This is a genomic window from Variovorax glacialis, assembly GCF_051216375.1.
Lineage (GTDB): Bacteria > Pseudomonadota > Gammaproteobacteria > Burkholderiales > Burkholderiaceae_C > Variovorax.
Genome location: NZ_JBPJZT010000008.1, coordinates 223,026 through 278,154, shown reverse-complemented (window position 1 = coordinate 278,154; position 55,129 = coordinate 223,026). Strand labels below are relative to the sequence as shown.

Genomic DNA, 55,129 nt, shown 5'->3' with positions numbered 1-55,129 from the left:
AGGCCTACCTGGGCGCGCGCGGCATCAAGTTCTACCGCCATCCCGGCGCGCACCTCAAGAAGAAGCCGGGCCGCTGGATCGTCTGTGCCGAACTGGTCGAGACCACGCGCCTGTTCGGACGCGGCATCGCGAACATCGAGCCGCAGTGGCTCGAACAGGTCGCCGGGCACCTGCTCAAGAAGCAGTTGCTCGACCCGCACTGGGAGAAGAAGGGCGCGCAGGTCGCGGCGCTGGAGCGCGCGACGCTCTACGGACTGGTGGTTTACAGCGGCCGACGCGTCGACTTCAGCAAGGTCGACCCGGTCGCCGCGCGCGAGATCTTCATCCGCGAGGCGCTGGTGGGCGGCCAGTGGGAAAGCAAGCTGCCTTTCCTCGCGGCCAATCGCAAGCTCGTGCGCGAGGTCGAAGGCCTGGAGCACAAGTCGCGGCGGCAGGACGTGCTGGTCGACGACGAGCTGATCTACGCCTTCTACGATGCCCAGCTTCCACCGGATGTGGCGAGCGGCATCACCTTCGAGAACTGGTACCGCCAGACGTCGAAGGAACAGCCGAGGCTGCTGTACCTCACGCGCGACGAGTTGATGCGCCATCAGGCGGCAGGGATCACGACGCAATCCTTCCCGCCGACGTTGCGCCTGGGGGGCGTCGATTGCGCCGCGACTTATCTGCACGAGCCGGGCGATGCGAAGGACGGCCTCACCGTCACCGTCCCGCTCTTCGTGCTGAACCAGGTCAGCGAAGAACGCTGCGAGTGGCTCGTGACCGGCATGCTGAAGGACAAGGTGCAGGCCCTCCTCAAAAGCCTGCCGCAGAAGCCGCGCGCCCGGCTGGTGCCGCTACCCGAATCGGCCGCGCGCCTGAGCGAACTGCTCGTGGAGCCCGAGGTGTTCGGCCACGGTTTGTTGACCGACGCATTGCTCAAGCGCGTGCGCGACCAGACCAGCCTCGACGTGAAGCGCAACGATTTCAAGATGGACATGCTGCCGCCGCACCTGTTCATGAACCTGCGCGTGGTCGACGAGCACGGCCGGCAACTGGGCATGGGCCGCAACCTCGGCGCGTTGAAGGCGGAACTGGGCGCGCAGGCGCGCGGTGCGTTCCAGGCATTGGCGGGGCTGAACGTCAAGGCGTCGCCGAAGCCCGCGGCGGCTGAATCTTCCGACAGCCAGGCGCGGCCATCCGCAAAGGCTGCGTCGAACGAGCCTGCGACGCCGGCATTGCCCGCGGGTCAACGCTACACCGCGTGGACCTTCGGCGAGCTCCCCGAGCTGATGGAAGTCCGGCGCGGCGCGCAGTCGCTGATCGGCTTTCCGGCCCTGGTGGATGGCGTCGACGCCGTCACGATCGAAGTGTTCGACGAGCCCGCGGTGGCTGCGGCGAAGCATCGCGGCGGCCTGCGGCGCCTCTTCGCGCTCCAGCTCAAGGACGCCCTCAAGTACCTCGAGAAGAACATCCCCGATCTGCAGAAGATGGCGGTTGCGTACATGCCGCTCGGCACCGCCGAGGAACTCCGCGCGCAGATCATCGACGTGGCGCTTGAGCGCGCCTTCCTGCAGGAACCGCTGCCGACGGACGAAGCTGCCTTCAAACGCCGCGTGGAAGAGGGCCGTGGCCGGCTCACGTTGATCGCGAATGAGGTGGCGCGGCTCGTCGGCGCGATCCTTACCGAGTACACGCAGTCGGTGCGAAAGATCAAGGACACGAAGATTCAGCCCACGGCGACGGCCGACGCCGCGCAGCAGTTGCAGCGGCTGATGGGCAAGCGCTTCATCGCCGACACCCCCTGGCCGCGACTGCAGCATTTCGCGCGCTATTTGAAGGCAATCACCCTGCGGCTCGACAAGCTTCGGGGCGACCCGGCACGCGATGCGCAGCGGCTCGCGGAGCTCCGGCCGCAGGAGCAGCGCTATTGGCGCTTGCTGGCCGAGCGAAAGGGCGCGACGGACGAGCGGATGAGCGAGTTCCGCTGGCTGCTGGAGGAGTTGCGCGTCAGCTTCTTCGCGCAGGAATTGCGCACGCCTCAGCCGGTCAGCGTGAAAAGGCTCGACAAGCTCTGGGTGCAGCTCGAAAGCTGAGCGTCCGGACCGCAGGCGTGCAAAAGCCCGCCGAAGCGGGCTTTTGCCTGCGCGTCAATGCGCGTGCGTGAGCCGGTGACCTTATATGCGTCCCATGAGAAGCAGCACGATGACGACCAGCAGCACCAGACCCAGGCCGCCGCTCGGACCGTAGCCCCAGCCCCGGCTGTAACCCCAGCTCGGCAGTGCGCCCACGAGCAGCAGGATCAGCACGATCAGCAGAATCAACGAGATGGACATGGACTTCTCCTAGCGCGGAATGTTTCGAGGAGTCCATGGTCCGCGCCCGGCGTCGAATCCATCGCGGGAAAGGGCCCTCTCACTCGGTCAGGACTCTCCTACCATTTGTGTCAGAGCCGGGCCAGTCGATCGATGGCCGTCTGCAGCGTTTCGTCTTTCTTGGCAAAGCAGAACCTGACCACGCGCTGATCGAAGCCGTCGCCGTAGAAGGCCGACAACGGGATGGCTGCGACACCGATCTCGCTCGTGAGCCACTGGCAGAAATCGGATTCGCCGAGCTCGCTGACGTCGCTGATGTCGACGCACTGGAAGTAGGTGCCGGCGCTCGGCAGCAGCTTGAGCCGGGTCTTCGCGAGGCCCGCGGCGAAGAGGTCGCGCTTGCGTTGGTAGAACGCGGGCAGTTCGAGATAGGGCGCCGGATCAACCATGAAGCTCGCGAGCGCGTGCTGCATCGGCGTGTTGACGGTGAACACGTTGAACTGGTGAACCTTGCGGAATTCGGCGGTGAGCGATGCCGGCGCGGCGACGTAGCCGACCTTCCAGCCGGTCACGTGGTAGGTCTTGCCGAAGCTGCTCACGATAAAGCTGCGCGCGGCCAGGCCGGGAAAGCGCGACGCGCTCTCGTGGCGCGCGCCCGTGTAAACCATGTGCTCGTAGACCTCGTCGCTGATGACCAGCACGTCGGTCGGCGCAAGCAATTCCTCGAGCCGGCGCATCTCGGGCTCGGTCCACACGGTCGCGCTCGGGTTGTGAGGCGTGTTGATGATGATGGCCCGCGTGCGCGGCGTGATGGCCGCCGAGATCTTGTCGAAGTCCGGACGGAAGGTGCCGGGCGTGAGCGGTACACGCACCACAGTGCCGCCCGCGAGGTCGATATTAGGCACGTAGCTGTCGTAGCAGGGCTCCAGCACGATGACCTCGTCGCCGGGACGCACCACGGCAAGGATCGCCGTGATGATCGCCTGCGTCGCGCCGGCGGTGACGGTGATCTCGGTCTGCGGGTCGTAGCCGTGCCCATAGAGCGTAGCGACCTTCGCCGCGATCGCCTCGCGCAGCGGCAGGATGCCGGGCATCGGCGGGTACTGGTTGTGGCCGGCCGCCATCGCATCGGTGACCGCCTGCAGCAGCTTCGGATCGCAGCCGAAATCCGGAAAGCCCTGGCCGAGGTTCACCGCGTTCTTCTCGGTGGCGAGTGCCGACATTACGGTGAAGATGGTCGTGCCGACGGCGGGCAACTTGGTCTCGACGTCAGGGGTGCGGGCGGTCACGGTGCTCACAGTTCGTAGTCCTGGTTGTGACCGCTCAACGCCTTGGCAATCAGGTTGCGATCGAGCCGGTCTGAAAGCAGCTCGGCGAATTTGAAGACGAAGTTGCGCAGGTAGGCGCTGCGCTTGAAGGCCACGCGCGCGATGTTGACGCCGAAGATGTGCCCCATCGGACGCACCACGAGGTCTGCATTGGAGTCGTCGCGCACCGCCATCTCGGCCACGATGCCGACGCCGAGCCCGAGTCTCACGTAGGTCTTGATGACGTCGGAGTCGATGGCTTCCAGTGCGATCCGCGGCGTGAGCTTCTTCTGCGCAAAGGCGTGATCGATGCGCGTGCGGCCGGTGAACGAAGGGTGATAGGTGATGATCGGCTCGCTCGCGAGGTCCTCGAGGGAAATGCGCTCCTTGTCGGCGAGCGCGTGGCCCTTCGGCAGCACCAGCACGTGCTGCCACTCGTAGCAGGGCATCGTCACGAGTTCGGCGTAGTCGGCAAGGGACTCCGTCGCAATGCCGATCTCGGCGACTTCGTCGATCACCATGCGCGCGACCTGATCCGGGGAGCCTTGATGCAGGCTCACATTCACCTTCGGGTAGGCCTCGCGCAGCTTCGCCACCGGAACCGGCAGGACGTAGCGGGCCTGCGTGTGGGTGGTGGCGATCGAGAGCGTGCCGCTGTCCTGTGCGCTGAACTGTTCGCCGATGCGCTTCAGGTTGCCGACCTCCCGCATGATCAACTCGATGCTGGCGAGGACGTGCTGGCCGGGTTCGGTGACGCGCTTGAGGCGCTTGCCATGGCGGGCGAAGATCTCCACGCCCAACTCTTCCTCGAGTTCGATGATGGCCTTGGAGACGCCTGGCTGCGACGTGTGTAGCGCCTTGGCGGCCTCGGTCAGGTTCAGGTTGCGCCGCACGGCTTCTTGGACAAACTTGAACTGGTGCAGATTCATAACAAATTCCGTCTTATTTAGGAATTCATTATGCCTTCGGAGTCTATGAAAATCACCAGAGCATCAGGATTCGAGCGCCTTTCGCGCCAACAGCTCGATGACTTCGGGCTCTTCCCCGACGGCCCGGTTGAGCGAGAACACGACCGACGGATACGCGGCGCGCAATGCGTCGAGCAGGCGCGGCAGATCCTCCCGCACGTGCTTGCCCATGCCGAGGAAAAGCGGCACGACGCGGATGGCATCGGCTCCCTCGGCGATGAGCCCGGCGGCAGCCGTGCGCAGGTCAGGCTCGATCAGTTCGAGATAGGCGCACGCGACCCGGGCCGACGGGGCGAGGGCTGCGGCCCGTGCGGCCACTGCTTCGACCGGTGCCCGCCAGCGCTCATCGCGCGATCCATGCGCAAAGAGGACGATGCCTTGCAAAGCCGCCATAGGGCGCCTAGCGGCGGAGCACCAGCCACGTGAACGCGGCCAGCGACATCACGGAATAGATCATCCCCGGCGCCGCCGCCGTCATCCACGGCCACCAGTTCCCGAGGTTGCCCAGGTAGCCGAAGACATTGTTCAGCAGAAAGAAGCTGATGCCGATCATCACGCCGCCGAACACATAGGTCGTGATGCCGGCCTGACGGAAGTGCAGGTAGGCGAAGGGCAGGGCGAGCACGATCATCACCAGGCAGGACAGCGGATAGAACACCTTGCGCCAGAACTCGATCTCGTAGCGTTGCGCCGTCTGTCCGTTGGCTTCGAGATGCTGGATGTAATCGAAGAGGTCCAGCGTGCGCATGCGCTCCGGACGGAGCAGCGCGACTGACACCATTTCGGTGGTCAGCGAAGTCGGCCACTCCAGCACGGGAATCTTGGTCGTGATGATGCGGGGCCCGCCGGCGCCACGGGTGTCGTACTCCTGGCGCTCCACGTCGATCAGCGTCCAGTGGCGGTCGTCGGTCTTGGCGGCGGACGCCACCACCTGCGACACGATGAACCCGTTGGGTCCGAACTCGAGGATCCGCGGATCCTTCAGGATGCCGTTGCGTCCCATGGTCGCGACATTGACTGCGTAGGAGTTTTCTCCCTGCCTCTCCTTCAGCCACGCGCCGGTGTTGCCGACCAGGGAGTAGACATTCTGGAAGCGCGCCTTGAGCAGTTGGGCCGCGCGGTCGGAGGCCGGCGCGATGTAGTCGCCGACGGCGAAGGTCAGCACCACGAAGGCGAGCCCCAGCACCAGTAGCGTACGCAAGGCGCGCCAGGGCCCGAGGCCACTGGTGCGGAGGATGGTGAATTCGGAGCTCTGCGCCAGCCTCGCCATGACGAAGATCGTGCCGATCAGGACGGCGATCGGCAGCAGTTCGTAGAGATGACTTGGGATCAGCAGGGCGACGTAGATCAGCGCCTTCCCGGCACCGTAGTCGAGACTTTCCGGCCTTCCGATCGATTGCAGTTCGTCGACGAAGTCGAAGAAAAAGAACAGGCTCAGGAAGCCGGCGGCGACGAAGGCGACGGCCTTCACCACCTCGACGTAGATCAGGCGACGGATTGTTTTCACGCGTGGGGTGCTGTTGCAGTGCGGGAGCGGCGCGACGGGCGACCCCAGTTGAAATGTCTTTTCGCCAGCCAGAGCAGGCCGATCAGGAACGCGCCGCCGTGCAGCACCAGCATGAAGCCACCGAGGCTGTAGCGGCCGATGGTGACCCAGTTCTGCCCCAGGTTGAGCATGTTGTAGTAGATGATGAAGGCAAACAGCGCGATGCCCAGGTTGCCGCTGCGCCCCACGCGCGGATTCACGCTCGACAGCGTCAGGGCAAGCAGCACGAAGTTCACCGCCGCGAACAGCATGCCGATGCGCCAGGCCAACTCGCCGTGACTGGCGCTGGAAGGGTCGCGCAGCAGCGACAGCGTGCTGCGGGTGCGCACCGGGGCGGCGTCCGGCGAGGTGTCGAGGCGGCTGCCGACCTTGGCCCCGTAGGTCTCGAACTCGCTGATCTTGATGCCGTTGTCGGGTGCGAGCGGCCGCTCCAGGCGTTGCCCGTTGTTCAGCAGCAGGTAGCGGGTGCCGTCGACGTCCTCCATCCGGCCGCTGCGCGCGGACGTGATGATCTGCAGGCCGCGTTCGATCGAGGAGATGAAGACGTTGTTCGCGGTCGCGCTGTCGGGTGCGTCCTTGTCGATGAAGAACACGCGCAGGCGCCCTGAGGACTCGCGGAACTCGCCCGGGGAGACCCGTTCGATGTCGCTGCGTTGCTCGTAGCGCTGGCGCATGCCCTGGGTCTGCGAATTGGCCCAGGGCCAGCCGACCAGCGACAGTGCGGCGATGAGCAGCAGGATCGGCCACGCGAACTGGTAGAGAGGCCGCAGGAATTCCGCCAGCCCGCGGCCGGCGGAGAACCAGATCACCATCTCGCTGTCGCGGTACATGCGCGAGAGCGTTCCGACGATCGCGATGAACAGGCACAGGCCGAGGATGGTCGGCATGTAGCCGAGCACGGTATAGGTCATCACGAGGAAGACCTCGGAGGGATTCACGCTGCCCTTGGCCGCCAGTCCGAGCGTGCGGATCAGCATCATGGTCATCACGATCGTGACCAGAACCACCAGCGTGGCCCCGAAGCTGCGCGACAGCTCCTTGCGTATAGAGGAATGGAATAACATCGTCGAGGGAAAAAAAGGATTATGGACTTTCAACTCAAGACCCTCTCCATCGCCCAGGCTGCCACGGAAAAATGCGATGTCCTCATCGTGCTCGTGGCGTCCGGAACCCTCGCCTTTAAGGATGCGCTATCCACGCTGATCGCCGACACCCGCAAGTCCACTGACCTGCCGGACAAGGCGGGCAAACTGCTCGCGCTCTATCGCCCGGCCGGCGTCGCCGCCTCGCGCGTGGTGCTGGCATCGGTGGGGGACGGCAAGCCGTCGTCGGTCCGTTCGACCGTGATCGCCGCCGTCAATGCAGCGAAGGGGTCGAATCCCAAACGCGTGGCCATCGTGTTCGCGCAGGCCGCCGAGGCGGCCGGTGTCGGCGGCGCGGTGATCGCCGCTGCGGACGCGAGCTACGTCTACACGACGACCAAGTCGAAATCCGAGGCCCGGACGATTCGCCACGTGAGCATCGGCGTGCCGGACGCAAGCTCGCTTCAGCAGGCCTTCGACGAAGCCACGGCGACGGTCGCGGGTGTCGAACTCGCGAAGGAATGGGGTAATCGCCCCGGCAACTATTGCACTCCGACGCTGCTGGCCGATGCCGCGAAGGACCTGGCGGACCTGCCGAACATCAAGTGCGAGGTGCTGGGTCCCAAGGAAGTGACCAAGCTCGGCATGGGCGCGTTCGCCGCCGTCTCTCAGGGCTCGGCGGAGCCGCTTCGCTTCATCGTGCTGCGCTACCACGGCGCGCCCAAGGACCAGGCGCCGGTCGTCCTGGTCGGCAAGGGCATCACCTTCGACACCGGCGGCGTCTCGCTCAAGCCCGCCGCCGAAATGGACGAGATGAAGTTCGACATGTGCGGCGCCGCGAGCGTGCTCGGCGTGTTCCGCGCGCTGGGCGACATCCAGCCCGCCATCAACGTGATCGGGCTGATTCCCTCGTGCGAGAACATGAACGACGGCCGCGCGGTCAAGCCGGGCGACGTCGTGACCAGCATGAGCGGCCAGACGATCGAGGTGCTCAACACCGATGCGGAAGGGCGCCTGATCCTGTGTGATGCGCTCACTTACGCCAAGCGTTTCGCGCCGACTGCCGTGATCGACATCGCGACGCTGACAGGCGCCTGCGTGGTCGCCCTCGGCGGCATCCGGAGCGGCCTGTTCTCCAGCGACGATGCGCTGGCCGGCGCACTCGCCGCCGCTGGCGAAGAAGCCCAGGATCGCTGCTGGCGCATGCCGCTCGACGACGACTATGCCGAAGGCCTGAAGAGCAACTTCGCCGACGTCGCCAACATTGCGGGGCGCGCGGGCGGGGCAATCACGGCCGCCAAGTTCCTGCAGCGCTTCACCAGCGACTTCCCGTGGGCGCACCTGGACATCGCGGGCACGGCCTGGAAAAGCGGGGCCTCCAAGGGCTCCACCGGCCGGCCGGTTGGCCTGTTGCTGAGCTACCTGCTCGGGCAAAGCCGGCAGGCGACGCCCAAGTCGCCCGTGCGCAAGGCCAGGAAGGCACGGTCCGCGGCGTGACTGAAATCGACGGCCACTACAACATGCCGGACAAGGTGAGCTACGCCTGCCGGCTGCTGCGCAAGGCGGTCGCCGCGCATGGCGCCCGCCTGGTGGTCGTCGCCGATGGCGCGACGCTAGACGCCATCGACCAGTCGCTGTGGACCCTGCAGCCGACCGAATTCATACCGCACTGCCGCATCACGGACGACGCGCACATCGTGGCGCGCTCGCCAGTGGTACTCGCGGAAAGCGGCGAGGCCGCGCTGCCGGACCTCCCCATCCTCGTGAACCTCGGCGCCGAGTTGCCGGCCAGGTTCGAGCGTTTCGAGCGGCTGATCGACATCGTCAGCAGCGACGACGCCGACAAGCTCGCCGGGCGCGCGCGATGGCGGCACTACAAGGACCGCGGGTACGCGATTCGGACCCACCCCTTTGGCGGGAGTGCCGGCGCATGACGCAGCGCACCCCGCCGCGATTCGTCCCAACCCTCACGACGGTGCTCGAGCTGCCGCCGGAGCCGGTGCACACACCCGAAGCGCCTGCGCCGGTCGAATCGCTTCCGCCGGCCGTGCCGGCGCCCTCGGACGCCGTCGCGCTCACCCCCGAGGCGAAGCTGTCGGAGGCCGAAGCATTCCGGCTCGAAGAGCAATTGCTGCACCGCGTCCTGCAGCGTGTCGACCTGTCGCTCGAAGAGCGCGTGAGCGATGCGGTGTCAGCTGCCGTTCAGCAACATCTCGACCGGATGATTCCGGGTCTCCGGAGCGAAATCGAAGCCGTTTTGCGTGCGCTCGTGAGTGAAGCTCTGGCCCATGAGCTTTCCGACAACACAGGGTCTACGCCAGCTTTCGGCCCCCAATCCTTGGGCTAAACTGCGCGCCGGGTCGAATGCGCGAGGGCGCTGTGCATCCTCGGCGCGATACTTGCTGAGTCATCGCGCCCGGATCGAAAGACCGGTTCTCAACTCTCTATTTATCAATGTTCTGGAGGTTCCCCATGCAATTGAAATGGACTGCGGTCGCACTGGCTGCTCTCGCGCTTGTGGCCTGTGGCAAGAAAGAAGAGGCAGCGGCACCCGCCGCTCCCGCACCGACTGCAGCGGCGCCCGCACCGGCAGCACCTCCGGCCGACGCGCTGGTCGTGAAGATCGGCCACGTGGCACCGACCAGCGGCGCGATCGCCCACCTCGGCAAGGACAACGAGTTCGGCGCACGCATGGCCATCGAAGACCTCAATGCCAAGGGCATCAAGATCGGCGACAAGGTTGCCAAGTTCGAACTGCTCGCCGAAGACGACGCAGCCGATCCGAAGCAAGGCACGGCAGTCGCCCAGAAGCTGGTCGACAGCAAGGTCAACGGCATCGTCGGCCACCTGAATTCCGGCACGACGATTCCCGCTTCCAAGCTCTACAGCGACGCCGGCATTCCGCAGATCTCGCCGTCGGCAACCAACCCGAAGTACACGCGTCAAGGCTTCAAGACCACGTTCCGAGTGGTGGCTGACGACACGCAACTCGGCGGCACGCTGGGCAAGTACGCGGTCGAAACGCTCAAGGGCAAGAACATCGCCGTGATCGACGACCGCACGGCCTACGGCCAGGGCGTCGCCGAGGAATTCGAGAAGGCCGCCAAGGCCGCCGGCGGCACGATCGTCGGCCACGAATTCACGACCGACAAGTCGACCGACTTCAACGCCATCCTGACCAAGCTCAAGGGCACCAACCCCGACGTGCTGTTCTTCGGCGGCATGGACGCTGTCGGCGGTCCGATGCTCAAGCAGGTCAAGCAGCTCGGCATGAACGTCAAGTTCATGGGCGGCGACGGCCTGTGCACCGGCGAACTGGCCAAGCTGGCTGGCGACGCGATCGGCGAAGACATGGTCGTGTGCGCGGAAGCCGGCGGTGTGGATGGCGACTTCAAGGCGCCGCTGGAAGCCTGGAAGACGAAGTTCAAGGAAAAGAACGGCGTCGAAGTCCAGATCTACGCACCGTACGTCTACGACGCCGTGCAAGTGCTGGCCGCAGCGATGCAGAAGGCCGGTTCGTCGGATCCCGAGAAGTACCTGCCTGAAGTCGGCAAGGTCGAATACAAGGGCCTGACTGGTCCGATCGCATTCGACGAAAAGGGCGACATCAAGAACGGTGCGCTGACGCTGTACACCTACAAGAACGGTGCACGTACGCAGATCGCCGTGGTGCGCTGAGCAAGCCGCTCACGCTGACAAAAAAAGGGCCTTCGGGCCCTTTTTTCTTGGCTGCGCGGGAGACTCAGTGGGGCTTGGAACGCGAACCCGTGTTGTCGTTGCAGTAGGCGAAGAATGCCTCCAGCTCCCTCGATTTGTCGAAGACGGCATCGGCGCCCAGCGCCATGCATCGCGCACGGATGTCGGCGTTGATGTAGTTGCTGAGCACCACCACGCGCTTGGAGGAAGGGCGATGGGCGCAAGTGCGGAGGACGCCAAGTCCCGAGCCTTCCTTGAGGAAGAGATCCACGACGAGCAACTGCCAATCGTCGGGATGTGAACTCAGCCAGCGAACCGCGTCCGCTTCGGCTTCGGCGGTACCGACCACGGTGGCATCAGCCAAGTCTTCCAACGCGGGGATCAGGTTGTCTCGAATGGTCCTGTTGTCCTCGACGAGGAATGTAGATAGGGCCATGCATATTCCTGCCAGTGCGAGCCCTTGAGCCTAGCGGCACCGATCGCAGAATTCATGCGCCTGAAGCCTTACATTGCGTAGGAGAAAGCAGACGGTAACCCACGAAGGCGCCCACAAAAGCGCCCACAAAAAAGCCCCGGCGAGCGGGGCTTTCAAGACGATTCCGGTTGCAGGTGGAAGCTGCTGGATTCGGTTTTTCCTGGCGGAGCAGGCGGGATTCGAACCCGCGGAGGGCTATTAACCCTCACACGCTTTCCAGGCGTGCGACTTAAACCGCTCATCCACCGCTCCGAGCCCACGATTGTAGCAGCCAGTTCAGGCCGAACCGGACGTCTTGCCCGCCTGCACCATCCGCATCGCCGAGGCGATGAGCGCTGCGGTTTCGTTCATGTTGCTCGGCACGATGAGGGTGGTCGTGGCGTCGGCGGCGACCTTCCCGTACGCGTCGACCGCACGCTCGGCCACCTTGAGCTGGACGGCCTGTTCGCCGCCCGGCTGCCGGATCGCGGCGGCGATGCGCTCGATGGCCCCCGCGGTCGCCTCCGCCACGGCGGTGATGGCGGCTGCCTCACCCTCGGCATTGTTGATCTGCGCCTGTTTTTCGCCTTCGGACCGCGCGATGAAGGCCTCGCGCTCGCCCGTGGCGATGTTGATCTGTTCCTGGCGACGTCCCTCGGAAGCGGCAATCAAGGCGCGCTTCTCGCGCTCGGCGGTGATCTGTCGCTGCATCGCGTGCAGGATCTCGTTCGGCGGCGTCAGGTCCTTGATCTCGTACCGCAGCACCTTCACGCCCCAGTTGAGGGCGGCTTCGTCGATGGCCGAGACGATCTGTGAATTGATGATGTCGCGCTCCTCGAAGGTCTTGTCGAGTTCGAGCTTGCCGATCACGCTGCGCAGCGATGTCTGGGCCAGCTGCGTCACCGCGACGATGTAGTTCGACGAGCCATAGCTCGCGCGCATCGGATCGGTCACCTGGAAATAGAGGATGCCGTCGACCTGCAACTGCGTGTTGTCGCGCGTGATGCAGATCTGGCTCGGCACGTCGAGCGGGATCTCCTTCAGGCTGTGCTTGTAGGCCACCCGGTCGATGAAGGGGATCAGGAAGTTGGGACCCGGCGTCATGGTGCCGTGGTATTTGCCGAGGCGCTCGCGCACCCAGGCGTTCTGCTGCGGCACGAACTTGATCGACTGCGTGATGACGATCACGGCGATGACCAGGAGGACCAGGGGGACTGCGGCGAATTCCATTGCGCTATGTTCCTTTTCGATTTCCGATTCTTCGATTTCTGCTTCTCTGCTTCAGACCTTCTCGACGACCAGGCGGCTGCCGATCACCTCGGCCACCCGGTGCTCGCCGGCCGATGGCGTGCTGCCGGCGCGGGACACGACGGTCCATTGCGCGCCCCGGTAGCGGACGGTGGCGGTGCCGTCTGCATTCCATGCGTCGACGTAAACCTTTTCGCCGATGTCGAGGTTGACGTCGCGATTGGCGCCCGTCGGCGGTTCCGGCGGGCGCTTGCGGCGAATCGCGTGCCACGCGATCACCGCGCCGAGGCTGATGACGGCGGCGACGACCAACTGCGTGCCCAGCGTGGCGCCGGCATGCGCGGAGAGTGCCGCGGCGGCAAAGCCCGCACTCATCAGCAGCAGGTAGACAGTGCCCGTACCGGACAGCAATTCGACCACCACCGCCGCCCCCGCTATCAGCCACCAGATGGTGGAACTCGCCATGTCGCTTCCTCTCGTTGTTCCAGGTGGAGGGGATTGTGTCAAAGCTGACCGGCGCCTTCATCCGAATTCCGTACACTTCGCGCCTATTTGCCAGTCCGGAGCCCCGCTCATGAAATTTCGTTTTCCCATCGTCATCATCGACGAGGACTTTCGTTCAGAGAACACCTCGGGGCTCGGTATTCGCGCGCTGGCCCAGGCCTTCGAGAGCGAAGGCTTCGAGGTGCTGGGCGTCACGAGCTATGGCGACCTGAGCCAGTTCGCGCAACAGCAGAGCCGGGCGAGTGCCTTCATCCTGTCGATCGACGACGAGGAGTTCTCGGTCGGCCCCGACCTCGATCCGGCCGTGCTCAACCTGCGCAACTTCATCGGCGAGGTGCGTCGCAAGAACGCCGACGTGCCGATCTACATCTACGGCGAGACGAAGACCTCGCGCCACATTCCGAACGACATCCTGCGGGAGCTGCACGGCTTCATCCACATGTTCGAGGACACGCCGGAGTTCGTGGCGCGCCACATCATCCGCGAGGCCAAGAGCTACCTGGAAGGCGTGCAGCCCCCGTTCTTCAAGGCGCTGATCGACTACGCGGAAGACGGCTCGTATTCATGGCACTGCCCGGGCCATTCGGGCGGCGTGGCGTTCCTGAAGAGCCCCGTGGGCCAGATGTTCCACCAGTTCTTCGGCGAGAACATGCTGCGTGCGGACGTCTGCAATGCGGTCGAGGAACTCGGCCAGCTGCTCGACCACACCGGCCCGGTGGCGGCGAGCGAGCGCAATGCGGCGCGCATCTTCAATGCCGACCACTGCTTCTTCGTGACCAACGGCACCAGCACCAGCAACAAGATGGTGTGGCACCACACCGTGGCGCCGGACGACGTGGTGGTGGTCGATCGCAACTGCCACAAGTCGATCCTGCACGCGATCATCATGACGGGCGCCATTCCGGTCTTCATGAAACCGACGCGCAACCACTTCGGCATCATCGGCCCGATCCCCAAGAGCGAGTTCGAGCCTGCGGCCATCAGGGCCAAGATCGCGGCCAACCCGCTGCTCTCGCATGTCGATGCGAACAAGGTCAAGCCGCGCGTCATGACGCTGACGCAGTCGACCTACGACGGCGTGATCTACAACACCGAGACCATCAAGAACATGCTCGACGGCTACGTCGACACGCTGCACTTCGACGAGGCCTGGCTGCCGCACGCGGCGTTCCATCCGTTCTACGGGGCCTACCACGCGATGGGCAAGCGCCGTGTGCGCCCGAAGGAATCGCTCGTGTTCGCCACCCAGTCGACCCACAAGCTGCTGGCCGGCATCAGCCAGGCCAGCCACGTGCTGGTGCAGGACTCGCAGAACCGGGCGCTCGACCGCGATCTCTTCAACGAGGCCTATCTCATGCACTCATCGACGAGCCCGCAGTACGCGATCATCGCGAGCTGCGACGTGGCCGCCGCGATGATGGAGCCGCCCGGCGGCACCGCGCTGGTCGAGGAAAGCATTCTGGAAGCGCTCGACTTCCGCCGCGCGATGCGCAAGGTCGAGGCGGAGTTCGGCAAGGACGAATGGTGGTTCAAGGTGTGGGGCCCCGAGAAGCTGGTCGACGAAGGCATCGGCCGCGCCGACGACTGGATCATCAAGGGCGAATCGCGCACCGCGAAGTGGCATGGCTTCGGCAAGCTGGCCGACGGCTTCAACATGCTGGATCCGATCAAGTCCACCATCGTGACGCCCGGCCTGGACCTGAACGGCAAGTTCGCGAAGACCGGCATCCCGGCCAGCATCGTCACCAAGTTCCTGGCCGAGCATGGCGTGATCGTCGAGAAGACGGGGCTCTACAGCTTCTTCATCATGTTCACGATCGGCATCACCAAGGGCCGCTGGAACACGCTGCTGACGGCATTGCAGCAGTTCAAGGACGACTACGCGCGCAACCAGCCGATGTGGCGGATCATGCCGGAGTTCTGCCAGGCGCATCCCAAGTACGAGCGCCTGGGATTGCGCGACCTGTGCCAGCACATCCACGAGCTGTATGCGCGCTTCGACGTGGCGCGACTGACCACCGAGATGTACCTGAGCGACCTGACGCCGGCGATGAAGCCGAGCGATGCCTTTGCGCACATCGCGCATCGCAAGACCGAACGCGTGGAAATCGATCATCTGGAAGGCCGCATCACCACGAGCCTCATCACGCCGTATCCGCCCGGCATTCCGTTGCTGATTCCGGGCGAGGTCTTCAACAAGAAGATCGTCGACTACCTGAAGTTCGCTCGCGAGTTCAATACCGAATGCCCGGGTTTCGAGACCGACATCCATGGGTTGGTCGGGCGCATCGACGAAACCGGCAAGAAGCGCTATTACGCCGACTGCGTGCGCGCGGCCTGATCAAGCCAGGCGCAAGGTCATCACGCCGGCGACGATGATCACCGTGCCGGCGGCACGCTGCCGGCCGAAGCCCTCGCGCAGGAAGAGAGCGCCGAGGATTGCGGCAAACAGCACCGATGTCTCGCGCAGCGCCGCGACGACGGCGACGGGCGCGTGCGTCATGGCCCACAAGGCGATGCCGTAGCTGCCCAGCGAGGCGAGGGTGCCGATGGCGGCGATCTTCCAGCGTCCGGCCATGTAGGTGAGGGCCGCGCGGCGTTGGCCCGGCCTGCGCCACAGGACCAGCAGCAGGTACGGGATCCCGTCGAAGAGGAACAAGCCCGCGACATAGGCGAACGCATCGCCCGATGCGCGAACGCCGAGGCCGTCGATCACGGTATAGAGCGCGATGATCGCGGCGTTGACCAGTGCGAACGCGAGCGCCTTGCGCCGCTGCGCCTCACTGCCGCTGTGCAGGGCCGAGCGTGAGAGTCCCAGCGTCAGGACGCCGACGCAGATGATCGCGACGCCGGCCCAGGCGAATGCGGAGATGGCTTCACCGATGAAGGCCAGGCTGCCCATCGCCACCAATAGCGGCGCGCAACCGCGCATGATCGGATAGGTGAGACCGAGATCGCCATGCTTGTAGGCGCCGGCCAATGCAATGTAGTAGCCGAGATGGATCACCATCGAGGCGATCATGTAGGGCCACGCGACAGGCGCCGGCAAGCCTGTGACGAAGATCAGGGGCACTGCGACGAAGATGCCCAGGCTGTGGATCAACGCGGTGTCGAGCGATTTGTCTCGTCCGGACTTGATCAGCGCGTTCCATCCCGCGTGCAAGAGCGCGCCGCAGAGCACGGCGAAGACGATCGGTCCGCTCAGTGCCACGCAGGTCGTCCGTCGGGTGCGTTGGCAAGGTGGGGATCAGTCGGCAGAGGCATGTGTCGAGCGATTGAAAGTGCAGTGGCTGCGGCCTGCGGACTATGCCATTTCTTCCGGGGCACGAATCCAAGTCGAGGAAGCCTTCGTATAGGTTGCAGCCGTCGCGAATCCTGCGGCGGTTTCAAACCTCAGGAGCCTTTCATGAAGAGCAGCACCCATCGCATTGCATCCGTGACCCTCGCCATCGCCATGGCAGCCGGCGCGGCCTCGGCCATGGCGCAGGTCATGGTTGGCGGCGCGCCCATGTACCCGACCAAGGACATCATCGACAACGCCGTCAACTCGAAGGACCACACTACGCTGGTCGCCGCAGTGAAGGCGGCTGGGCTGGTCGACACGCTCAAGGGGCCCGGACCTTTCACAGTCTTCGCGCCGACCAACGACGCCTTCGCGATGCTGCCCGACGGCACGGTCGACATGCTGCTGAAGCCGGAGAACAAGGCGAAGCTGACGACCATCCTGACCTACCACGTGGTACCGGGCAAGCTGGACGCCGCGGCACTCACGAAGGAAATCATGGCTGGCAAGGGCATGGCTTCGCTGAAGACCGTTTCAGGCGGCAAGCTCACGGCCAAGTCGAGCGGCGGCAAGGTGATGGTGACGGACGAGAACGGCAACACCGCCACCGTGACGACCGCCGACGTGATGCAGTCGAATGGCGTGATTCACGTGGTCGACAAGGTGCTGCTGCCGAAGTAAGCGGAGCAGCCAGGCGTCTCAGGACTCGATGTCGTCGCGCACCCGGAGGAAGCGGGCGAACCTCGGAAGGCCCGACGGATTCAGGCCGTTGTAGCGATAGGTGACCCAGGTGCCGACGGCGGGTGGATTCTCGCGTTCGGCATCGGTGAAGCCACTGCCGAGCTTGAAGCGCTTGCCGTCGGGCATCTCGACCATCAACGCACCCAGGCGGCCGGCGTGCTTGCCGCGTCCGCCAATGTGCGCGACCACGCGGGCGTCGGCATCCTCGAAGGGCTTGACCTTGAGCAGGTCGGCGCTGCGTTCGGACCGGTAGGGTGAAGCGCCGCGATGAAGCATCAGGCCTTCGCCGCCCATGCGGACCGTCTTGTCGAGCAGGGCCTGCAGCGCCTCGTGCGTCGTGGCGCGCTGCTGGGGCACCGCGACCAGCCAGGGCGCGCTCGTGATGGGCAGCAATTTGCGCAGCGCGGCCAGACGAGCCGTGAAGTCGCCCGGCGCGGCGGGCAGGTCGAAGACCATGAAGCGAATCTCGCGCCAGGCTGCGTCGACCGGTGTCTGGCTGCGCACGGTCGACACGGTTTGCGCAAAGCGACCGCGGCCCATCCACAGCTCGCCGTCCAAGGGGACTGGCGGAAGGGGCTTCGTGAACCACGCGGGGGCGGCGACGCGCTCGCCGCCGCGCGTCCAGAGCTGCTTGCCGTCCCAGTAGCCACGCACGCCGTCGTATTTCTCGCTGACCCAGTAGTCGTCGAGCGGCATGCCGCGGCGATAGACCTCTGCCAGCATGAGCGGCGGCGCCTTCGCGCCGTTCGCCGCCGATGCAACGAGAGGGTGGAGCGCAGTGAAGACTACGCCAAGGCCGCCTAGCGCGAGCGTGCGGCGAGACAGGAGAACGGGCTTGCGAAGGCCCGTGCCAAAAAGAGAACTCACGATCAACTCCCCGACATTTTTAGGTATGCCGGAATTATGGAGTTTTGAAGCGGCGCTTTCGGCTCAGGCGGCGGGCTCCGCGATGCCGCCGACGACATGGCTGAAGCCGCCGTCGACATAGGTGATCTCCGCCGTCACCCCGCTCGCGAGATCGCTGAGCAGGAAGGCCGCGACGTTGCCCACTTCGTCGATGGTCACGTTGCGGCGGATCGGCGACACCTCGGCCACCACCGACAGGATCTTTCCGAAGCCCTTGATGCCGCTGGCCGCCAGCGTCTTGATCGGCCCGGCGCTGATGCCGTTGACGCGCGTGCCCTTAGGCCCGAGCGACTCGGCCAGGTAGCGCACCGATGCCTCGAGCGAGGCCTTGGCGAGGCCCATGGTGTTGTAGTTGGGCAGGACCCGCATGGCGCCGAGGTAGGTCAGCGTGAGCAGTGCCGACTTTTCGTTGAGGTAGGGGAGGGCGGCCTTGGCCATGGCCGGGAAGCTGTAGGCGCTGATGTCGTGCGCCACCTTGAAGGCATCGCGCGAAAGGCCGTCGAGGAAGTCGCCTGCGATCGCTTCGCGCGGAGCGAAACCGATGCTGTGCACGAAGCCGTCGAACTTGGGCCAAGTCTGCGACAGGTCGGCGAAGAGCTTGTCGATCTGCGCGTCGTCGCCCACGTCGCAATCGAAGACCAGCTTCGAATCGAAGTCGGCTGCGAACTCGGTGATGCGGTCCTTGAAGCGCTCGCCCACGTAGCTGAACGCCAGTTCGGCGCCTTGCTGATGGCAGGCCTTGGCGATGCCGTAGGCGATCGAGCGGTTGCTCAACACGCCGGTGATCAGAAGTTTTTTGCCGGAAAGAAAGCCCATGGATCGACCTCGTGAAAATCTTGGGCAGAATTCTCGCATGCGAGCCTGGCTGCTTTTCGTGTTGGCGCTTTCGGCGTCCCCGTCATGGGCAGCGCATGCCTACGCGCAGTTCGGCGACATCAAGTACCCGCCGGACTTCACGCATTTCGCCTATGTGAATCCCCAGGCGCCCAAGGGCGGGGAACTGCGGATGGTCCCGCCCATCACGTCGACGAACTTCGACAAGTTCAACCCCTTTACCCTGAAGGGCACGCCGCCGGCCGGGATGGGCCAACTGGTGTTCGAGAGTCTTCTGACCGGCAATTCGGAAGAGCCGACCACGGCCTACGGCCTCCTGGCGGAGGACGTGGAGGTCGCGCCGGACCGTCTCTCGGCCACCTTCAGGATCCGCCCCGAGGCCCGCTTCAATGACGGCTCGGCAGTCATGGCGTCCGACGTGGCCTATTCCTTCAAGACGCTGACCGGCCCGCTCGCCGCGCCCCAGTTCCGCACGATCTATGCCGAAGTGAAGGGCGCCACCGCCGTCGGGCCGCGCACGGTTCGCTTCGACTTCGCCAGCCCGAACCGGGAGTTGCCCCTCGTCGTCGGTGGCATGCCGGTCTTCAGTCCGAAATGGGGCGGAGGGAAGCCATTCGACCAGATCACGAACGAGCTTCCCGTCGCGTCGGGTCCGTACAAGATCCCGGATGCCCGCCTTGGGCGCGACATCACCTACATCCGTGACCCGAACTATTGGGGTGCCAACCTGCCGGTGCGCAAGGGGCAGTTCAATTTCGATCGCCTGACCTTCAAGCTCTACCTCGACGAGACGGCGCGATTCGAAGGACTGAAGGCGGGGGAGTTCGATTTCATGCGCGAATTCATCTCGCGCAACTGGGCGCGGCAGTACAAGGGAAAGCAGTTCGACAGCGGCGAACTCAAGGCGCGGGTCTTCGAGAACCGCAACCCGGGTGACTTCCAGGGCTACGTCCTCAACACCCGCAATCCGAAGTTCCAGGACCGGCGGGTACGGGAGGCTATCGGCCTGACGATGGACTTCGACTGGCTGAACCGCCAACTGTTCTACGGCTTGTACAAGCGCGTCGAAGGCTATTTCCCCAACAGCGAGTTCCACGCCGAAGGATTGCCCGGTGCGGACGAACTGGCGTTGCTGGAGCCCTTGCGCAGCAAGCTGCGGCCCGAGGTCTTCGGTCCGGCCGTCATCTCGCCGACGACGGTGCCGCCTTCCAGCCTGCGCGCCAATCTTCGGAAGGCACGGCAATTGCTCGCTGATGCGGGGTGGACCTACCGCGACGGCGCGCTGCGCAATGCGGCCGGCGATGTCTTCGAGATCGAGATGCTCAACAACCAGCCTTCGCTGATCCGCGTGATCACGCCGATGCAGACGGCCCTGCGCAAGCTGGGCATCGAGCTTCGCGTGCGGACGGTCGATAGCTCGCTCTTCCAGCAGCGCATGGACAACTTCGAGTTCGAGATGACCAGTCTGCGGCTGCCGGGCAGTAACGCACCGGGCGGAGAACTGTTCGAGCTTTTCGGCAGCCAGGCGGCGGCAACGAACGGATCGGCGAATCTATGGGGCATTGCCGATCCCGCGGTCGATGCACTGCTACAGAACGTGGTGAAGGCGACGACGCGCCCCGAACTGGCCGCGGCCATGCGTGCACTTGATCGCGTGCTGTCTCACGGCTTCTATTCCGTCCCGCAGTGGTACAGCGATTCCTTCCTGGTCGGCTACCGTCCACGGCCCTTCGTGCTGCCGGAGCTGATTCCGCCGTATTACCAGCCCGATTCCTGGGCGATGTCGACGTGGTGGGCTTCGCCCTCGAACCGTTAGGCTCGGGAGAACCATGGCCAGCTACATCCTCAAGCGCCTGCTCCTGATGATCCCGACGCTGTTCGGCGTGCTGCTGCTCACCTTTGTCGTGATCCAGTTCGTGCCGGGCGGGCCGGTCGAGCAGATGGTGTCGCAGTTGCAGGGGCGCGATTCGGGCGGTGAACGCGCCGCATCGGCTGGCAGCGGCTACCGCGGACGCCAAGGGCTGGACGCGCAGCGCATCGAGGAAATCAAGAAGCTCTACGGCTTCGACAAGCCGCCGCTGGAGCGCTTCGGGCTGATGCTCAAGTCCTACGCGCAGTTCGACCTGGGCACCAGCTTCTACCAGCGCAAGGCGGTGTGGACGCTGGTGAAGGAGAAGCTGCCGGTTTCCATCAGCCTTGGCCTGTGGACCTTCTTCATCAGCTACCTGATCGCCGTGCCGCTGGGCGTCGCCAAGGCGGTGCGGGCCGGCACGCGCTTCGATTTCGTCACCACCCTGATCGTGCTGATCGGCTATGCCATCCCCGGCTTCGTGCTGGGGGTGGCGCTGCTGGTGATCTTCGGTGGCCAGTTGCAGTGGTTTCCGCTGCGCGGGCTGACCTCTTCGAACTGGGAGACCCTGAGCTGGGGGGCCAAGGTGACCGACTACCTGTGGCACATCACGCTGCCCATCATCGCGATGGTCCTGGGCAGCTTTGCGGTCACGGCGATGCTGACCAAGAACTCCTTTCTGGAGGAGATCCGCAAGCAGTACGTGCTGACCGCCCGTGCCAAGGGCCTTTCGGAACGCCAGGTGCTCTGGAAGCACGTGTTCCGCAATGCGCTGATACCGATCGTCACCGGCTTTCCGGCGGCATTCATCGGCGCCTTCTTCGCCGGCTCGCTGTTGATCGAGACGCTGTTCTCGCTGGACGGCCTGGGCCTGCTGAGCTACGAGAGCGTGATCCGGCGCGACTATCCGGTGGTTCTCGGGACGCTTTATCTCTTCACGCTGATCGGGCTGGTCACCAAGCTCATCTCCGACCTCTGCTATGTCTGGGTCGATCCGAGGGTGAAGTTTGACTAGCGCGCCGACGTCACGGCCGCTTTCGCCAAGTCCGGCGCGCCGGGCCTGGCAGCGCTTCAAGCGCAATCGCCTGGGCTACTGGAGCTTCCTCGTCTTCACCGTGCTGGTGGTGCTCAGCCTGTTCGCGGAAGTGCTGTCGACCGACAAGCCGTTGGTCGTGCGCTACGAGGGGCAGACCTACTTCCCGGTGGTGCGCGACTATTCCGAGAAGACCTTCGGTGGCGATTTCGAGACGCCGGCTGACTACCTCGATCCGTTCATTCGGGAGCGCATCACCACGGGCGGCAACTGGGCGATCTATGCGCCGAATCCCTATGGGCCGAGGACGCTCAACTACTTCGCGCCGTTGCCGAATCCGTCCGCGCCTTCGCGCGAGAACATCTTCGGCACGGACGACCGCGGGCGCGACCTGCTCGCGCAACTGATCTACGGATTCCGCGTGAGCGTGCTGTTCGCGCTGGCGCTGACGGTCATCGGCGTGATCCTGGGCATCGCGGCCGGCGCGGTACAGGGCTTTTTCGGCGGCAAGACCGACCTCGCGTTCCAGCGCTTCATCGAGATCTGGGGCTCGATGCCGGAGTTGTACCTGCTGATCATCTTCAGCGCGATCTTCGCGCCCAGCGTGGCGCTGCTTCTGATCCTGTTGAGCCTTTTCGGCTGGATGGGGCTGTCCGACTACGTGCGCGCCGAGTTCCTGCGCAATCGGCAGATGGATTACGTGCGCGCGGCACGGGCGCTCGGCGTCGGCAACCTGCAGATCATGTGGAAGCACATCCTGCCGAACAGCATGACGCCGGTCGTGACCTTTCTGCCGTTTCGCATGAGTGCGGCGATCCTGGCGCTGACCTCGCTCGACTTCCTGGGGCTCGGCGTGCCGCCGGGAACGCCGTCCCTCGGCGAACTCCTGAGCCAGGGCAAGGCCAACATCGATGCGTGGTGGATTTCGCTGTCCACCTTCGGCGTGCTGGTGGTCACGCTGATGCTGCTCACCTTCATGGGCGACGCGTTGCGCGATGCGCTCGATCCCCGAAAGGCCGACCAGTGAGAGCGCCATTGTTGAAGGTCGAACGCTTGCGGGTCGCTTTCGGTGACAAGGAAGTGGTGCACGACATCCGCTTCGACATCGCGCAGGGCGAGAAACTGGCCCTTGTCGGCGAATCGGGTTCGGGCAAGACCGTGACGGCCTTGAGCCTGCTGCGGCTGGTGCAAAACGCAAGGGTCTCGGGTGTCGCGACGTTCTCTGGCGTTGAGGGTGCGCCAGAGGTCGACCTGCTGGCCCTGCCCGAATCGCGCCTGCGCGGCATCCGGGGCAAGGAGATCGCGATGATCTTCCAGGAGCCGATGACCGCCCTCAATGCGCTCTATCCCGTGGGCGACCAGATCGCCGAAGTGCTCGAACTGCACCAGGCCCTGCCGGCGCGTGCTGCGCACGAAGCGGCCGTGCAACTGCTTGCGGATACGGGCATCCCGGAACCGGCCCGGCGGGCGAGGGCGTTTCCGCACCAGTTGTCGGGCGGCCAGCGGCAGCGCGCCATGATCGCCATGGCGCTGGCCTGCAAGCCGCGGCTCCTGCTGGCCGACGAGCCGACCACGGCGCTCGACGTCACCGTTCGCGCGCAGATCCTCGATCTGCTGGCCGACTTGCAACGCAAGCACGGGATGGCCGTGTTGCTCATCACGCACGACCTGAACCTCGTGCGTCGCTTTGCCGATCGCGTCGCGGTGATGGAGAACGGCCACATCGTCGAGCATGGCGCGGTTTCGACCGTGTTCGACGCGCCGCAGCACGCCTACACGCGCAAGCTCATAGACAGCCGTCCGACGCGGGACGTCGCGCCCGTTGCGATCGACACGAGCGCACCGCCGGTGCTCGCGGCGAGGGCGTTGCGGGTAATCTACCCGGTCGCGCGCCCTGGCGTGGCGGGGTGGTTCCGCAAGGGCGAGTTCGTGGCCGTGCAGGGCGCCGATTTCGACATCGCGCCCGGCGAAACGCTGGGTGTCGTGGGAGAATCCGGCTCGGGCAAATCCACCTTGGCGCTGGCGGCGCTCGGCCTGCTGAAGCACCAGGGGCATCTGGACCTGGGCGGCCGGAAGTGGGCCGAGGGCGGCGCCAGCGACCGTGCGCTTCGGCGGGTGATGCAGGTCGTCTTCCAGGATCCTTTCTCGTCGCTCTCGCCGCGCATGACGGTGGAGCAGATCGTTGGAGAGGGGCTGACGGTGCACGCACCCGAGCTGGACCAGGCCGCCCGCCAGACCCGCGCGCTGGCGGCACTGGCCGACGTGGGTCTGACGGAGGCGCAGTTCCCTGCGTTGCTCGATCGCTATCCGCACGAGTTCTCCGGCGGGCAGCGGCAACGGCTGGCGATCGCCCGCGCGTTGATCGTCGACCCCAGGCTTCTGGTGCTCGACGAGCCCACGAGCGCGCTCGACGTCACGATCCAGAAGCAGGTGCTGGGACTGCTGCAGCGTCTCCAGCGCGAACGAGGCTTGAGCTACTTGCTGATCACCCACGACGTCGACGTAATCCGCGCGATGGGGCACCAGGTCATCGTGATGAAGGACGGCGCAATTCTGGAATCGGGCCCCGTAGATCGGGTGCTCGACGCGCCCGAGCATCCCTATACGCAGAAACTGGTCGCGGCAGCGCTGACAGATTAGAAGAACTCGGAGAGCGCGGAATGTCGCAGATCGGTTATGACAGGCGCGGTGCCTGGCGCGCGGCCCTGGCCTGCATGGTGGCGCTGGGGGTGGCGATGGGGCTCGGGCGCTTCGCCTTCACGCCAATGCTGCCGATCATGCTGCACGAGGGCAAATTGGACCTGCAGGCGGGCGGCGTGCTGGCGTCTCTCAACTACCTGGGCTACTTCCTCGGTGCCTTGAGTTGCGCCGCGCTTCGCGTAAAGCCGATCAGCATGGTGCGCGGCGGGCTGGTTGCCACCGCTGTGTTGCTGCTGGGGATGGGGCTGCTGCACGGCTTCACCGCCTGGGGGATGCTCCGCACGGCTGCGGGTGTCATGAGCGCCTGGACGTTCGTTTTCGCGTCCGGCTGGGGCTTGCGACGATTGGCCGAGACCGGTGCGCCGGCTCTGGCCGGGGTGATCTACGCGGGGCCGGGCGTCGGCATTGCGGCGACGGGAATGCTGGGCGGATGGGTCGGCCGATGGGGGTCGAGCGCGGCGTGGATCGCGTTCGGGCTGCTGTCGCTGCTGCTGATCGCATGGGTCTGGCGGATCTTCGCCGATGGCGAGGTTGCACACCCGGTCGGGCAGGCGGCGCCGGCCACGGCGCGGACGGGCGCCGAATCGGCTCAGGCGCGCGGCGACGCGCGTTGGCTGGTGGGCCTTTACGGGCTGGCCGGGTTCGGCTACATCATCACCGCGACCTTCCTCCCGGTGATTGCACGGCAGGCCCTGCCGGGCTCCCCCTGGCCGGACTTCTTTTGGCCCCTGTTCGGCCTGGCGGTCGTTCCCGGGGCGCTGATCGGCGCCCGAGCGCCGATTCATTGGGACAACCGCCTTCTGCTGGCGATCGGCTACGCCTTGCAGGCGGTCGGCGTCCTGCTGTCAGTCGCCTGGCCGTCGATCACCGGTCTGGCCTTGGGAAGCCTGCTGCTCGGCATGCCCTTCACGGCCATCACGCTTTTTGCCATGCGGGACGCCCGGCGGCTCAAAGGCAATGCCGCAGCCGGTTTGATCGGCTATGCGACAGCTTCGTACGGGGTCGGGCAAATCGTCGGCCCGCTTTTTGCAGCACCATTGGCCCAGCGGACAGGATCGTTCGCGGCGCCCTTACTTGTGGCGGCTGCGGCCCTTGGCATCGGGGCGGCGCTTTTTATCGTTGTCTGGCATCGTTGTCACGTGACCAAAGGTATCCAGGCCGCCTAGAAACCGATGTTTCGTAACGCATTTGGCATATAATTCAAGGCTCACGACCAAACGGGCGGGTACCAACCGCCCGTTTTTTATTGGTCGAAGCATTCTTGATGCCGCAGGCGGGCGGCGGCATCGGGCACACCAAAGGCAAAAACAGACACGTGGCATTGCAGCAGACAGTGGAACAAACCGTGGCCGGGCTCGGCTACGACCTGGTCGAGATCGAACACTCGGCCGGGGGATTGCTGCGCGTCACGATTGATTTGCCCTGGAAAGGCCCCAATTCGGAAGGTGCGGTCGCAGCGGGTGCGCCGGAACCCTTCGTGACGGTCGAGGACTGTGAAAAAGTCACCCGCCAATTGCAGTTCGCGCTGGAGGTCGATGGCGCCGACTACAAGCGACTTGAAGTGTCGTCGCCGGGTATTGACCGGCCATTGCGCAATGATCAGGATTTCGAACGATTTGCCGGTGAGGTGATTGACATCACGCTCAAGGCGCCGATGGGTGCGGCGGCTGGCGGCCAGGTTTCGGCCAACCGCAAGAAGTTTCGCGGCACGCTGGAGCGTGTTGCGGCCGCCGATGGATCGCACGGTTGGCAAATCGTCTGGAGCGACGAGCCGGCGGCAAAGCCCGGCCAGAAGATCAGCAAGAAGCGCGCGCCTGCACCCCTGCAGGCGTTGGGTTTTGCTTTGGACGAGCTCCGCGAAGCGCGGCTCGCCCCGATAGTGGATTTCAAAGGGCGCAGGCCCAAACCTGGCACGTTGGTGTCGGACTGAACGAGGAGAGTGGTGGCATGAATCGCGAAATGTTGATGTTGGTGGATGCGATCTCGCGCGAGAAGAACGTCGAACGTGACGTCGTCTTCGGCGCTGTCGAGTCCGCCTTGGCGCAAGCCACCAAGAAGCTCTACCAGGGCGACGTGGACATCCGCGTCGCTGTCGACCGCGACAGCGGCGACTACGAGACCTTCCGCCGCTGGCACGTGGTGCCGGACGAAGCCGGCCTCCAGTTGCCCGACCAGGAAATCCTCCTGTTCGAAGCCAAGGAAGAAATGCCCGACATCGAGCTCGACGAGTACATCGAGGAAGCTGTCGAATCGGTGCCGATCGGCCGCATCGGCGCGATGGCCGCCAAGCAGGTCATCCTGCAGAAGATCCGCGACGCGGAGCGCGAGATGCTGCTCAACGACTTCATGTCGCGCGGCGAGAAGATCTTCACCGGCACTGTCAAGCGGCTGGACAAGGGTGACATCATCGTCGAGGCCGGCCGCGTCGAAGGGCGCCTGCGCCGCAGCGAGATGATCGCCAAGGAAAACCTGCGCAACGGCGACCGCGTGCGGGCCATGATCATGGAGGTCGACCTGACGCTGCGCGGCGCGCCGATCATCCTGTCGCGCGCGGCCCCCGAATTCATGATCGAGTTGTTCCGCCAGGAAGTGCCCGAGATCGAGCAGGGCCTGCTCGAGATCAAGAGTTGCGCCCGGGACCCGGGCTCGCGCGCCAAGATCGCCGTGCTTTCGCATGACAAGCGCGTCGACCCGATCGGCACCTGCGTCGGCGTGCGCGGTACGCGCGTGAATGCCGTCACCAACGAACTCGCCGGCGAGCGCGTGGACATCGTCCTGTGGAGCGAAGACCCGGCGCAATTCGTGATCGGTGCGCTCGCGCCTGCCAACGTCTCGTCGATCGTGGTCGACGAGGAAAAGCATGCGATGGACGTGGTGGTCGACGAGGAAAACCTCGCGATCGCGATCGGCCGCGGTGGTCAGAATGTGCGGCTCGCCTCCGACCTGACCGGCTGGAAGATCAACATCATGGACGCCAACGAATCGGCCCAGAAGCAGGCGACCGAGACAGACGCCAGCCGCAAGCTGTTCATGGAAAAGCTCGATGTCGACGAGGAAATCGCCGACATCCTGATTTCCGAAGGCTTCACGAGCCTGGAAGAAGTGGCCTACGTGCCGATTTCCGAACTGCTCGAGATCGAAAGCTTCGACGAAGACACGATCAACGAACTGCGTTCGCGCGCCAAGGATGCGCTGCTCACCATGGAAATCGCCCGTGAAGAAAACGTCGAGAGCGTCTCGCAGGATCTGCGCGACCTCGACGGACTCGACCCGGCCCTCATTCCAAAATTGGCCGAGGCGGGTGTCCACACCCGTGACGACCTGGCCGACCTTGCGGTCGATGAACTCACCGAGATCACCGGCCAGAGCGCCGATGACGCCAAGAACCTCATCTTGAAAGCCCGCGAACATTGGTTCGCCGGCCAAGAGTGACGGTCATGGAGGCACGAAACCAATATGTCCAGTACCACTGTCGCCGAGTTCGCGAACGAACTCAAGAAGACTCCCGAAATCCTGCTTGATCAGCTCAAGAGCGCGGGCGTGCCCAAGGCCGCCGCGACCGATGCGCTCACCGAGGCCGACAAGCAGCGCCTGCTCGGCTTCCTCAAGGCCAGCCACGGCACGCTCGAGCCCGAGCGCAAGAAGATCACGCTGACGAAGAAGTCGACCAGCGAGATCAAGCAGGCCGACGCCACCGGTCGCGCCCGCACGATCCAGGTCGAGGTGCGCAAGAAGCGCACGTTCATCCAGCGCGACGAGGGTCATCCTGCCGCCGCCGAGCCGGCACCGCAGGAAGCGCCCGTCGCGGCTGCTCCGGCCGCACCGCAGATCGACGAAGCCGAACTGACCCGCCGCGAGGAAGAAGCGCGCCGGCAGGCCGAACTGATCCGTCGCCAGGAAGAAGAACTGGCCGAGAAGCGCCGTATTCGCGAAGAAGCCGAGGCGCGTGAGCGCGAGAAGGCCGAGCGCGCCGAACAGGCCGAGCAGGACGCCAAGGCCGCCAAGAAGAAGGCTGCGGAAGCGGCCGCCGCTGCAACGGTGACCGAAGGCGCGCCCGATGTGCCCGAGGAAGCACCCGCCGTGACGGACCGCAAGGCCGCCGCTGAAGCCGCGGCTGCGCAGGCCAAGGACGATGCCAAGGCCAAGGCTGCTGCCGAATCGAAGGCCCGTGCCGACGAGGAAGCCGCGCGCGCCAGGGACCTGGACGAGCGCCGTCGCAAGGCACTGGCCGAAGCCGAAGCCATCCGCGCCATGATGAATGCACCGGCGCGCGTGCTGGTTCCGCACAAGGCGCCGGAGAAGCCCGCGCCTGAAGCCAAGGCCGGGGTGAAGGGCACGCTGCACAAGCCGACCGCCCCCGCCGCGCGCCCGGGCGCGCCGGCTGCCCCCGGCGCTGCTGCCACAACCGCCCCTGGCGCAGGCAAGGAAGTCAAGTCGGCCAAGCTCTCGTCGAGCTGGGCTGGTGACACGGCCAAGAAGAAGGAAATCAAGACCCGCGGCGACGCCAGCGGCGGTGTCGGTCGTGGCAACTGGCGCGGTGGCCCGCGCGGCCGTCGCGGCAATGACCGCAACGGACAGGAAGAGCGCGTACAGGCCGCACCGGTCGAGGCGCGCGTCCTCGAAGTGCACGTGCCTGAAACCATCACGGTCTCGGAACTCGCTCACAAGATGGCCGTGAAGGCGTCCGAAGTCATCAAGCAACTGATGAAGCTCGGCCAGATGGCGACCATCAACCAGTCGCTGGACCAGGACACCGCGATGATCATCGTGGAGGAAATGGGCCACAACGCGGTCGTCGCCGCGCTGGACGATCCCGAAGCCTTCACCGACGAGGACGTGTCGGCGCAACAGGCCGAAGCACTGCCGCGGGCACCGGTCGTGACCGTCATGGGTCACGTCGACCACGGCAAGACGTCGCTGCTGGACTACATCCGCCGCGCCAAGGTGGCGGCGGGCGAAGCTGGCGGCATCACACAGCACATCGGCGCCTATCACGTGCAGACCGCGCGTGGCATGGTGTCCTTTCTCGACACCCCCGGCCACGAGGCGTTCACCGCCATGCGTGCGCGTGGTGCGCAGGCCACCGACATCGTGATCCTGGTGGTCGCAGCGGACGACGGCGTCATGCCCCAGACCAAGGAAGCCATCAAGCACGCGAAGGCTGCGGGTGTGCCGATCGTGGTCGCGATCAACAAGATCGACAAGCCCGATGCCAACCTCGACCGCGTCAAGCAGGAACTGGTTGCCGAAGAGGTCGTGCCCGAAGAGTACGGCGGCGACACGCCATTCGTGCCCGTGTCCGCCAAGACGGGGCAGGGCGTAGACGAGCTGCTCGAGCAAGTGCTGCTGCAGGCCGAAATCCTGGAGCTGAAGGCGCCGGTCGATGCGGCCGCCAAGGGCCTGGTGATCGAAGCCCAACTCGACAAGGGCCGTGGTCCGGTCGCGACCGTGCTGGTCCAATCCGGCACGCTCAAGACGGGCGACGTGGTGCTGGGTGGCTCGACCTATGGCCGCGTGCGCGCCATGCTGGATGAGGACGGCAAGACCATCAAGTCGGCCGGTCCTTCGATCCCGGTCGAAATCCAGGGTCTTACCGAGGTGCCGCAAGCGGGCGACGAGTTCATGGTGATGGGCGACGAGCGCCGTGCGCGCGAGATCGCCACCTACCGTGCGGGCAAGTTCCGCAACACCAAGCTGGCCAAGCAGCAGGCTGCCAAGTTCGAGAACATGTTCTCGGACCTGAACGCGGGCGAAGTCAAGATGGTGCCGATCATTATCAAGGCCGACGTGCAGGGTTCGCAGGAAGCGCTGGCGCAGTCGCTGCTCAAGCTTTCGAACGACGAGGTCAAGGTCCAGGTGGTGTATGCCGCCGTGGGTGGCATCAGCGAGTCGGACATCAACCTCGCGATTGCCTCCAAGGCGATGGTCATCGGCTTCAACGTGCGTGCCGACGCTGGTGCGCGCAAGCTGGCCGAAGGCAACAACGTGGGCATCAGCTACTACAGCATCATCTATGACGCCGTGGACGAGCTGAAGACCGCCATGGCCGGCATGCTGGCACCCGAGCGGCGCGAAGAGGTCATCGGCTCGGCCGAGATCCGCACCGTGTTCGTGGCCTCCAAGATCGGTACGGTCGCGGGCTGTATGGTCACCTCCGGCTCTGTCAATCGCAGCGCGCATTTCCGCCTGCTGCGCGACAACGTGGTGGTCTATACGGGCGAAATCGACTCGATCAAGCGCCTCAAGGACGATGTGCGCGAAGTGCGCGAAGGCTTCGAGTGCGGTATCAAGCTCAAGAACTACAACGACATCAAGGAAGGTGATCAGCTGGAGTTCTTCGAGATCAAGGAAATCGCCCGGACGCTGTAAGCGCCTCGTACGACCCTGGCCATGCCCAAGAGAAAAGCCGCAGCCCCCAACCGCGCCTTCAAGGTGGCCGATCAGATCCAGCGCGATCTGACGGAGCTGATCGCGCGCGAGTTGAAGGACCCGCGCGTGGGCATGGTCACCATCCAGGCGGTCGAGGTGACGCCCGACTACGCGCACGCGAAGGTCTTCTTCAGCCTGCTCGTGGGCGATCCGGTCGAGACCACCGAAGCGCTGAATCAGGCCGCCGGTTTCCTGCGCAACGGCCTGTTCAAGCGGCTGCACATCCACACGGTTCCGACGCTGCATTTCCAGTTCGACCGCACGACCGAACGTGCGGCCGACATGAATGCGCTGATCGCGCAGGCCGTCGCTTCCCGTTCCAAAGACGACTGAAGATGAACGCGCCACGCACACGGGTGCAGCGGCGCCCTGTGCATGGGGTGTTGCTGCTCGACAAGCCGCTGGGTCTTTCCAGCAACCAGGCCTTGCAGAAGGCCAAATGGCTGTTGCGCGCCGAGAAGGCCGGGCATACGGGCACGCTCGATCCACTCGCGAGCGGCGTGTTGCCGCTGTGCTTCGGCGCCGCCACCAAGTTCAGCCAGTTGCATCTGGATGCCGACAAGACCTATGAGGCCACGGCGCACCTCGGGGTGAAGACATCCACCGGCGACGCCGAAGGCGAAGTCGTCGCCGAGCGCCCTGTTGCCGTCACCGCCGACGACCTGAAGCGCGTCCAAGCGCAATTCACCGGACCGATCCGCCAGGTGCCACCGATGCACAGCGCGTTGAAGAAAGACGGAAGGGCGCTGTACGAATACGCGCGCGAAGGCGTCGAGATCGAGCGCGCGCCACGCGACGTGGTGATCTACAAGTTGGCGATCGACGCCTCATCCGACATCGAGATCCGCATCCGGGCGACCGTGAGCAAGGGCACCTACATCCGCACGCTCGGCGAAGACATCGGCGAAGCCTTGGGCTGCGGCGCCCACCTCACTGCGTTGCGCCGTACCGTCACCGGTGGCTTCGACGTATCCCAATGCGTGACGCTGGACGCGCTCGAAGCCATGATCGAGGATGAGCGGCTCGCGCAATTGCTGCCCACCGAAGCGCTCGTGGCCGATCACACGCCCGTCACGCTCGACGCCGAAGATGCCGGGCGATTCCTGTCCGGCCTGCGCCGACGCGGCATGTGGCCGGACGCGCCGGCCGTGGCCGTCTTCGGCCGCGAACCTCACGCATTCCTCGGCTCGGCCCATGTGAAAGCCGGCGAACTGATTCCGGGGCGCCTGCTGAGCCCCATCGAAATCCAGCAAACACTATTGACCGAAGCGACACCATGAGCACCAAACAGATTCGCAACATCGCCATCATTGCCCACGTGGACCATGGCAAGACCACGATGGTCGACCAGCTGCTGCGCCAGTCCGGCACCTTCGCCGAGCACGAGAAAGTGGTCGACACCGTGATGGACAACAACGCGATCGAAAAAGAGCGCGGCATCACGATCCTGGCCAAGAATTGCGCCGTGACCTGGGAAGGCACGCACATCAACATCGTCGACACCCCCGGCCACGCGGACTTCGGTGGTGAAGTCGAGCGCGCGCTCAGCATGGTCGACGGCGTGGTGCTGCTGATCGACGCTCAAGAGGGCCCGATGCCCCAGACCCGCTTCGTGACGAAGAAGGCGCTGGCCCTCGGCTTGAAGCCGATCCTGGTGGTGAACAAGGTCGACAAGCCCGGTGCGCGTCCCGACTACGTCGTGAACGCCGCCTTCGACCTGTTCGACAAGCTCGGCGCGACCGACGAACAGCTGGATTTCCCGGTCGTCTACGCATCGGGCATCAACGGCTGGTCCTCGCTCGAAGAGGGCGAGCACGGCGAGCAGTGGGGCCCCGACATGTCGGCACTGTTCAACACCATCCTGAAGCACGTGCCTGCCCATGCGGGTGATCCCGAGGCGCCGCTGCAACTGCAGATTTCCGCGCTGGACTTCTCGACCTTCGTGGGCCGGATCGGCGTCGGCCGTATTCACGCCGGCACCATCAAGCCCCAGATGGACGTACTCGTGATGGAAGGCCCGGACGGCAACACGTTCAAGGGCCGCGTCAACCAGGTGTTGACTTTCCAGGGTCTCGACCGCGTTCAGACCGACGAAGCCGGCCCGGGCGAGATCGTGCTGATCAACGGCATTTCCGACATCGGCATCGGCGTGACCGTCACCGATCCGACAAAGCCGACCTCGCTGCCGATGCTCAAGGTCGATGAGCCGACCCTGACCATGAACTTCTGCGTGAACACCAGCCCGCTGGCCGGCCGCGAAGGCAAGTTCGTCACCAGCCGCCAGATCTGGGATCGCCTTCAGAAAGAACTGCAGCACAACGTCGCCTTGCGCGTCAAGGAAACGGACGAAGAAGGCATCTTCGAAGTCATGGGTCGCGGCGAACTGCACCTGACCATCCTGCTGGAGAACATGCGCCGCGAAGGCTACGAGATGGCCGTGTCGAAGCCGCGCGTGGTGTTCCGCGACATCGACGGCGTCAAGCACGAGCCGATCGAACTGGTGACGGCCGACATCGAGGACGCGCACCAGGGTGGCGTGATGCAGGCCCTGGGCGAGCGCAAGGGCGAGCTGGTCAACATGGAACCGGACGGTCGTGGCCGCGTGCGTCTCGAGTACCGCATCCCGGCGCGGGGCCTGATCGGCTTCACCAACGAATTCCTGAACCTGACGCGCGGCTCGGGTCTGATCTCCAACATCTTCGACGGCTACGAGCCGCACAAGGGCGAGATCGGCAGCCGCAAGAACGGCGTGCTGATCTCGATGGACGACGGCGAAATCTTCACCTACGCGCTGGGCAAGCTGGACGACCGCGGCCGCATGTTCGTGCGCGCGAACGATCCGGTGTACGAAGGCATGATCGTCGGCATCCACAGCCGCGACAACGACCTCGTCGTCAATGCCACGCGCACCAAGCAGCTGACCAATTTCCGCGTCTCCGGCAAGGAAGACGCGATCAAGATCACGCCGCCGATCGAGCTCACGCTGGAATACGGCGTGGAGTTCATCGAGGACGATGAACTGGTCGAGATCACGCCCAAGAGCGTGCGCCTGCGCAAGCGCTTCCTGAAGGAACACGAGCGCAAGCGCGCCTCGCGCGAGACTGCCTGATGCAGCACGTGGGTGGCCGGGGGCTCACTCACGGCCGGGCGGTCTGGCTGATGGTCGTCGTGACCCTCATGTGGGCCACGGCGGGTGTCGTCACGCGCCACCTCGAACACGCTCGCAGCTTCGAGGTGACTTTCTGGCGCAGCTTCTTCACGCTGGTGTCGCTGCTGGTCATCCTGCCCTTGTGGCAGGGCCGCGCGGTCTTCTCGAAGATTCGCCAGGGCGGGAGCGAGCTGTGGGTCTCCGGCATCTGCTGGAGCGTCATGTTCACGGCCTTCATGGTGGCGCTCACGCTGGCCAGCGTCGCGAACGTGCTCGTGACCATGGCCGCCGGCCCGTTGCTAACGGCGCTGGCTGCGCGGATTTTTATCGGCCACAAGCTGCCGACGAGGACGTGGGCCGCCATCGTAGCGGCCGGCGTGGGCATCGGCTGGATGTACGGCGCGCAACTCGGCGAAGGGCATCTTCTCGGCACGTTGGTCGCGCTGTGCGTGCCGCTCGCGGGCGCCTGCAACTGGACCGTGGTCCAGCACGCCCATGCCAAGGGGCATGATGTCGACCTCGTCCCCGCGGTCCTGATCGGTGCAGCCATTTCCGCGCTCGTCACGCTGCCACTGGCGTGGCCCTTTCAGGCAAACACCCATGACCTCGGCCTGCTCGGCTTTCTGGGCCTGTTTCAGCTGGCGATTCCTTGCGTGCTGTCGGTGATGTGCGCGCGCGTGCTAAAAGCGCCGGAGGTGTCACTGCTTGCATTGCTCGAAGTCATCTTCGGCATTGCGCTGGCCTGGATCGGTGCCGGCGAGGAGCCCGAGCCGAGCGTGCTGACCGGCGGCGCAGTGGTCATTGGTGCCCTCGTGTTCAACGAGTTGCTGGGTCTTCGGGAGCGGCGCGCGCCGGCCGCCGCCTTGACCAGTCCCCACTGACGGGTGGACAGGGCATTCACCGACGCCCTGGACTGATGCTTCAACGTTGATTGCTTATTTGAGGATGTATTGATGCGACTTTCCGTTGTCCTGGCTGCCTGCGCGATGCTTGCGGCGCCCCTGTGCTCGACCGCCCAGGTATCGATCAATATCAACGTGCCCGGCGTCGTGATGGCGGCACCGCCGCCTCCCCGGTACGAAGCCATGCCGCCGCAGCGCCCAGGCTACGTCTGGGTGCCCGGCAACTGGCAGTGGCAGCACAACGCCTATGACTGGCGCCGGGGGTATTGGGAGCCCGCGCGCGCCGACTATGCCTACGCACCAGGCCGCTGGGTGCGCGTTGACGGCGGATGGCGCTGGGTCGAGCCGAACTGGAAGCCCTACAAGGTCAAGAAGGGCCATCACGATGACGGTTACCACGACCGGGACGATGACCACGACCACGGCGGCTATCACTGCCCGCCGGGACAGGCGAAGAAGGGCCGCTGCTGAGCGAGCACGACGATCCAGCGAAAAGGCCGGCATGATGCCGGCCTTTTTCATGCGACTCGCCTTCCGGCGAGTTTGCTGGCTCAGGGGCGCGCGACTTTCCACGCGCCGTTGAAGCCGTCGCCGGTCTTGTCGCCGGCCTTCGTGTCCTTGGACCAGTAGTAGAGCGGCCAGCCCTTGTAAGCCCACTGCTTCTTGCCATCGTCGCGCACGATGATGGTGTAGGGGCCCATGGGCTTGGCCGCGTCCGCCACGGGCAGAGGCGGCCAGTTGGTAGCGCAGGGTCCGTTGCACGCGGACTTGCCGCTGCCGGCGGCATCGCGGTCGAAGGTGTAGAGCGTCATGCCGGTCGGGCCGATCAGGACGCCGTCGGACGTGCGCGTGGGCGTGTCCGGCGCTGTTGACATGCTTCCGCATCCCGCGAGCAGGGCGGCGGCAAGGATCGAGGCGCTGAGCAGTTTCATGAAGATTTCTCCTTCGGTTAAAAAACGAATCTGACGGGACAGTCTATCCGCCGGTTTTTTCGAGCTGACGGTAGACCGATGTCGCGAGACGGAGCAAGGCATCGCGCGGCAGCGCGCCTGTGAGCGCATAGCCGAATCCCTGGTCCACCCAATAGAAGCTCGGCACCGGGCCGTCCTCCGCGAAACGGAAGGCAGTCTCTGGGGCGCGCGACGCATCCGAGTCGGAACCGAGGCTGCCGATGTAGAGCGTGACGCGCTCGCCGCCGGCCCGTTCGAACATGAACTGTGCGCGGGCGCCTTCACTGCCAGGTAGCAGACGACCGCCGACCAGCGCGTAGCCCTCTGCCGACAGATCCGGCACCTGAAGCGGCTTGTCGAGCCGTTTCGACAGCCACTGGGCCAGATGCTGCTGCTCGGCCGCCGCCACTTCGACCGGATGACGCTTCTCCGGCGTATAGACCGCGTGGGCCACCGAGGCGGCATGCACGAATTCGCGCGCAGCCGGCGCGCGAGCCAGTGCTGCGCCGGGCAGCGAGGCAGTCCATTGGATGTTCGCGAGCCAACCCGCAGCGAAGGCGATCAAGACCCCCGCCGCCATACCGCCCCAGCGCATCCAGCGGGATCGCCGGGCATGCTGCTCGTCGGCCAGACCGGCTGCGGCCAGCAAGGCGGGCGGCACGGGCTCGTCGAGCACCTCGCGATGCAGTTGCCGCAAGGCGTTGCGCTGGGCCTCCCAGGCGGCCAGGTCATCATCGGGGGGAAGAGGGGGCGTGTTCATGGCGTTGGCCGATTACTTGAGGCGGCGCAAGCCGGGACGAACCGCCACGGCCGCAGGCGTGCCCTCCATCAGGTCCTGAAGCCGGGCGCGCGCCCGCGAGAGGCGCGACATCACGGTGCCCACCGGTATAGCCAACACCTTGGCCACTTGCGCGTAGGACAAATCTTCGAGCGCCACCAGCAGCAGCACGGCGCGCTGGTCTTCAGGAAGCAGCAACAGGCAGCGCTGCAGGTCGATGGCCTGGTCACGGTGCGAATCCACGCTGCGCAGTTCGTGCACGACGTCATCGATGTCTACCACCGATGCGCGCGCCGGTGCGCGACGCACCTGGCTCGCGAACACGTTGTGCATGATCGTGAAGAGCCAGGCCCGGAGATCGCTCCCCGCGATCCACAGGCGCCACTTGCTGCAGGCGCGTTCGAGCGTGTCCTGCACGAGATCGTCGGCCGACCAGCTGTCGCCCGTCAGCGCGCGGGCATAGCGCCGCAGGCTGGGGATGTGGTCGACGAGCAGGCGCGCGTTCATGGGGTGAGGCAGATCATCGGGGTTGTCTGCTGCACGAACGCCGGGACAGGTCGCTTTATTCCATGTCCCTCAAAAAAAACTTCAACTGTCGCCGGCCGCGCCGCTGCGATCGTCATTGCGAAGCACGCGCCGCTTGAGCGGCTTCGCCGGGTTCCCGCCATAGACCATCCACGGATCCAGCGAGCGGAACGCAACGCCTCGTGCGCCCAGCACCGCACCTTCGCCCACTTCCACGCCCGGTCCGACGAAGGCCTCGGCGGCGATCCATGCCTGCGCGCCGATGACGATCGGTCGGGCGGTCAGCTGGAAGGTCGCCGACGAGATGTCGTGCGTGCCCGCGCAGAGATGCGCGCCTTGCGATACCAGCGCCGCGCGTCCGAGCGAAATCGGCGCCATGTTGTAGCAAGTGACCCGCTCGGCCAGCAGCGCGCGATCGGCCAGATGCAGGTGAGGCGGATACCAGACCCGCGCACTGCCGCGCACGTCGCTGGACTCGCCAAGCTGCGCGCCGAACAGCTTCAGGAGAAAGCGACGCCAGAAGCGCATCTGCGGCGGCGTCCACGACGCCAGCAGGGCCCAACTGAGGTTCCAGACGGCCCGCAACACCCGATTGCCCAGTGAAAAGCTCGGGCCGCCTTCGAGCGGATTGACGCGCGTGGCGTCGAGGGGTTGAAGCGCCATCGATGTTCCTTCAGCGGGTGCGACTCTTCATGGCCCGCTCGACTTCACGCTTGCCCTCGCGGTCCTTGATGGTGTCACGCTTGTCGTGTTCGGCCTTGCCCTTGGCGAGTGCGATCTCGCACTTGACCTTGCCGGCCTTCCAATGCAGGTTGAGCGGCACCAGCGTATAGCCCTTCTGCTCGACCTTGCCGATCAGGCGACGGATCTGCTCCTTGTGCAGCAGCAGCTTCTTGGTGCGAACGGAATCGGGCGTGATGTGTGTCGACGCGGATCGCAGCGGGTTGATCTGGCAGCCGATCACGAACAGTTCGCCGTCGCGGATCACGACGTAGCCGTCGGTGAGTTGCACCTTGCCCTCGCGCAGCGATTTGACTTCCCAGCCTTCCAGAACCATGCCCGCCTCGAAGCGCTCCTCGAAGAAGTAGTTGTAGGCGGCTTTCTTGTTGTCCGCGATCCGGGAGGAGGTGTCTTGTTTTTTTGTGGCCATGGTGTGTCAGGTGTGGGCTGCATGGCTTCAATACAATCCGTCGCGCACGCGGTGCCGATTCTATGAAAACAGTCCACAAGTCCGTTCTGATCTGGTACAGCGCCGATGAGATGTACGCTCTCGTCACCGACGTTGCGAAGTATCCGGAGTTTTTGCCATGGTGCGATCGCTCCAAGGTGATCGAGCAAAGCGAACTCGGAATGACGGCGGAGGTGGGCCTGGCCTTCAGCGGCTTTCACCAGAGCTTCACGACGCGCAACACCCATGTGCCCGGGCGCGAAGTGCACCTGAAACTGGTCGCCGGGCCCTTTTCCAACCTCGACGGTGCCTGGAAGTTCACTCCGGTGGGCGAGGAGGGCGAGCGCGCCTGCCGCGTCGAGCTGAACCTCAGCTACGGCTTCAACAACTTCGCGCTGCAGGCGCTCGTCGGCCCGGTGTTCGACAAGGTCGCCTCCAATCTGGTCGAAGCCTTCGTGAAGCGTGCGGAGCACGTCTACGGCACGCCCTGATGTTGCAAGTCACGGTGGCGTACTCGCCGGCGCCTCGCGAGGTGTTCGAAGAGCTTGTGTCTCTTCCGGACGGTGCGACGGCGCGTGATGCCGTCATGGCCAGCCATCTCGGCGCAACGTTTCCACTGTTCGACTGGCAGGCGTCCCTTCCGGGCATCTGGGGCCGTGCGGTCGAATGGGACCAGGTTCTCGCCGATCTCGATCGCATCGAGTTGTGCCGGCCGCTCACGGTCGACCCCAAAGTCGCGCGGCGGGAACGATTCCGGCAACAGGGTGCGCGTGGAACGGGATTGTTCGCTCGCCGACGCAAGGGCGGCAAGGCGGGGTACTAGGCCTACCTGCAGTCGGAATCGATCACCGCTTGCAGCCGTTGCGCTTCCGTGGCGCGCGCGTTGTCATCGATGATCTCGCGCTCGCCCTGCGCGTTGATGCGGGCCACTCGGATGCCGCTGTCCATGGTCGCCTTGCCCTGACGCGCCCGACTGCAGTTCTCGGCCTTGGCCTGCGCCACTCTCTGCGCCTCGGACGCCTGCTTCGCCTTTTCGGCGTCTTCGGCCTTCTTCGCCTTCTCGGTGAGTTCCTTGTCGACACCCGTCGGCTTTGCGGCGGCAGGTGCAGCTGCAGGCGCTGCTACGGCCGCGGTTTCCGCTGGCGCAGGCGGCGTGCTGAAGTTCAGGCGCTTGCCGGGTACGCCGGGTTTGCGAATGATGTTCTTCTCGGGAACGTCCGGCGGCGGTGCCTGGTCGCTGAACACCTTCTTGTTGTCCTTGTCGATCCACTGCCACTGGGCGTGGGCACCCAAGGGCAGCAGGACGACCGATGCGACGACAAGCAGATGCGCGAATTTCATGGCCGGCAGTTTAGCGCTGCCTTACGTTTTGCAACTTTGCCGCTGGCATTTTTGCAACGTTCTGCCGCCATTCCGACAAATTCAGGTCGGATTGCGTGTGGGAAGACGCAATTCCCTGCGCTGCGGCGGGCGTCAAGCCATCGTTACAATCCGTCTTTTGGAGCTTCACCCATGCGCCTTCTCGGCAAAGCGCTCACCTTCGACGACGTGTTGCTGGTGCCAGCGTTCTCCCAGGTCCTGCCCAAGGACACCTCCCTCGCCACCCGGCTCTCCCGAAACATCACGCTGAACCTGCCGCTCGTCTCGGCGGCCATGGACACCGTGACCGAAGCGCGCCTTGCGATCGCCATCGCGCAGGAAGGCGGCATCGGCATCGTCCACAAGAACTTCACCGCGGCCGAACAGGCCGCCCAGGTGGCGAAGGTGAAGCGCTACGAGTCCGGCGTGCTCCGCGACCCGGTGGTCATCACGCCGACGCACACCGTGCGCGAAGTCATGGCGCTGTCGGACCAGCTCGGCATCTCCGGCTTCCCTGTGTGCGACGCGGGCAAGGTGGTCGGCATCGTCACCGGCCGCGACTTGCGCTTCGAAAGCCGCTACGACGTGCCCGTGAGCGAGATCATGACGCGGCGCGACAAGCTGATCACCGTGCCTGACGGCACCACGCTGGCGGACGCCAAGGCCCTCCTCAACAAGCACAAGCTCGAACGCCTCCTCGTGATCAACGAGGCCTGGGAGCTTAAGGGCCTGATCACCGTCAAGGACATCACCAAGCAGACCAGCTTCCCGAATGCCGCGCGCGACGGCAGCGGCCGCCTGCGTTGCGGTGCAGCGGTCGGCGTGGGCGAGGGCACCGAAGAACGCGTCGAGGCGCTCGTGAAGGCCGGCGTCGATGCGATCGTCGTCGACACCGCCCACGGCCACAGCGCCGGCGTGATCGAGCGCGTGCGCTGGGTCAAGAAAAACTACCCGCAGGTCGACGTGATTGGCGGCAACATCGCCACCGGCGATGCAGCGCGCGCCCTGGCGGATGCAGGCGCCGACGCCGTCAAGGTCGGCATCGGCCCGGGCTCCATCTGCACCACCCGCATCGTGGCCGGCGTGGGCGTTCCTCAGATCATGGCGGTCGACAACGTCGCGACGGCCCTGCAAGGCACGGGCATTCCGCTCATCGCCGATGGCGGCATCCGCTATTCGGGCGACATCGCCAAGGCCATCGCGGCCGGCGCAAGCACCGTGATGATGGGCGGCATGTTCGCCGGCACCGAAGAGGCGCCGGGCGAGATCGTGCTGTTCCAGGGCCGCAGCTACAAGAGCTACCGCGGCATGGGCTCCATCGGCGCCATGCAGCAGGGCAGCGCGGATCGCTACTTCCAGGAATCGACTACCGGCAACCCCAATGCCGACAAGCTCGTGCCCGAGGGCATCGAGGGCCGCGTGCCCTACAAGGGTTCGATGGTGTCGATCGTCTATCAGATGTCCGGCGGCCTGCGCGCCAGCATGGGCTACTGCGGCTGCGCGACGATCGAGGACATGAAGAACAAGGCGGAGTTCGTCGAGATCACCACGGCGGGCATCCGCGAGAGCCACGTGCACGACGTGCAGATCACGAAGGAAGCGCCCAACTACAGGGCGGAGTAGGCACACCCCCAGGCTGCGCGCACTTCGTGTCGCTTCGCCTACCCCCTTGCAGGGGGCAACACCTACGGGCCGGCGGAGCCGGTCCCGTGGTGTTTCCCGAAGGGGGCGCGGCACACATTGGCTTTTATATGCACCAAAAGATTCTGATTCTTGATTTCGGCTCGCAGGTCACTCAGTTGATCGCTCGTCGCGTGCGTGAAGCGCACGTGTTGAGCGAGGTTCATCCTTGTGACGTCACGGACGAATGGATTCGCGAGTACGCGAAGGATGGCAGCCTGAAGGGTGTCATCCTTTCGGGGAGCCATGCCAGTGTCTACGAGGACACCACGGACAAGGCGCCCCAGGCCGTGTTCGAGCTCGGTGTGCCGGTGCTGGGCATCTGCTACGGCATGCAGACCATGGCGCACCAGTTGGGCGGCAAGGTCGAGGGCGGGCACAAGCGCGAGTTCGGTTTCGCGGCGGTGCGAGCGCGCGGCCATACCGAGCTTCTGAAGGACATCGCCGATTTCACGACCGACGAAGGGCACGGGATGCTCAACGTCTGGATGAGCCACGGCGACAAGGTCACCGAGTTGCCGCCCGGCTTCAAGCTCATGGCGTCGACCGAGAGCTGCCCGATCGCCGGCATGGCGGACGAAGACCGACACTTCTACGCCGTGCAGTTCCACCCGGAGGTCACGCACACGCAGCAGGGCAAGGCGATCCTCGATCGCTTCGTCCTGGGCATCTGCGGCGCGCGGCCCGACTGGGTGATGCGCGACCACATCGCCGAGGCCGTGGAGGCGATTCGCAAGCAGGTGGGCGACGAGGAAGTGATCCTCGGGCTCTCCGGCGGCGTTGATTCGTCCGTGGCCGCGGCGCTGATCCATCGCGCCATCGGCGACCAGCTCACCTGTGTCTTCGTCGATCACGGGCTGCTGCGCCTGGACGAGGGCGACATGGTCATGGGCATGTTCGTCGGCAAGCTGCACGCCAAGGTGATCCGCGTCGATGCGAGCGAGCTCTTCCTCGGCAAGCTGGCCGGCGTGAGCGACCCCGAGGCCAAGCGCAAGATCATCGGCGGCGAGTTCGTCACCGTCTTTAAGCAGGAGGCTGCCAAGCTCACCAGCGCCGGCGCCAAGGGCGCGAAGTGGCTGGCGCAGGGCACGATCTATCCGGACGTGATCGAGTCCGGTGGTGCGAAGAGCAAGAAGGCCGTCACGATCAAGAGCCACCACAACGTCGGCGGCCTGCCCGAGCAGCTGGGCCTGAAGCTGCTGGAGCCGCTGCGCGACCTGTTCAAGGACGAAGTCCGCGAACTCGGCGTCGCGCTCGGCCTGCCGCCCGAGATGGTGTATCGCCATCCCTTCCCCGGCCCCGGGCTGGGCGTGCGGATCCTTGGCGAGGTGAAGATGGAATACGCCGACCTGCTACGCCGCGCCGATGCCATCTTCATCGAGGAACTGCGCAACTTCGTCGATCCCGCGACCGGCAAGAGCTGGTACGACCTGACCAGCCAGGCCTTCACGGTGTTCCTGCCGGTCAAGAGCGTCGGCGTGATGGGCGACGGCCGCACCTACGACTATGTCGTGGCCCTGCGTGCTGTGCAGACCAGCGATTTCATGACGGCGGACTGGGCCGAACTGCCCTATGCGCTGCTCAAGAAGGTGTCGGGACGCATCATCAACGAGGTCCGGGGCATCAACCGTGTTACCTACGACGTGAGCAGCAAGCCGCCTGCGACGATCGAGTGGGAGTGAGCGCCTAGGGCCTCAGTGCCCTAGCCGTCGCAATTCTTCCGCCAGCGCCAGCGCCGTCAGCGGCGCCGAACCCTCCGCCTCGTTGCTGATCGTGACGTATGCGTTCTGTCCGGCGCTCGTGGTCCCGGCAATGACGCGCGCCAGCGCAACGCGCGTATCGAGGTCTGGGTCGACCAGCTTGTCAAAAGGCTCGTACAAGGTCTTCGCTTCTTCGTACCCGTACGCACCGTGCATCCGATGCAGGTTCCACCGGCAAACCAGCGGCCCAGGCCAGAGCGCACGCAACAGCGGCAGTTGATCGGCGATCGGCGGCATCTTCGAATGCAGGCCGAGGCAATAGGTCGCGCCGGCATCGCGCAGGACATCGACGAATTGCGGCGTGAGGAACTCGGGATTGCGCACTTCGACCGCGATCACGGCATCCGGAGCCGCCGGCCGCAGCGCGGGCAAGGCGCGCAGCATCGCGCCGAGTCGCTCCAGGACCTCGGGCATGCGCGCGAGGAGGGCGCCGGGCAGCGGGCTCATCTGGAACACCAGCACGCCGAGCTTGGGGCCGAGCCCGTCGAGCGCCGGCTGCACGAACTCGCCCGCGGCGAGTCCCGCATCCAGGAAGGCGGGGTTGGGTTCCATGCCGCGCCCGTCCTCGCCGCGCACCATGGCGTCTGCGACGAGGCTCGGCGCCTTCACGACAAAGCGAAAGTCTTCCGGCACCTGCGACGCATAGGCCGCGAACTGGCTGGCCGACAGCGGCTTGTAGAAGCTGCGGTCGATGCTCACGGTTCGAAACAGAGGATGGCGGGCATACGCAGCCAGCCCGTGCTTCGAAAGCACCGAGGGTTCGTACGCGCCTTCCCACACCATGCCGGCCCAACCGGGGAAGGACCACGAGGATGTTCCCATCCTCAACGTCGAAGGGAGCCTTGCGGCCAATGCCAGGTGCGATGCATCGGGTGGCGCGGGCTGCACCTTCGCGCGGGATTCGGTTGTGCGTTTCTTCGGCTTCTGCGATGCGGCCGAAGGCGCGGCCACAGGGGCCGGCGCAGGTTGGTCGAGGTCGTCGAAAAGCGAATCTTGCATCGTTCGGCAGGGGGTGAGGACGCACATTGTCCCGCACGCCACTCCGACCCCGGCGCGCCCTCAGGGCTGACGAACCTTGACGATGGTCAGCGCCACCGTTTCCACCTGGAATCCCCAGCGGGTGGTGTAGGCGCTCCGCTCCTGCGCGGCGACCTTCCAACCGCCGGCCTCGAGTTCCGCGAGCGAGGTCGGGCCGAAGTTGAAATGGCAGGTCACCTTCCCTTCGCCATCTTTCTGCACCGGGTCGCTGCTCGAACGCGTGATCGAGCAGAAGTCACGCGTACCGATGGCCGACGAGCGCAATCGGGCGACGCGCTCCGATTCCCGGGCGGCAACGTAGCGCGTCTCGTGCTCGGAGAGACCATCGTCGGCAAGAGCGATGTCCGAAAGGGACAGGATGGCCAGCAGGGCGGAAAGGGTTCGGGCGTAGAGGTTCATGCTGCCGGATATATCGGCAGCTTTTTTCCGAAGTTGAGCCCTGGAACGTCATTCAGGCGCAAGGACGAAGCTGCTCTTCAGGCCTTGCGTGGCCGACGGACCGACCCAGAGGTCGAACGGCCCGGATTCGACGGTCGGCTGCAGGTCCTGGCCGATGAACATCAGATCGGCGCGGGAGAGCGTGAACTCCACGTCCATCGACGCGCCCGGCTGGATGTGCACCTTGCGAAAGCCCTTGAGTTCGCGCACCGGCCGGGTCACGCTGGCCGAGCGCGCACCGATGTAGAGCTGCACCACTTCCTCCGCCTCGCGCCGGCCGGTGTTGGTGACGCGCGCGCGGATCGTGAGCGACCCGTCCCAGGCCATGCGTCCGGACTGGACTTCGAGCGCGTCGTAGCGCACCCGCGCATAGCCCAGGCCGTAGCCGAAGGGATAGAGCGCCTCGTTGGTCGCGTCGAGATAGCGGGCCTTGTACATCTGCGCCGGCGCATCCGCGAGCTGCGGCCTGCCGGTGCGTTTGTGGCTGTAGTAGTAGGGCACCTGGCCCGGCGTCTGCGGAAAGCTCACCGGCAAGCGCCCCGAGGGATTGACGTCGCCATAAAGGACGTCGGCGATCGCGGGGCCGGTCTGCGAGCCGAGGAACCAGGTGACGAGGATCGCGTTGGCCTGCCGCACGCCCCCCTTGAGCGCGAGGGCGCGACCGTTGCGCAGCAGGACGACGACCGGCTTGCCGGCCGCTAACACGGCGTCGGCCAGGTCCTGCTGGGACTTCGGAATCTCGATGTCCGATCTTGAACGTGCCTCGCCGGACATCTGCTCGTTCTCGCCGATTGACAGCACCACGATGTCGGCCTCGCGCGCAGCCGCCGCCGCCGCCGCGATGCCGCTCGCGATGGGGGCATCGACATCGGAGCCTCGCACCACGGTCAGCAGTTCGGGCGAAGCCAGCCCGCTCCGCATCGCCTCCTCGATGCCGACGGGCGGCGCCTGGTCCGGGAACAGGCGCCACGGGCCGAACAGGTCCGAGGTGCCCGCGAAAGGGCCGATCAGCGCGATCTTCTTGCCGGACCTGGGCAGCGGCAGCACATCGCCATCGTTCTTGAGCAGCACGATAGAGCGGCTCGCCGCTTCGCGCGCCAGCGCCTGATGCGCCGCCATGTCGAAGCGCGGGCCCTCCGGGTTGTCCAGGCCGCGGAAAGGCTGGTCGAACAGGCCCAGCTTGGCCTTGACCCGCAGCACGCGACGCACGGCATCGTCGAGCCGCGACCTCGGCACCTCGCCCGATTCGACCAACTCGGGCAGGTACTTCATGTAGAGGCCGCTCTGCATGCTGACGTCGGTGCCCGCCAAGAAGGCGCGCCGGGCCGCTTCGCGTCCGTCGGCGGCAAAGCCGTGCGCGATGAGTTCCTCGTCGGCGGTGTAGTCCGACACGACGAAGCCCTGGAAGCGCCATTCCTTGCGCAGTACGCCGGTCAGCAGCGCGGCATTGGCGTTCGACGGAATGCCGCCGATCTCGTTGAACGCGCTCATGATCGAAAGCGCGCCCGCGTCGATCGCGGAGCGGAAGGGCGGCAGGTAGACCTCGCGCAAGGTGCGCTCCGACAGGTCGACCGTGTTGTAGTCGAGCCCGCCCTCCGCAGCGCCGTAGCCGGCGAAGTGCTTCGGCGTCGCGAGCATGGCGTCGGCGCGCGAGAGGTCGTTGCCCTGGAACCCGCGCACGCGCATCGCGGCGAACTGGCGGCCGAGGTAGACGTCCTCGCCCGCGCCTTCCACACCGCGGCCCCATCGGGCGTCGCGGGCGATGTCGACCATCGGCGCGAAGGTCCATCGGAAGCCATCGGCGCTCGCTTCCTGCGCCGAGGCGCGCGCGGTGCGCTCGGCCAGCGCAGGCTCCCAACTGGCGGCCTCCGCCAGCGGCACCGGAAACACCGTGCGAAAGCCATGGATGATGTCCGCCCCGAAGATCAGCGGTATGCCGAGCCGCGATTCATTGACCGCGACCTGCTGCGCGCGGCGCTTGCCTTCCAGCCCCTCGTTGTTGAAAAGACCGGTGACGCGGCCGGCGCGGATGTCGGCCAGTTGCTGGTCGACGCTCTGCTGCGCAGCCTGCGGATTGGCGACGATGTCCACGCCGGCCGGGGCGTACAGGCTGAGTTGGCCGACCTTTTCTTCCACCGTCATCCGACCGATGAGCGACTCGATGCGCGCTTCGGCCATCGAGGTCCGGACGGCCGTGCTGCAGCCGGTGACGCAGGCAAGTAGGACGAGGAGCAGGGGGATGAGTGGGATTCGACGATCGCTCATGAGTGCAATTCTGGGGGAGGACGGCACAGGCACAATCCGCGCCATGAGGCAATGGTTGCGTACGCAAGGTGGCTGGTGGCTCGCATGGCTGCTGGTCACCGGCGCCGGCGCGGTCTGGATCGCGCGCGCCGAAATCCAGCAACTGCAGGAGGATTTCGAGGTCAACGGGCGCATCGCGCATCGCCTGATGAGCCAGCAGGTCGTGCAGTATGACGCGGTGCTGGCGACGCTGGCGCTGCTCGAGCCCATGCCGGGTGCCAACCAGCCCGAGCGGCGGCTGCCCTCGGTGTATCCCTCGATCCTGGACGTGCAGCGGCGCGAGGCCGGTGCAGCCTGGCCCGACCCGACGCTGGCGCAGGCCGAGTCCCGATCGCGCGATCTGCGACGCCCGGAACTCGCGACCGCCGATTTCGCGCGCGGTCGCTACCGGCTGGTGATCGGCGCGGTGCCGACGAGCTACGCGCTCGATATCGACCTCGCCACCGCGGTGCCCTGGCGTGACTGGCCGATGGACCCGAAGACCAGCCCGGTGCGCGTGACGCTCGAGCGGGCGGGGCAGTCGTTCGTGGTGCAGCCGGGCGATCCGGCGGCGACCCATGGCTGGCGCTTCGACTTCCGCAAGGCACTGGCCTCCGAGAGCCAGTCCTTCGATCTCGTGGCGGAACGTGTCGTGTCCTGGCGCGAACTGCCCTGGGGTCTGATGGCCGCATGGGCCGTGGCGGCCGGCGTCGTGCTCGGCGGCGCCTTCACGCTGCTGCGCCAGCGCACCGCCCGCCGACGAGCCGAAGAACTTTTGAGGCTCGGGCAGGTGGCGCGGCTCAATGCGCTGGGCGAACTCGCGGCCGGGATGGCGCACGAACTCAACCAGCCGCTGACGGCGGTGCTGGCCAACACGCAGGCGGCACAGCGTCTGCTGAATGACGATCCGCCCGAACTGGCGACCGCGCGCGGCGCCATGCAGCAGGCCGCGGAACAGGCGCGCCGCGCCGCGGACGTGATCGGCCGTCTCCGCCGCGTGATCGCCAGACCCGACCGCCACGCCGAGACGCGCCCCACGGTGCTACAGGACGCCCTGCGCGGCGCGTTGCATCTGCTCGCCCCCGAATTCGACAGGCGTGCCGTGGCGCCGACGGTCGACGATGCGGCCCACGGGCCGGTCGCGGTGCAGGCTGATCCGGTCGCGCTCGAACAGATCCTCCACAACCTGCTGATGAATGCCTTGCAGGCGCTGGAGGAGGTGCCTGCGGGCGAACGGGGCCTCCGGATTTCGGTCGGCCGCGAAGGCAAGGAAGGCGTGCTCACCGTGTCGGACAACGGACGCGGCATTTCCCCGGAAGCCATGCCGCGCCTCTTCGATCCCTTCTTCAGCACACGCGAGGGCGGCCTGGGGCTCGGCCTGAGCCTGTGCGAGACGCTGGCCGTCGGCATGGGCGGCTCGCTCGGCGCAGAGGCCGCATCGCCGCGTGGCGCGCGCTTCACGCTGCGGCTGCCGTTGGCGGCCCCGGCCGTTTCATCGACGGAGCGACACGCATGAACGAGCCACTGTCGCCCCTCATCCACCTGATCGATGACGACCTCGCCGTGCGCGAGAGTCTCGCGCTGCTGATCGGCACCGTGGGCCTGCGCACGCAGGCGTGGGCCGATTCGCAGGCTTTCATCGACGGCTTCGACCGCAGCAGCATTGGCGCGATCGTGCTCGACGTGCGCATGCCGGGCATCAGCGGGCTCACGGTGCTCGACACCCTCGTGGCGCAGGGCGTGGACCAGCCGGTGATCATGCTCACCGGCCACGGCACGGTGGAGATGTGCCGCCGCGCCTTCAAGGCCGGGGCGGCGGAGTTCCTCGAAAAGCCGGTGGACGACGAGCAACTGCTCGAAGCCTTGCAGCACGCGGTTCGGCAGCACGTGAACTCGCGCGAGCGCTCGCAGGCCGACCAGTCGGCGCGCGAACGCCACCAGCAGCTGTCCGATCGCGAGCGCGAAGTGCTGGGCTTCATCGTGGCGGGGCTGACCAACAAGGAGATCGCCCGTGCGCTGTCGCTGTCGCCGCGCACGGTCGAAACGCACCGCGCCAACCTGTTCGCCAAGCTCGAGTGCGATTCGCTCGCACAGCTGATCCGGCGCTACGCCGCGCTGGTCGACGCTCCGTAGTTCTACGGAGCGGCGGGCGTAGCCGTACGAATGGTCTCCAGGCCGCGCAATTTCTACAGTTGCCATGCGGTCGGCGAAATGCCGGCGCAAGCAACCCCTCATCACTGGAGATCTCCATGCATTCGACCCTTCGCCTCGGCGGCCTCGCCGTCCTGCTCGCCGCTTCCGCGATGACCGTGCAAGCGCAAGCCCAGGCCCCCAGCCCGGCGGTGCGCGCCGAAAAGAACATGTCGCTCGAACTCGCGAACCAGATCGCCGCCGCCAGCGTTGCCGCCTGCGCCGCCAACGGCTACGCCGTCGCCGCGACTGTGGTCGACCGCTCGGGCACCGTGCGTGCGGTGCAGCGCGCCGACAACGCCGGTGCACACACGGTGGCCGCCAGCGAGCGCAAGGCATGGACCTCGGCATCGGCCAAGACGCCGACCCTCGCCATGATGGAAAACGCGCAGAAGAACCCCGGCGCGGCGAACCTCGTGAACATCCCCGGCTTCCTGTTGCTCGGCGGCGGCGTGCCGGTGAAGGCCGGCAACGAAGTCATCGGCGCGGTCGGCGTGGGTGGTGCGCCGGGCGGTCACCTCGACGAGCAATGCGCGAACGCGGCGCTCGAAAAGGTCAAGGGCCAACTCGGCTGATCGTCATGAGAGCCGCGTCACGTCTGTCGTGCCTTGCCGCGGTTGCGGCGCTGCTGCTCGCGGCCGGCGACTTCTCGGCGGCGCAGGTGCCGCCTTCGGCTGCCGAGGTGCAGGCCTATCAGGGGCTGCACCAGGCGGCGTGGCGCGGTGACATGGTCAGGCTGAAGGCGCTCATCGCGGCCGGTGCGGACCTGAACGCGCGCGATGGGATGGGGCGCACGCCCCTGCACGTCGCGACCTATGCACGCCAGCGCGAGGCCGTCACTGCGCTGGCCAAGGCGGGGGCGAACCTCGATCGTCTGGAAGACGATCGCTACGACGCCGTCACCATCGCCGCGGTCGCGGACGACGTCCCGACGCTCGTGCTCCTGCTGTCACTCGGCGCGAATGCCGGGCAGACGACGAGCCGCTACGACGGCACCGCCCTCATCGCGGCGGCTCATCTCGGACACGACGAGGTCGTGCGCCGGCTCATCGCGGCCGGTGCGCCGCTCGACCACGTCAACAACCTGCACTGGACCGCGCTCATCGAGTCGATCGTGCTCGGCGATGGCGGACCCCGCCATCAGCGCACGCTGGTGGCGCTGGTCGATGCGGGGGCCAATCCGCAGCTCGCGGACCGGCAAGGCAATACGCCGCTGCAACTGGCCAAGGCGCGCGGCTACAACGCGATGGTCGAAAAGCTGAGGGCCGCGGGCGCAAAGTAGGGCGGCTCGGGGACAATCGGGCGATCCTTTTCGCAGGACCGCCCCATGTACATGCCACCCCAGTTCAACGCCACAGACCGCGCGATCGCCGCGGAGCTGATGCGCGCCCATCCCTTCGCGACGCTGATCTCGAACGACGACGACGGGCTGCCCTTCATCACCCACCTGCCGCTGGTGCTGGACGATCGCGGGGAAGGCGGCTTCGCGCTGCTGGGTCACTGCGCCAAGCCCAATCCCCATTGGCGCTACCTGCAGGCACGGCCGACGGCAGTCGTGAGTTTCCTGGGGCCGCATGCGTACCTGTCGCCGTCGGTCTACCCGGATCTCGCGCGCGTCCCGACATGGAACTACCTCGCGGTGAACTGCACGGTCGACGCCCGGCTGATCGAAACGCCCGTCGAGAAGGATGCGCTGCTCAAGCGCCTGATCGGTGAGCATGAACCGGCGTACGCGCAGCAGTGGCGCGACCTCGGAGAGGAGTTCCAGCTCAAGATGCTCAACGGCATCGTCGGCTTCGAGCTGCGCGTGACGGCGCTGCAATGCAAGCTCAAGCTCAACCAGCACCGCAAGGAATCGCACGCTGCGATGCATGCGCGCTATAGCGTGGGATCGTCCGACGAGCAGGCGCTGGCCGGCTGGATGAAGCGGCTGGGCATGATCGTCAGCGACACCGTGCCGACGGCGGAGATCTGAGATGCGTGTCTTCGGATTGATCGGTCTCGTCCTCGCGCTCGTCATTGTCGGATTGCTCGTCAAGAAGCAGATGAGCAGCATCGCGGCACCCGCCTTGTCGTCCGCCCCGGCTTCGGCCGGCGGCGCGCCGGTAGGCGACGCCCGTGCGCAAAGCCAGCAGATCCAGCAGCAGTTCAAGCAGTCGCTCGACGCCGCGATGCAGCAGCGTCCGCCCGTCAACGATGACAACTGACGCGCATTGGATGCGTGTCGCGCTGGCCGAGGCGCGGCAGGCCGCCGAGGCCGGCGAAGTGCCCGTCGGCGCCGTGGTGGTGAAGGATGGCGTGGTGATTGCGAGTGGCCGCAATGCGCCGGTCGCGCTGCACGATCCGAGTGCGCACGCTGAAATCAACGCGCTGCGGGCGGCAGGCGCCGCGCTGGGCAACTACCGCCTGGACGGCTGCGAACTCTTCGTGACGCTGGAGCCGTGCGCCATGTGCGCCGGTGCCATGCTGCACGCACGGCTCGCCCGCGTGGTGTTCGGCGCTGGCGATCCGAAGACCGGCGCGGCGGGCTCGGTGGTCGACCTGTTCGGGCAGATGCAGCTCAACCATCACACGAAGGTGCAGGGCGGTGTCATGGCGGAGGAATGCCAGGCGCTTCTGCAGACCTTCTTCCGCGGCCGTCGAAGCGCGGCACGCGAGGCGGCCGAACCGCTGCGCGACGACGCACTTCGCACGCCGATCGACCGCTTCAGCGCGCTGGCGGACTACGCCTTTGAGCCGCATTACGTGAGCGACCTTCCGGGCCTGAAGGGTTGGCGCATGCACTACCTGGACGAGGGGCCGCGCGATGCGGGCCACGCGTGCCTCTGCCTCCACGGTCCGGGGGAGTGGAGCTACCTGTTCAGGCATCTTGCGGGCGTGGAGGGGTTGCGCGTCCTCGCGCCCGACCTTATCGGCTTCGGGCTGAGCGACAAGCCCAAGCGCGAGGCCGTGCATCGGCTCGCGTGGCATCGCGACGTTCTGCTCGAATGGCTCGACGATCTGCAGCCGGGGCTGCTGGCGCTGGTGCACAGCGAAAGCGCCTCGCCGCTGGCGTCGCTGCTCGTCGAAGCTGCGCCCGGCAGATTCCCCTGGGTCATGGCCGCGCCCGATGGCGGGGAATCCGCCGCTGATGCGTGGCGCGCACCCTTTCCCGATCGCGGCTACGAGGCCGCATTGCGTGCGCTGGGGCCCGTTCCGAAGCGCCTCTCCGGCCCCACGGCCGTACAGGCCGCGCAGTTGGCCCGGGACGCAATGGGATACTTCGCCCCGTGAAAAAGCACATCTACATTTATTCGCCCTCCAGCGCAGTGCGCGACAAGGCAGCATTCAAGCGTGGCATCAAGCGGCTCAAGGCACTTGGGCACGAAGTCGAGATCGACGAAGCGGCGCTCGCGACGTACCAGCGTTTCGCGGGTGACGACGCCACGCGGCTCGCCGCCATCTCGCGCGCGGCGGCCAGCGGGGCCGACATCGCGCTCATTTCTCGCGGCGGCTACGGGCTCACGCGCATCCTTGATGCGATCCCCTACAAGGCCGTGGCCAAGGCCATCCATCACGGCACGGAGTTCGTCGGCGTCAGCGACTTCACGGCCTTCCAGAGTGCGCTGCTGACCAAGACCGGCGCCGTCACCTGGGCCGGCCCCGCGGTCGGTGAGGACTTCGGCGCCGAGGCCGGCGCGGACGACATCATGGAAGCCTGCTTCGACGATCTGTTGAGCGGGCAGGGCGAGGGCACCGGCTGGCGCATGCCGGCGCGTGACAGCGCCGACCTGCCGAAGCTCCGCAGCATTCACGACGCCATGCTGTGGGGCGGCAACCTCTGCGTGCTGACCAGCCTGCTTGGCACGCCTTACTTTCCCGCGATCGACAAGGGCATCCTCTTCCTCGAGGACGTCAACGAGCATCCGTACCGGGTCGAGCGCATGCTCGACCAGTTGCGCCACGCCGGCGTGCTCGGACGCCAGAAGGCCGTGATCCTGGGTTCGTTCACCGGCACGAGAAAGGTGCCGCACGATCGCGGCTTCGGCATGCAGACCGTCATTGCACGACTGCGCGAGCTGATCAAGCCGCCTGTCCTGACAGGGCTGCCTTTCGGACATGTGCCGACCAAGGTGCTGCTGCCGGTGGGCGCCAAGGTGGAACTGGCGGCCGACGGGCGCGATGTCTTCATGGTGTGGGGGCATCGACACGCCCATTCGCACTGAGCATGCCGGAAGGCGCGTGGGCCGCGAGTGCGGCGCGCCGGGGGATCAGGCGGAGCCGGTGATCCGGTTGTGGGCCCTCGGGCCCATCGTGCCCGGGAGGCCGCCCTTGAACAGGCGATTGATCTGCCGCATCTGGCGGCGGGCAGCGACTTCGCCGTCGACGGCGCTGAGGGCGGTCAGAACATCCTGCCGGAGATACCAGAGCGCTTCGAGATCACCGGCAAAGCGAACGCGTTGCGCGACGCGCTGGATGGAATGGCCGCCATGAACCTGAAGCAGCGACAACATGGCGGTGCGGATCTGGCCCATCTGACGATCCGCGGAACGGCGAAAGCCGAACCCGGGAAGGGACAGAAAGCGGAAGAACCTGGTGAGGGCCATGGAGAATGAAGGCGAGTTGCCGTAAGCCTTGATGGCCGCTACGTTAAGGCTGGGTTCCCTGCCGCACAAGCGTGGAAACAATTATTCATGTTTAAAAACAACATACTTCACGAAACTGTTGGAGTGTTGGTCGAACAATGGATACCTAAGTGTTACTTTTGAAAATGAAACGTTGCGTATCCACTGTCACTAAATGAAAAAGCAACAGGTTTGCGGACATCCGACACGATTTCAGCCGACGAGACAGTGTTTGCGCGCTGCTTTGCCATAATCGAATAGCGAGAGCTACCAAAAACTGCACAAAACATGGGCGCGAATTCCACTGTCGTATTTGCCGACTTGACGGGGAGCACCAGGGTCTTCGAGGCCATGGGGAATGCCCGTGCGACCGAGACGGTGACGCGCCTGACCCAGTGGATCGGCGGCGTCTGCGAATCCCACGGCGGTCGCGTCGTGAAATCGCTGGGTGACGGCGTGTTCGCCATCTTCTCCAACGGCGTGACGGCGACTCGTGCCGTGCTGGAGATGCAGCGCAACCACCAGAAGCGCCTGCAGACCTGGCCGGCCCCCTTGCGCATGGAGCTCCAGATCGGAGTCGCCAGCGGCGAGGTGGTCGAAGTCGATGGCGACTGCTACGGCGACGCGGTCAACCTGGCCTCCCGTCTCAGCGACCTGGCCGGCCCTGGCCAGATCTGGGCGACCGAATCGGTCATCGAGCAGTTGCACGAGGGCGAAGTGCGCCACCGCAACCTCGGCCCGATCAACATTCGCGGCAAGAACGAAATGCCCGTCGTCCACCGGGTCGATTGGCAGGACGAGGTTTCCGAATTCCTCACGATGCCCGCGGCGCTGATCCAGCCGGCTCGCGGCGCGGATTCTTCCTTCGGCCAGATCGAACTGGCATGGCTCGATGTGCGCTCGATGTTCCGCGCTGCCGAATTGCCCATCCACCTCGGCCGGGTCGACGAGGCCCAGTTCGTGGTCAACGATCCGCGCGTATCGCGCCTCCATGCGCGGATCGAAGCGCGCCAGGGCAGTTGCGTGCTCGTCGACGTCAGCACCTATGGCACCTGGGTCCGCTTCCACGGGACCGCAGGCGCCAGCGGCGAGATCGCGCTGAGGCGCGACGAATGCGTGCTTCACGGCAGCGGGGAAATCGGACTGGGTGCGCCCCTCAGCGATTTCAGCGCGCCGACCATCTCCTTCAACACGACGGGCGGCAACGTGCTGCTCGCGCGTCGCGACGTCCGCTGAGCGGGCGCCTCTCCAATAGCGCGCCAACCGCTGCGTAGCGGCGCGCGCCCTCAGGTCGGGTCGAGCAGTCGCAGCACGCGGCCGTCCCCGATGAACGATTCGCCCACCAGCATCCGGAACGCGGTGTCCGGCCCGAACCGGGGACGCGCCAACGTCGGCGCCAGGAACTCGACTTCGAGCGTCTGCGCCGTGCCGC

56 protein-coding genes and 1 tRNA gene (2 of these 57 only partly in view) are annotated in these 55,129 nt (G+C 65.7%); 33 read left to right on the top strand and 24 right to left on the bottom strand.

The genetic code is table 11. From position 1 onward, the window contains the following. Positions 1-2,075, top strand: partial view of an ATP-dependent RNA helicase HrpA gene (gene hrpA, locus ACSFBL_RS22345; protein ID WP_435518125.1) — the 3' portion only. Its footprint begins 1,798 nt before the window's first position; 2,075 of the gene's 3,873 nt are visible here — the last part of the coding sequence; the start codon falls outside the window, past its left edge; it ends in the stop codon at positions 2,073-2,075. A gap of 81 nt (positions 2,076-2,156) precedes the next feature. On the opposite strand, the gene ACSFBL_RS22340 is transcribed toward hrpA, so the two are convergent. From ACSFBL_RS22340 to lptF, 6 genes are all read right to left on the bottom strand, one after another. Further along, positions 2,157-2,315 carry a DUF3309 family protein gene (locus ACSFBL_RS22340; protein WP_435518012.1) on the bottom strand — a complete coding sequence of 53 codons (159 nt, stop codon included), beginning with the start codon at positions 2,313-2,315 and terminating at the stop codon, positions 2,157-2,159. A gap of 110 nt (positions 2,316-2,425) precedes the next feature. Next, a complete protein-coding gene (locus ACSFBL_RS22335; RefSeq protein ID WP_435518011.1) occupies positions 2,426-3,592 on the bottom strand; it encodes a pyridoxal phosphate-dependent aminotransferase in 1,167 nt (388 codons plus the stop codon). Then, positions 3,589-4,530, bottom strand: a complete 942-nt coding sequence (locus tag ACSFBL_RS22330) for a CysB family HTH-type transcriptional regulator (RefSeq protein WP_435518010.1) — start codon at positions 4,528-4,530, stop codon at positions 3,589-3,591. The genes ACSFBL_RS22335 and ACSFBL_RS22330 overlap by 4 nt, the downstream gene beginning before the upstream one ends. A 63-nt stretch (positions 4,531-4,593) precedes the next feature. Next, on the bottom strand, positions 4,594-4,962 hold the full coding sequence (locus ACSFBL_RS22325) for a sirohydrochlorin chelatase (protein WP_435518009.1): 369 nt from the start codon (positions 4,960-4,962) through the stop codon (positions 4,594-4,596). Between the two features lie 7 nt (positions 4,963-4,969). Continuing rightward, on the bottom strand, positions 4,970-6,076 hold the full coding sequence (gene lptG, locus ACSFBL_RS22320; protein ID WP_435518008.1) for an LPS export ABC transporter permease LptG: 1,107 nt from the start codon (positions 6,074-6,076) through the stop codon (positions 4,970-4,972). Beyond that, positions 6,073-7,179: an LPS export ABC transporter permease LptF gene (gene lptF, locus ACSFBL_RS22315; protein WP_435518007.1), complete on the bottom strand. Its 1,107-nt coding sequence runs from the start codon at positions 7,177-7,179 to the stop codon at positions 6,073-6,075. Before lptF ends, lptG begins: the two co-directional genes overlap by 4 nt. A 21-nt stretch (positions 7,180-7,200) precedes the next feature. Here lptF and ACSFBL_RS22310 point away from each other — a divergent pair, with 21 nt between their 5' ends. From ACSFBL_RS22310 to ACSFBL_RS22295, 4 genes are all read left to right on the top strand, one after another. After that, complete coding sequence (locus ACSFBL_RS22310; protein ID WP_435518006.1) at positions 7,201-8,694, top strand: leucyl aminopeptidase; 1,494 nt, start codon at positions 7,201-7,203, stop codon at positions 8,692-8,694. Further along, entirely contained in the window at positions 8,691-9,131 is a 441-nt protein-coding gene (locus ACSFBL_RS22305; protein WP_435518005.1) for a DNA polymerase III subunit chi, read from the top strand. Before ACSFBL_RS22310 ends, ACSFBL_RS22305 begins: the two co-directional genes overlap by 4 nt. Beyond that, entirely contained in the window at positions 9,128-9,544 is a 417-nt protein-coding gene (locus ACSFBL_RS22300; RefSeq protein WP_435518004.1) for a hypothetical protein, read from the top strand. Before ACSFBL_RS22305 ends, ACSFBL_RS22300 begins: the two co-directional genes overlap by 4 nt. Positions 9,545-9,669: 125 nt before the next feature. Further along, the gene (locus tag ACSFBL_RS22295) at positions 9,670-10,875 is read left to right on the top strand and encodes a branched-chain amino acid ABC transporter substrate-binding protein (protein ID WP_435518003.1); all 1,206 of its coding nucleotides are present in this window, start codon (positions 9,670-9,672) and stop codon (positions 10,873-10,875) included. 64 nt (positions 10,876-10,939) lie between these two features. Here the strand turns inward: ACSFBL_RS22295 and ACSFBL_RS22290 are convergent, their stop codons facing one another. The 4 genes from ACSFBL_RS22290 to ACSFBL_RS22275 all read right to left on the bottom strand — a co-directional run bounded on the left by ACSFBL_RS22290 (position 10,940) and on the right by ACSFBL_RS22275 (position 13,060). Then, entirely contained in the window at positions 10,940-11,329 is a 390-nt protein-coding gene (locus ACSFBL_RS22290) for a response regulator (RefSeq protein ID WP_435518002.1), read from the bottom strand. A 200-nt stretch (positions 11,330-11,529) separates the two neighbouring features. Beyond that, positions 11,530-11,620 (bottom strand) — tRNA-Ser (locus ACSFBL_RS22285). A 24-nt stretch (positions 11,621-11,644) separates the two neighbouring features. Continuing rightward, the gene (locus ACSFBL_RS22280) at positions 11,645-12,577 is read right to left on the bottom strand and encodes an SPFH domain-containing protein (protein WP_435518001.1); all 933 of its coding nucleotides are present in this window, start codon (positions 12,575-12,577) and stop codon (positions 11,645-11,647) included. 51 nt (positions 12,578-12,628) lie between these two features. Continuing rightward, positions 12,629-13,060, bottom strand: a complete 432-nt coding sequence (locus tag ACSFBL_RS22275; RefSeq protein ID WP_435518000.1) for an NfeD family protein — start codon at positions 13,058-13,060, stop codon at positions 12,629-12,631. Positions 13,061-13,169: 109 nt separating this feature from the next. Between ACSFBL_RS22275 and ACSFBL_RS22270 the strand changes: the two genes are divergently transcribed. Further along, positions 13,170-15,440, top strand: a complete 2,271-nt coding sequence (locus ACSFBL_RS22270) for an Orn/Lys/Arg family decarboxylase (protein ID WP_435517999.1) — start codon at positions 13,170-13,172, stop codon at positions 15,438-15,440. On the opposite strand, the gene ACSFBL_RS22265 is transcribed toward ACSFBL_RS22270, so the two are convergent. Further along, positions 15,441-16,310, bottom strand: coding sequence for an EamA family transporter (locus ACSFBL_RS22265; RefSeq protein WP_435517998.1), 870 nt, complete (start codon positions 16,308-16,310; stop codon positions 15,441-15,443). A gap of 195 nt (positions 16,311-16,505) precedes the next feature. Between ACSFBL_RS22265 and ACSFBL_RS22260 the strand changes: the two genes are divergently transcribed. Further along, positions 16,506-17,063, top strand: a complete 558-nt coding sequence (locus tag ACSFBL_RS22260) for a fasciclin domain-containing protein (protein WP_435517997.1) — start codon at positions 16,506-16,508, stop codon at positions 17,061-17,063. Between the two features lie 18 nt (positions 17,064-17,081). Here ACSFBL_RS22260 and ACSFBL_RS22255 read toward each other — a convergent pair whose 3' ends face one another. After that, positions 17,082-17,990, bottom strand: coding sequence for a DNA ligase (locus tag ACSFBL_RS22255; protein WP_435517996.1), 909 nt, complete (start codon positions 17,988-17,990; stop codon positions 17,082-17,084). A gap of 63 nt (positions 17,991-18,053) precedes the next feature. Beyond that, on the bottom strand, positions 18,054-18,845 hold the full coding sequence (gene fabI, locus ACSFBL_RS22250; RefSeq protein ID WP_435517995.1) for an enoyl-ACP reductase FabI: 792 nt from the start codon (positions 18,843-18,845) through the stop codon (positions 18,054-18,056). Positions 18,846-18,882: 37 nt separating this feature from the next. Here fabI and ACSFBL_RS22245 point away from each other — a divergent pair, with 37 nt between their 5' ends. The 13 genes from ACSFBL_RS22245 (at position 18,883) to ACSFBL_RS22185 (ending at position 35,395) form a co-directional block, all read left to right on the top strand. Then, positions 18,883-20,679, top strand: a complete 1,797-nt coding sequence (locus ACSFBL_RS22245) for an extracellular solute-binding protein (protein ID WP_435517994.1) — start codon at positions 18,883-18,885, stop codon at positions 20,677-20,679. A gap of 13 nt (positions 20,680-20,692) precedes the next feature. Continuing rightward, positions 20,693-21,727 (top strand): microcin C ABC transporter permease YejB, encoded by a 1,035-nt coding sequence (locus ACSFBL_RS22240; RefSeq protein WP_435517993.1) that lies wholly within the window; start codon positions 20,693-20,695, stop codon positions 21,725-21,727. Next, positions 21,720-22,772, top strand: a complete 1,053-nt coding sequence (locus ACSFBL_RS22235; RefSeq protein WP_435517992.1) for an ABC transporter permease — start codon at positions 21,720-21,722, stop codon at positions 22,770-22,772. Before ACSFBL_RS22240 ends, ACSFBL_RS22235 begins: the two co-directional genes overlap by 8 nt. Continuing rightward, positions 22,769-24,385 carry an ABC transporter ATP-binding protein gene (locus ACSFBL_RS22230; protein ID WP_435517991.1) on the top strand — a complete coding sequence of 539 codons (1,617 nt, stop codon included), beginning with the start codon at positions 22,769-22,771 and terminating at the stop codon, positions 24,383-24,385. Before ACSFBL_RS22235 ends, ACSFBL_RS22230 begins: the two co-directional genes overlap by 4 nt. Before the next feature lie 20 nt (positions 24,386-24,405). Beyond that, the gene (locus tag ACSFBL_RS22225) at positions 24,406-25,611 is read left to right on the top strand and encodes a YbfB/YjiJ family MFS transporter (protein WP_435517990.1); all 1,206 of its coding nucleotides are present in this window, start codon (positions 24,406-24,408) and stop codon (positions 25,609-25,611) included. A 149-nt stretch (positions 25,612-25,760) separates the two neighbouring features. After that, complete coding sequence (gene rimP / locus ACSFBL_RS22220; protein ID WP_435518124.1) at positions 25,761-26,375, top strand: ribosome maturation factor RimP; 615 nt, start codon at positions 25,761-25,763, stop codon at positions 26,373-26,375. Positions 26,376-26,392: 17 nt separating this feature from the next. After that, complete coding sequence (gene nusA, locus ACSFBL_RS22215) at positions 26,393-27,877, top strand: transcription termination factor NusA (RefSeq protein ID WP_435517989.1); 1,485 nt, start codon at positions 26,393-26,395, stop codon at positions 27,875-27,877. A gap of 24 nt (positions 27,878-27,901) precedes the next feature. Continuing rightward, positions 27,902-30,814 carry a translation initiation factor IF-2 gene (gene infB / locus ACSFBL_RS22210; RefSeq protein WP_435517988.1) on the top strand — a complete coding sequence of 971 codons (2,913 nt, stop codon included), beginning with the start codon at positions 27,902-27,904 and terminating at the stop codon, positions 30,812-30,814. A gap of 21 nt (positions 30,815-30,835) precedes the next feature. Next, positions 30,836-31,207, top strand: a complete 372-nt coding sequence (gene rbfA / locus ACSFBL_RS22205) for a 30S ribosome-binding factor RbfA (RefSeq protein WP_093107543.1) — start codon at positions 30,836-30,838, stop codon at positions 31,205-31,207. Positions 31,208-31,209: 2 nt separating this feature from the next. Further along, positions 31,210-32,154 (top strand): tRNA pseudouridine(55) synthase TruB, encoded by a 945-nt coding sequence (truB, locus tag ACSFBL_RS22200; protein ID WP_435517987.1) that lies wholly within the window; start codon positions 31,210-31,212, stop codon positions 32,152-32,154. Continuing rightward, positions 32,151-33,983 (top strand): translational GTPase TypA, encoded by a 1,833-nt coding sequence (typA, locus tag ACSFBL_RS22195; RefSeq protein WP_435517986.1) that lies wholly within the window; start codon positions 32,151-32,153, stop codon positions 33,981-33,983. The genes truB and typA overlap by 4 nt, the downstream gene beginning before the upstream one ends. Beyond that, positions 33,983-34,903, top strand: coding sequence for a DMT family transporter (locus ACSFBL_RS22190; RefSeq protein ID WP_435517985.1), 921 nt, complete (start codon positions 33,983-33,985; stop codon positions 34,901-34,903). Before typA ends, ACSFBL_RS22190 begins: the two co-directional genes overlap by 1 nt. A 72-nt stretch (positions 34,904-34,975) precedes the next feature. Next, a complete protein-coding gene (locus ACSFBL_RS22185; RefSeq protein ID WP_435517984.1) occupies positions 34,976-35,395 on the top strand; it encodes a YXWGXW repeat-containing protein in 420 nt (139 codons plus the stop codon). Between the two features lie 80 nt (positions 35,396-35,475). Here the strand turns inward: ACSFBL_RS22185 and ACSFBL_RS22180 are convergent, their stop codons facing one another. The 5 genes from ACSFBL_RS22180 to smpB form a co-directional block, all read right to left on the bottom strand. Continuing rightward, positions 35,476-35,856 carry a COG4315 family predicted lipoprotein gene (locus tag ACSFBL_RS22180; protein WP_435517983.1) on the bottom strand — a complete coding sequence of 127 codons (381 nt, stop codon included), beginning with the start codon at positions 35,854-35,856 and terminating at the stop codon, positions 35,476-35,478. Between the two features lie 43 nt (positions 35,857-35,899). Next, positions 35,900-36,634, bottom strand: a complete 735-nt coding sequence (locus ACSFBL_RS22175) for an anti-sigma factor family protein (RefSeq protein ID WP_435517982.1) — start codon at positions 36,632-36,634, stop codon at positions 35,900-35,902. A gap of 12 nt (positions 36,635-36,646) precedes the next feature. Beyond that, the gene (locus ACSFBL_RS22170) at positions 36,647-37,159 is read right to left on the bottom strand and encodes a sigma-70 family RNA polymerase sigma factor (protein ID WP_435517981.1); all 513 of its coding nucleotides are present in this window, start codon (positions 37,157-37,159) and stop codon (positions 36,647-36,649) included. Between the two features lie 81 nt (positions 37,160-37,240). Continuing rightward, a complete protein-coding gene (locus ACSFBL_RS22165) occupies positions 37,241-37,840 on the bottom strand; it encodes an LbetaH domain-containing protein (protein WP_435517980.1) in 600 nt (199 codons plus the stop codon). A 10-nt stretch (positions 37,841-37,850) separates the two neighbouring features. After that, positions 37,851-38,327: an SsrA-binding protein SmpB gene (gene smpB, locus ACSFBL_RS22160; protein ID WP_435517979.1), complete on the bottom strand. Its 477-nt coding sequence runs from the start codon at positions 38,325-38,327 to the stop codon at positions 37,851-37,853. Positions 38,328-38,389: 62 nt separating this feature from the next. Here smpB and ACSFBL_RS22155 point away from each other — a divergent pair, with 62 nt between their 5' ends. Both ACSFBL_RS22155 and ACSFBL_RS22150 read left to right on the top strand, forming a co-directional pair. Beyond that, positions 38,390-38,836 (top strand): type II toxin-antitoxin system RatA family toxin, encoded by a 447-nt coding sequence (locus ACSFBL_RS22155; RefSeq protein WP_435517978.1) that lies wholly within the window; start codon positions 38,390-38,392, stop codon positions 38,834-38,836. Continuing rightward, positions 38,836-39,168: an RnfH family protein gene (locus ACSFBL_RS22150; protein WP_435517977.1), complete on the top strand. Its 333-nt coding sequence runs from the start codon at positions 38,836-38,838 to the stop codon at positions 39,166-39,168. The genes ACSFBL_RS22155 and ACSFBL_RS22150 overlap by 1 nt, the downstream gene beginning before the upstream one ends. A 2-nt stretch (positions 39,169-39,170) precedes the next feature. Here the strand turns inward: ACSFBL_RS22150 and ACSFBL_RS22145 are convergent, their stop codons facing one another. Continuing rightward, complete coding sequence (locus ACSFBL_RS22145; protein WP_435517976.1) at positions 39,171-39,686, bottom strand: DUF4124 domain-containing protein; 516 nt, start codon at positions 39,684-39,686, stop codon at positions 39,171-39,173. A gap of 171 nt (positions 39,687-39,857) precedes the next feature. Between ACSFBL_RS22145 and guaB the strand changes: the two genes are divergently transcribed. Beyond that, a complete protein-coding gene (gene guaB / locus ACSFBL_RS22140; RefSeq protein ID WP_435517975.1) occupies positions 39,858-41,327 on the top strand; it encodes an IMP dehydrogenase in 1,470 nt (489 codons plus the stop codon). 128 nt (positions 41,328-41,455) lie between these two features. Beyond that, the gene (guaA, locus tag ACSFBL_RS22135) at positions 41,456-43,066 is read left to right on the top strand and encodes a glutamine-hydrolyzing GMP synthase (protein ID WP_435517974.1); all 1,611 of its coding nucleotides are present in this window, start codon (positions 41,456-41,458) and stop codon (positions 43,064-43,066) included. A 12-nt stretch (positions 43,067-43,078) separates the two neighbouring features. Here the strand turns inward: guaA and ACSFBL_RS22130 are convergent, their stop codons facing one another. Genes ACSFBL_RS22130 through ACSFBL_RS22120 form a run of 3 tightly spaced genes read right to left on the bottom strand, consistent with a single transcriptional unit; the run spans position 43,079 to position 46,885 of the window. Then, on the bottom strand, positions 43,079-44,143 hold the full coding sequence (locus ACSFBL_RS22130; protein ID WP_435517973.1) for a DUF72 domain-containing protein: 1,065 nt from the start codon (positions 44,141-44,143) through the stop codon (positions 43,079-43,081). A 60-nt stretch (positions 44,144-44,203) separates the two neighbouring features. Continuing rightward, entirely contained in the window at positions 44,204-44,581 is a 378-nt protein-coding gene (locus ACSFBL_RS22125; protein ID WP_435517972.1) for a hypothetical protein, read from the bottom strand. A gap of 48 nt (positions 44,582-44,629) precedes the next feature. Then, positions 44,630-46,885: a glycoside hydrolase family 3 N-terminal domain-containing protein gene (locus ACSFBL_RS22120; protein ID WP_435517971.1), complete on the bottom strand. Its 2,256-nt coding sequence runs from the start codon at positions 46,883-46,885 to the stop codon at positions 44,630-44,632. Between the two features lie 43 nt (positions 46,886-46,928). Here ACSFBL_RS22120 and ACSFBL_RS22115 point away from each other — a divergent pair, with 43 nt between their 5' ends. The 8 genes from ACSFBL_RS22115 (at position 46,929) to ACSFBL_RS22080 (ending at position 53,298) form a co-directional block, all read left to right on the top strand. Next, entirely contained in the window at positions 46,929-48,419 is a 1,491-nt protein-coding gene (locus ACSFBL_RS22115) for a sensor histidine kinase (RefSeq protein WP_435518123.1), read from the top strand. Continuing rightward, positions 48,416-49,036 carry a response regulator transcription factor gene (locus ACSFBL_RS22110; RefSeq protein WP_435517970.1) on the top strand — a complete coding sequence of 207 codons (621 nt, stop codon included), beginning with the start codon at positions 48,416-48,418 and terminating at the stop codon, positions 49,034-49,036. The genes ACSFBL_RS22115 and ACSFBL_RS22110 overlap by 4 nt, the downstream gene beginning before the upstream one ends. A gap of 116 nt (positions 49,037-49,152) precedes the next feature. Further along, positions 49,153-49,668 (top strand): GlcG/HbpS family heme-binding protein, encoded by a 516-nt coding sequence (locus ACSFBL_RS22105; RefSeq protein WP_435517969.1) that lies wholly within the window; start codon positions 49,153-49,155, stop codon positions 49,666-49,668. Positions 49,669-49,673: 5 nt separating this feature from the next. After that, positions 49,674-50,375 (top strand): ankyrin repeat domain-containing protein, encoded by a 702-nt coding sequence (locus ACSFBL_RS22100; RefSeq protein WP_435517968.1) that lies wholly within the window; start codon positions 49,674-49,676, stop codon positions 50,373-50,375. Positions 50,376-50,420: 45 nt separating this feature from the next. Further along, complete coding sequence (locus ACSFBL_RS22095) at positions 50,421-51,068, top strand: FMN-binding negative transcriptional regulator (RefSeq protein ID WP_435517967.1); 648 nt, start codon at positions 50,421-50,423, stop codon at positions 51,066-51,068. Between the two features lies 1 nt (position 51,069). Beyond that, positions 51,070-51,300 (top strand): hypothetical protein, encoded by a 231-nt coding sequence (locus ACSFBL_RS22090; RefSeq protein WP_435517966.1) that lies wholly within the window; start codon positions 51,070-51,072, stop codon positions 51,298-51,300. Then, complete coding sequence (tadA, locus tag ACSFBL_RS22085) at positions 51,290-52,366, top strand: tRNA adenosine(34) deaminase TadA (protein ID WP_435517965.1); 1,077 nt, start codon at positions 51,290-51,292, stop codon at positions 52,364-52,366. Before ACSFBL_RS22090 ends, tadA begins: the two co-directional genes overlap by 11 nt. After that, complete coding sequence (locus ACSFBL_RS22080) at positions 52,363-53,298, top strand: LD-carboxypeptidase (protein WP_435517964.1); 936 nt, start codon at positions 52,363-52,365, stop codon at positions 53,296-53,298. The genes tadA and ACSFBL_RS22080 overlap by 4 nt, the downstream gene beginning before the upstream one ends. Positions 53,299-53,343: 45 nt before the next feature. Here ACSFBL_RS22080 and ACSFBL_RS22075 read toward each other — a convergent pair whose 3' ends face one another. Continuing rightward, a complete protein-coding gene (locus tag ACSFBL_RS22075) occupies positions 53,344-53,607 on the bottom strand; it encodes a hypothetical protein (RefSeq protein ID WP_435517963.1) in 264 nt (87 codons plus the stop codon). A 378-nt stretch (positions 53,608-53,985) separates the two neighbouring features. Between ACSFBL_RS22075 and ACSFBL_RS22070 the strand changes: the two genes are divergently transcribed. Continuing rightward, the gene (locus tag ACSFBL_RS22070) at positions 53,986-54,933 is read left to right on the top strand and encodes an adenylate/guanylate cyclase domain-containing protein (protein ID WP_435517962.1); all 948 of its coding nucleotides are present in this window, start codon (positions 53,986-53,988) and stop codon (positions 54,931-54,933) included. Between the two features lie 50 nt (positions 54,934-54,983). Here ACSFBL_RS22070 and ACSFBL_RS22065 read toward each other — a convergent pair whose 3' ends face one another. After that, on the bottom strand, positions 54,984-55,129 hold the 3' portion of the coding sequence (locus ACSFBL_RS22065; protein WP_435517961.1) for a hypothetical protein. 388 nt of this gene lie beyond the right edge of the window; only the last 146 of its 534 coding nucleotides appear in the window; the start codon falls outside the window, past its right edge; it ends in the stop codon at positions 54,984-54,986.

Bases quoted from the DNA above. Each gene is read 5' to 3' on its own strand.
- ACSFBL_RS22340 (WP_435518012.1), bottom strand. From the start codon at position 2,315: ATGTCCATCTCGTTGATTCTGCTGATCGTGCTGATCCTGCTGCTCGTG.
- ACSFBL_RS22330 (WP_435518010.1), bottom strand. From the start codon at position 4,530: ATGAATCTGCACCAGTTCAAGTTTGTCCAAGAAGCCGTGCGGCGCAAC.
- ACSFBL_RS22325 (WP_435518009.1), bottom strand. From the start codon at position 4,962: ATGGCGGCTTTGCAAGGCATCGTCCTCTTTGCGCATGGATCGCGCGAT.
- lptF (WP_435518007.1), bottom strand. From the start codon at position 7,179: ATGTTATTCCATTCCTCTATACGCAAGGAGCTGTCGCGCAGCTTCGGG.
- ACSFBL_RS22310 (WP_435518006.1), top strand. From the start codon at position 7,201: ATGGACTTTCAACTCAAGACCCTCTCCATCGCCCAGGCTGCCACGGAA.
- ACSFBL_RS22300 (WP_435518004.1), top strand. From the start codon at position 9,128: ATGACGCAGCGCACCCCGCCGCGATTCGTCCCAACCCTCACGACGGTG.
- ACSFBL_RS22295 (WP_435518003.1), top strand. From the start codon at position 9,670: ATGCAATTGAAATGGACTGCGGTCGCACTGGCTGCTCTCGCGCTTGTG.
- ACSFBL_RS22290 (WP_435518002.1), bottom strand. From the start codon at position 11,329: ATGGCCCTATCTACATTCCTCGTCGAGGACAACAGGACCATTCGAGAC.
- ACSFBL_RS22280 (WP_435518001.1), bottom strand. From the start codon at position 12,577: ATGGAATTCGCCGCAGTCCCCCTGGTCCTCCTGGTCATCGCCGTGATC.
- ACSFBL_RS22275 (WP_435518000.1), bottom strand. From the start codon at position 13,060: ATGGCGAGTTCCACCATCTGGTGGCTGATAGCGGGGGCGGCGGTGGTG.
- ACSFBL_RS22270 (WP_435517999.1), top strand. From the start codon at position 13,170: ATGAAATTTCGTTTTCCCATCGTCATCATCGACGAGGACTTTCGTTCA.
- ACSFBL_RS22260 (WP_435517997.1), top strand. From the start codon at position 16,506: ATGAAGAGCAGCACCCATCGCATTGCATCCGTGACCCTCGCCATCGCC.
- fabI (WP_435517995.1), bottom strand. From the start codon at position 18,845: ATGGGCTTTCTTTCCGGCAAAAAACTTCTGATCACCGGCGTGTTGAGC.
- ACSFBL_RS22245 (WP_435517994.1), top strand. From the start codon at position 18,883: ATGCGAGCCTGGCTGCTTTTCGTGTTGGCGCTTTCGGCGTCCCCGTCA.
- ACSFBL_RS22240 (WP_435517993.1), top strand. From the start codon at position 20,693: ATGGCCAGCTACATCCTCAAGCGCCTGCTCCTGATGATCCCGACGCTG.
- ACSFBL_RS22225 (WP_435517990.1), top strand. From the start codon at position 24,406: ATGTCGCAGATCGGTTATGACAGGCGCGGTGCCTGGCGCGCGGCCCTG.
- nusA (WP_435517989.1), top strand. From the start codon at position 26,393: ATGAATCGCGAAATGTTGATGTTGGTGGATGCGATCTCGCGCGAGAAG.
- infB (WP_435517988.1), top strand. From the start codon at position 27,902: ATGTCCAGTACCACTGTCGCCGAGTTCGCGAACGAACTCAAGAAGACT.
- rbfA (WP_093107543.1), top strand. From the start codon at position 30,836: ATGCCCAAGAGAAAAGCCGCAGCCCCCAACCGCGCCTTCAAGGTGGCC.
- truB (WP_435517987.1), top strand. From the start codon at position 31,210: ATGAACGCGCCACGCACACGGGTGCAGCGGCGCCCTGTGCATGGGGTG.
- typA (WP_435517986.1), top strand. From the start codon at position 32,151: ATGAGCACCAAACAGATTCGCAACATCGCCATCATTGCCCACGTGGAC.
- ACSFBL_RS22190 (WP_435517985.1), top strand. From the start codon at position 33,983: ATGCAGCACGTGGGTGGCCGGGGGCTCACTCACGGCCGGGCGGTCTGG.
- ACSFBL_RS22185 (WP_435517984.1), top strand. From the start codon at position 34,976: ATGCGACTTTCCGTTGTCCTGGCTGCCTGCGCGATGCTTGCGGCGCCC.
- ACSFBL_RS22180 (WP_435517983.1), bottom strand. From the start codon at position 35,856: ATGAAACTGCTCAGCGCCTCGATCCTTGCCGCCGCCCTGCTCGCGGGA.
- ACSFBL_RS22175 (WP_435517982.1), bottom strand. From the start codon at position 36,634: ATGAACACGCCCCCTCTTCCCCCCGATGATGACCTGGCCGCCTGGGAG.
- ACSFBL_RS22170 (WP_435517981.1), bottom strand. From the start codon at position 37,159: ATGAACGCGCGCCTGCTCGTCGACCACATCCCCAGCCTGCGGCGCTAT.
- ACSFBL_RS22165 (WP_435517980.1), bottom strand. From the start codon at position 37,840: ATGGCGCTTCAACCCCTCGACGCCACGCGCGTCAATCCGCTCGAAGGC.
- smpB (WP_435517979.1), bottom strand. From the start codon at position 38,327: ATGGCCACAAAAAAACAAGACACCTCCTCCCGGATCGCGGACAACAAG.
- ACSFBL_RS22155 (WP_435517978.1), top strand. From the start codon at position 38,390: ATGAAAACAGTCCACAAGTCCGTTCTGATCTGGTACAGCGCCGATGAG.
- ACSFBL_RS22150 (WP_435517977.1), top strand. From the start codon at position 38,836: ATGTTGCAAGTCACGGTGGCGTACTCGCCGGCGCCTCGCGAGGTGTTC.
- ACSFBL_RS22145 (WP_435517976.1), bottom strand. From the start codon at position 39,686: ATGAAATTCGCGCATCTGCTTGTCGTCGCATCGGTCGTCCTGCTGCCC.
- guaB (WP_435517975.1), top strand. From the start codon at position 39,858: ATGCGCCTTCTCGGCAAAGCGCTCACCTTCGACGACGTGTTGCTGGTG.
- guaA (WP_435517974.1), top strand. From the start codon at position 41,456: ATGCACCAAAAGATTCTGATTCTTGATTTCGGCTCGCAGGTCACTCAG.
- ACSFBL_RS22130 (WP_435517973.1), bottom strand. From the start codon at position 44,143: ATGCAAGATTCGCTTTTCGACGACCTCGACCAACCTGCGCCGGCCCCT.
- ACSFBL_RS22125 (WP_435517972.1), bottom strand. From the start codon at position 44,581: ATGAACCTCTACGCCCGAACCCTTTCCGCCCTGCTGGCCATCCTGTCC.
- ACSFBL_RS22120 (WP_435517971.1), bottom strand. From the start codon at position 46,885: ATGAGCGATCGTCGAATCCCACTCATCCCCCTGCTCCTCGTCCTACTT.
- ACSFBL_RS22115 (WP_435518123.1), top strand. From the start codon at position 46,929: ATGAGGCAATGGTTGCGTACGCAAGGTGGCTGGTGGCTCGCATGGCTG.
- ACSFBL_RS22110 (WP_435517970.1), top strand. From the start codon at position 48,416: ATGAACGAGCCACTGTCGCCCCTCATCCACCTGATCGATGACGACCTC.
- ACSFBL_RS22105 (WP_435517969.1), top strand. From the start codon at position 49,153: ATGCATTCGACCCTTCGCCTCGGCGGCCTCGCCGTCCTGCTCGCCGCT.
- ACSFBL_RS22100 (WP_435517968.1), top strand. From the start codon at position 49,674: ATGAGAGCCGCGTCACGTCTGTCGTGCCTTGCCGCGGTTGCGGCGCTG.
- ACSFBL_RS22095 (WP_435517967.1), top strand. From the start codon at position 50,421: ATGTACATGCCACCCCAGTTCAACGCCACAGACCGCGCGATCGCCGCG.
- ACSFBL_RS22090 (WP_435517966.1), top strand. From the start codon at position 51,070: ATGCGTGTCTTCGGATTGATCGGTCTCGTCCTCGCGCTCGTCATTGTC.
- tadA (WP_435517965.1), top strand. From the start codon at position 51,290: ATGACAACTGACGCGCATTGGATGCGTGTCGCGCTGGCCGAGGCGCGG.
- ACSFBL_RS22075 (WP_435517963.1), bottom strand. From the start codon at position 53,607: ATGGGCCAGATCCGCACCGCCATGTTGTCGCTGCTTCAGGTTCATGGC.
- ACSFBL_RS22070 (WP_435517962.1), top strand. From the start codon at position 53,986: ATGGGCGCGAATTCCACTGTCGTATTTGCCGACTTGACGGGGAGCACC.